This is a genomic window from Janthinobacterium sp. 75 (assembly GCF_004365495.1).
Taxonomy (GTDB): domain Bacteria; phylum Pseudomonadota; class Gammaproteobacteria; order Burkholderiales; family Burkholderiaceae_D; genus Janthinobacterium.
In genome coordinates this window covers 1,135,539-1,193,209 of sequence record NZ_SORD01000001.1, presented here as the reverse complement: position 1 = coordinate 1,193,209, position 57,671 = coordinate 1,135,539, and the positions used below count along the sequence as shown (strand labels likewise).

At 61.2% G+C, this 57,671-nt stretch carries 45 protein-coding genes and 4 tRNA genes (2 of these 49 cut by a window edge); 23 read left to right on the top strand and 26 right to left on the bottom strand.

The features are described 5' to 3' along the window. Window positions 1-835: the 3' portion of a helix-turn-helix transcriptional regulator gene (locus C8C89_RS05525; protein ID WP_133989087.1), read on the top strand. 2 nt of this gene lie to the left of the window's left edge; only the last 835 of its 837 coding nucleotides appear in the window; only part of the start codon is in view: it crosses the left edge, with 1 base visible at window position 1; it ends in the stop codon at window positions 833-835. Window positions 836-882: 47 nt separating this feature from the next. On the opposite strand, the gene folE is transcribed toward C8C89_RS05525, so the two are convergent. After that, window positions 883-1,449, bottom strand: a complete 567-nt coding sequence (gene folE, locus C8C89_RS05520; RefSeq protein ID WP_035822985.1) for a GTP cyclohydrolase I FolE — start codon at window positions 1,447-1,449, stop codon at window positions 883-885. Between the two features lie 74 nt (window positions 1,450-1,523). Continuing rightward, window positions 1,524-2,363, bottom strand: a complete 840-nt coding sequence (nudC, locus tag C8C89_RS05515) for an NAD(+) diphosphatase (RefSeq protein ID WP_133989086.1) — start codon at window positions 2,361-2,363, stop codon at window positions 1,524-1,526. Between the two features lie 292 nt (window positions 2,364-2,655). Between nudC and C8C89_RS05510 the strand changes: the two genes are divergently transcribed. The 5 genes from C8C89_RS05510 to C8C89_RS05490 all read left to right on the top strand — a co-directional run bounded on the left by C8C89_RS05510 (window position 2,656) and on the right by C8C89_RS05490 (window position 11,276). Further along, window positions 2,656-4,998 carry a catecholate siderophore receptor Fiu gene (locus C8C89_RS05510; RefSeq protein ID WP_133989085.1) on the top strand — a complete coding sequence of 781 codons (2,343 nt, stop codon included), beginning with the start codon at window positions 2,656-2,658 and terminating at the stop codon, window positions 4,996-4,998. A 374-nt stretch (window positions 4,999-5,372) separates the two neighbouring features. Beyond that, a complete protein-coding gene (locus C8C89_RS05505) occupies window positions 5,373-6,686 on the top strand; it encodes a dicarboxylate/amino acid:cation symporter (RefSeq protein ID WP_101483171.1) in 1,314 nt (437 codons plus the stop codon). Window positions 6,687-6,794: 108 nt separating this feature from the next. Beyond that, the gene (locus C8C89_RS05500; protein ID WP_101483172.1) at window positions 6,795-7,787 is read left to right on the top strand and encodes a porin; all 993 of its coding nucleotides are present in this window, start codon (window positions 6,795-6,797) and stop codon (window positions 7,785-7,787) included. Window positions 7,788-8,032: 245 nt separating this feature from the next. Continuing rightward, window positions 8,033-9,940 carry an ATP-binding protein gene (locus C8C89_RS05495; RefSeq protein WP_101483173.1) on the top strand — a complete coding sequence of 636 codons (1,908 nt, stop codon included), beginning with the start codon at window positions 8,033-8,035 and terminating at the stop codon, window positions 9,938-9,940. Next, window positions 9,933-11,276: a sigma-54 dependent transcriptional regulator gene (locus tag C8C89_RS05490; RefSeq protein ID WP_133989084.1), complete on the top strand. Its 1,344-nt coding sequence runs from the start codon at window positions 9,933-9,935 to the stop codon at window positions 11,274-11,276. The genes C8C89_RS05495 and C8C89_RS05490 overlap by 8 nt, the downstream gene beginning before the upstream one ends. Here the strand turns inward: C8C89_RS05490 and C8C89_RS05485 are convergent. After that, window positions 11,269-12,015 (bottom strand): metallophosphoesterase family protein, encoded by a 747-nt coding sequence (locus tag C8C89_RS05485; protein WP_133989083.1) that lies wholly within the window; start codon window positions 12,013-12,015, stop codon window positions 11,269-11,271. The genes C8C89_RS05490 and C8C89_RS05485 overlap by 8 nt on opposite strands. A gap of 255 nt (window positions 12,016-12,270) precedes the next feature. On the opposite strand from C8C89_RS05485, the gene C8C89_RS05480 reads away from it, so the two are divergent. Further along, complete coding sequence (locus C8C89_RS05480) at window positions 12,271-13,119, top strand: hypothetical protein (protein WP_133989082.1); 849 nt, start codon at window positions 12,271-12,273, stop codon at window positions 13,117-13,119. A 6-nt stretch (window positions 13,120-13,125) separates the two neighbouring features. On the opposite strand, the gene C8C89_RS05475 is transcribed toward C8C89_RS05480, so the two are convergent. Next, complete coding sequence (locus tag C8C89_RS05475; RefSeq protein ID WP_133989081.1) at window positions 13,126-13,632, bottom strand: hypothetical protein; 507 nt, start codon at window positions 13,630-13,632, stop codon at window positions 13,126-13,128. A 255-nt stretch (window positions 13,633-13,887) separates the two neighbouring features. Here C8C89_RS05475 and C8C89_RS05470 point away from each other — a divergent pair, with 255 nt between their 5' ends. The 3 genes from C8C89_RS05470 (at window position 13,888) to C8C89_RS05460 (ending at window position 18,994) form a co-directional block, all read left to right on the top strand. Further along, window positions 13,888-14,799: an ABC transporter ATP-binding protein gene (locus C8C89_RS05470; RefSeq protein WP_133989080.1), complete on the top strand. Its 912-nt coding sequence runs from the start codon at window positions 13,888-13,890 to the stop codon at window positions 14,797-14,799. A 9-nt stretch (window positions 14,800-14,808) separates the two neighbouring features. Next, a complete protein-coding gene (locus C8C89_RS05465; RefSeq protein WP_133989079.1) occupies window positions 14,809-18,390 on the top strand; it encodes a M1 family aminopeptidase in 3,582 nt (1,193 codons plus the stop codon). 187 nt (window positions 18,391-18,577) lie between these two features. Continuing rightward, window positions 18,578-18,994, top strand: a complete 417-nt coding sequence (locus tag C8C89_RS05460) for a hypothetical protein (RefSeq protein WP_101483180.1) — start codon at window positions 18,578-18,580, stop codon at window positions 18,992-18,994. Here C8C89_RS05460 and C8C89_RS05455 read toward each other — a convergent pair. Beyond that, entirely contained in the window at window positions 18,991-19,473 is a 483-nt protein-coding gene (locus tag C8C89_RS05455; RefSeq protein WP_101484779.1) for a DUF1203 domain-containing protein, read from the bottom strand. The two genes, C8C89_RS05460 and C8C89_RS05455, sit on opposite strands and share 4 nt — an antisense overlap. A 196-nt stretch (window positions 19,474-19,669) precedes the next feature. Next, on the bottom strand, window positions 19,670-20,182 hold the full coding sequence (gene ssb / locus C8C89_RS05450) for a single-stranded DNA-binding protein (protein ID WP_058050329.1): 513 nt from the start codon (window positions 20,180-20,182) through the stop codon (window positions 19,670-19,672). Window positions 20,183-20,563: 381 nt separating this feature from the next. On the opposite strand from ssb, the gene uvrA reads away from it, so the two are divergent. Then, window positions 20,564-23,413 (top strand): excinuclease ABC subunit UvrA, encoded by a 2,850-nt coding sequence (uvrA, locus tag C8C89_RS05445; protein WP_101483182.1) that lies wholly within the window; start codon window positions 20,564-20,566, stop codon window positions 23,411-23,413. Between the two features lie 142 nt (window positions 23,414-23,555). Here uvrA and C8C89_RS05440 read toward each other — a convergent pair whose 3' ends face one another. Next, window positions 23,556-25,427 (bottom strand): phosphoenolpyruvate carboxykinase (GTP), encoded by a 1,872-nt coding sequence (locus C8C89_RS05440; RefSeq protein ID WP_133989078.1) that lies wholly within the window; start codon window positions 25,425-25,427, stop codon window positions 23,556-23,558. Between the two features lie 328 nt (window positions 25,428-25,755). Here C8C89_RS05440 and C8C89_RS05435 point away from each other — a divergent pair, with 328 nt between their 5' ends. Continuing rightward, on the top strand, window positions 25,756-26,769 hold the full coding sequence (locus C8C89_RS05435; protein ID WP_133989077.1) for a D-2-hydroxyacid dehydrogenase family protein: 1,014 nt from the start codon (window positions 25,756-25,758) through the stop codon (window positions 26,767-26,769). On the opposite strand, the gene C8C89_RS05430 is transcribed toward C8C89_RS05435, so the two are convergent. Next, a complete protein-coding gene (locus tag C8C89_RS05430; RefSeq protein WP_101483185.1) occupies window positions 26,757-27,530 on the bottom strand; it encodes an L-asparaginase in 774 nt (257 codons plus the stop codon). The two genes, C8C89_RS05435 and C8C89_RS05430, sit on opposite strands and share 13 nt — an antisense overlap. A 162-nt stretch (window positions 27,531-27,692) precedes the next feature. On the opposite strand from C8C89_RS05430, the gene C8C89_RS05425 reads away from it, so the two are divergent. Further along, window positions 27,693-28,178, top strand: coding sequence for an asparaginase domain-containing protein (locus C8C89_RS05425; protein WP_101483186.1), 486 nt, complete (start codon window positions 27,693-27,695; stop codon window positions 28,176-28,178). A 522-nt stretch (window positions 28,179-28,700) separates the two neighbouring features. Next, window positions 28,701-31,439 (top strand): TonB-dependent receptor, encoded by a 2,739-nt coding sequence (locus tag C8C89_RS05420; protein ID WP_101483187.1) that lies wholly within the window; start codon window positions 28,701-28,703, stop codon window positions 31,437-31,439. Window positions 31,440-31,573: 134 nt separating this feature from the next. On the opposite strand, the gene C8C89_RS05415 is transcribed toward C8C89_RS05420, so the two are convergent. Both C8C89_RS05415 and dinB read right to left on the bottom strand, forming a co-directional pair. After that, window positions 31,574-32,470 (bottom strand): recombination-associated protein RdgC, encoded by an 897-nt coding sequence (locus C8C89_RS05415; protein WP_034754435.1) that lies wholly within the window; start codon window positions 32,468-32,470, stop codon window positions 31,574-31,576. Between the two features lie 118 nt (window positions 32,471-32,588). After that, window positions 32,589-33,743 (bottom strand): DNA polymerase IV, encoded by a 1,155-nt coding sequence (gene dinB / locus C8C89_RS05410; RefSeq protein WP_101483188.1) that lies wholly within the window; start codon window positions 33,741-33,743, stop codon window positions 32,589-32,591. 173 nt (window positions 33,744-33,916) lie between these two features. Between dinB and C8C89_RS05405 the strand changes: the two genes are divergently transcribed. The 8 genes from C8C89_RS05405 to C8C89_RS05370 all read left to right on the top strand — a co-directional run bounded on the left by C8C89_RS05405 (window position 33,917) and on the right by C8C89_RS05370 (window position 39,143). Further along, the gene (locus C8C89_RS05405; protein WP_133989076.1) at window positions 33,917-36,061 is read left to right on the top strand and encodes a S9 family peptidase; all 2,145 of its coding nucleotides are present in this window, start codon (window positions 33,917-33,919) and stop codon (window positions 36,059-36,061) included. 99 nt (window positions 36,062-36,160) lie between these two features. After that, window positions 36,161-36,236: transfer RNA gene (locus C8C89_RS05400), tRNA-Val, on the top strand. 54 nt (window positions 36,237-36,290) lie between these two features. Further along, window positions 36,291-36,367 (top strand) — tRNA-Asp (locus C8C89_RS05395). A gap of 217 nt (window positions 36,368-36,584) precedes the next feature. Then, window positions 36,585-36,660 (top strand) — tRNA-Val (locus C8C89_RS05390). Window positions 36,661-36,717: 57 nt separating this feature from the next. After that, window positions 36,718-36,794 (top strand) — tRNA-Asp (locus C8C89_RS05385). 162 nt (window positions 36,795-36,956) lie between these two features. Next, the gene (locus C8C89_RS05380; protein ID WP_243857905.1) at window positions 36,957-38,054 is read left to right on the top strand and encodes a hypothetical protein; all 1,098 of its coding nucleotides are present in this window, start codon (window positions 36,957-36,959) and stop codon (window positions 38,052-38,054) included. Beyond that, window positions 38,045-38,671: an ATP-binding cassette domain-containing protein gene (locus tag C8C89_RS05375; RefSeq protein ID WP_133989075.1), complete on the top strand. Its 627-nt coding sequence runs from the start codon at window positions 38,045-38,047 to the stop codon at window positions 38,669-38,671. The genes C8C89_RS05380 and C8C89_RS05375 overlap by 10 nt, the downstream gene beginning before the upstream one ends. Window positions 38,672-38,804: 133 nt before the next feature. Next, on the top strand, window positions 38,805-39,143 hold the full coding sequence (locus C8C89_RS05370; RefSeq protein WP_133989074.1) for a CzcE family metal-binding protein: 339 nt from the start codon (window positions 38,805-38,807) through the stop codon (window positions 39,141-39,143). Between the two features lie 69 nt (window positions 39,144-39,212). Here C8C89_RS05370 and ahpF read toward each other — a convergent pair whose 3' ends face one another. The 15 genes from ahpF to C8C89_RS05295 form a co-directional block, all read right to left on the bottom strand. Then, a complete protein-coding gene (ahpF, locus tag C8C89_RS05365) occupies window positions 39,213-40,808 on the bottom strand; it encodes an alkyl hydroperoxide reductase subunit F (RefSeq protein WP_133989073.1) in 1,596 nt (531 codons plus the stop codon). A 107-nt stretch (window positions 40,809-40,915) separates the two neighbouring features. Continuing rightward, complete coding sequence (gene ahpC / locus C8C89_RS05360; RefSeq protein WP_101483193.1) at window positions 40,916-41,479, bottom strand: alkyl hydroperoxide reductase subunit C; 564 nt, start codon at window positions 41,477-41,479, stop codon at window positions 40,916-40,918. Between the two features lie 188 nt (window positions 41,480-41,667). After that, complete coding sequence (locus C8C89_RS05355; protein ID WP_133989072.1) at window positions 41,668-42,069, bottom strand: DUF3597 domain-containing protein; 402 nt, start codon at window positions 42,067-42,069, stop codon at window positions 41,668-41,670. A 176-nt stretch (window positions 42,070-42,245) separates the two neighbouring features. After that, the gene (locus C8C89_RS05350; RefSeq protein WP_243857904.1) at window positions 42,246-45,101 is read right to left on the bottom strand and encodes an EAL domain-containing protein; all 2,856 of its coding nucleotides are present in this window, start codon (window positions 45,099-45,101) and stop codon (window positions 42,246-42,248) included. A gap of 133 nt (window positions 45,102-45,234) precedes the next feature. Beyond that, window positions 45,235-45,627, bottom strand: coding sequence for a D-ribose pyranase (gene rbsD / locus C8C89_RS05345; RefSeq protein ID WP_101483196.1), 393 nt, complete (start codon window positions 45,625-45,627; stop codon window positions 45,235-45,237). 13 nt (window positions 45,628-45,640) lie between these two features. Next, window positions 45,641-46,549, bottom strand: a complete 909-nt coding sequence (gene rbsK / locus C8C89_RS05340) for a ribokinase (protein WP_133989071.1) — start codon at window positions 46,547-46,549, stop codon at window positions 45,641-45,643. Then, entirely contained in the window at window positions 46,546-47,595 is a 1,050-nt protein-coding gene (locus C8C89_RS05335; RefSeq protein ID WP_101483198.1) for a LacI family DNA-binding transcriptional regulator, read from the bottom strand. The genes rbsK and C8C89_RS05335 overlap by 4 nt, the downstream gene beginning before the upstream one ends. A 21-nt stretch (window positions 47,596-47,616) precedes the next feature. Beyond that, complete coding sequence (locus tag C8C89_RS05330) at window positions 47,617-48,588, bottom strand: ABC transporter permease (protein ID WP_133989070.1); 972 nt, start codon at window positions 48,586-48,588, stop codon at window positions 47,617-47,619. Window positions 48,589-48,606: 18 nt separating this feature from the next. Continuing rightward, on the bottom strand, window positions 48,607-50,160 hold the full coding sequence (locus tag C8C89_RS05325; protein ID WP_101483200.1) for a sugar ABC transporter ATP-binding protein: 1,554 nt from the start codon (window positions 50,158-50,160) through the stop codon (window positions 48,607-48,609). Window positions 50,161-50,245: 85 nt separating this feature from the next. Further along, window positions 50,246-51,181 carry a sugar ABC transporter substrate-binding protein gene (locus C8C89_RS05320; RefSeq protein ID WP_243858248.1) on the bottom strand — a complete coding sequence of 312 codons (936 nt, stop codon included), beginning with the start codon at window positions 51,179-51,181 and terminating at the stop codon, window positions 50,246-50,248. Between the two features lie 232 nt (window positions 51,182-51,413). Further along, window positions 51,414-52,295 carry an EamA family transporter gene (locus tag C8C89_RS05315; RefSeq protein ID WP_133989068.1) on the bottom strand — a complete coding sequence of 294 codons (882 nt, stop codon included), beginning with the start codon at window positions 52,293-52,295 and terminating at the stop codon, window positions 51,414-51,416. A gap of 163 nt (window positions 52,296-52,458) precedes the next feature. Beyond that, complete coding sequence (locus C8C89_RS05310; RefSeq protein ID WP_133989067.1) at window positions 52,459-53,559, bottom strand: zinc ribbon domain-containing protein; 1,101 nt, start codon at window positions 53,557-53,559, stop codon at window positions 52,459-52,461. 8 nt (window positions 53,560-53,567) lie between these two features. Beyond that, window positions 53,568-54,698: a zinc ribbon domain-containing protein gene (locus C8C89_RS05305; protein WP_133989066.1), complete on the bottom strand. Its 1,131-nt coding sequence runs from the start codon at window positions 54,696-54,698 to the stop codon at window positions 53,568-53,570. Window positions 54,699-54,763: 65 nt separating this feature from the next. Then, window positions 54,764-55,486 (bottom strand): hypothetical protein, encoded by a 723-nt coding sequence (locus tag C8C89_RS05300; protein ID WP_101483205.1) that lies wholly within the window; start codon window positions 55,484-55,486, stop codon window positions 54,764-54,766. A gap of 48 nt (window positions 55,487-55,534) precedes the next feature. Next, complete coding sequence (locus C8C89_RS05295; protein ID WP_243857903.1) at window positions 55,535-56,392, bottom strand: hypothetical protein; 858 nt, start codon at window positions 56,390-56,392, stop codon at window positions 55,535-55,537. A gap of 51 nt (window positions 56,393-56,443) precedes the next feature. Between C8C89_RS05295 and C8C89_RS27240 the strand changes: the two genes are divergently transcribed. After that, the gene (locus tag C8C89_RS27240; protein ID WP_243857902.1) at window positions 56,444-56,731 is read left to right on the top strand and encodes a hypothetical protein; all 288 of its coding nucleotides are present in this window, start codon (window positions 56,444-56,446) and stop codon (window positions 56,729-56,731) included. 125 nt (window positions 56,732-56,856) lie between these two features. Here the strand turns inward: C8C89_RS27240 and C8C89_RS05290 are convergent, their stop codons facing one another. Beyond that, on the bottom strand, window positions 56,857-57,671 hold the 3' portion of the coding sequence (locus tag C8C89_RS05290; RefSeq protein WP_218973501.1) for a YgiQ family radical SAM protein. 1,447 nt of this gene lie beyond the right edge of the window; only the last 815 of its 2,262 coding nucleotides appear in the window; its start codon lies off the right edge, out of view; its stop codon occupies window positions 56,857-56,859.

Sequence of the window (57,671 nt, the reverse complement as noted above, 5' to 3'; positions counted from 1 at the left end):
GCCTCATCTCCTCTTGCCCGACCTGCTGTCAACGCGGCTGGGCGCAGCCAGCGTCACCATCGATTTCGACGTCGATGGCGTGCTGCGTCCACTGCTGGCCGTGGGGCTGGCCAGCGTGCGCGAAGATGCGGAACAGGCGCCGCACCAGCACCGCAAGGGGCAGCTGCTGTATGCCACGCGAGGCGTGATTCATTGCGAAGTGGAAAGCGGCGTGTGGATCGTGCCGCCCCAGTGCGCCGTGTGGATACCGGGCGGCCTGATGCATGCGGCGCAGGGCGTGGGCGAGGCGGAATGCTATTGCCTGTTTGTCGAGCCGGCCACGGCACCAGCCCTGCCCGTCGTCTGCTGCACCGTGGCCGTCTCGCCCTTGCTGCGCGAACTGATCGCCAAGGCAGCCTGCTTTCCCACCTTGTACGCACTGCACGGGGCGCAGGAACGCCTGGTGGCCACCCTGCTCGATGAGCTGGCAGCCGCGCCCGTGGAAGACTTGCATTTGCCGATACCGCGCGACGCGCGCCTGCGCCGCCTGGCCGCCATGCTGCTGGCGCAACCGTCCGATAAAAGCACCCTGGCCGAATGGGCCAGCCGCATCGGCATGAGCGAGCGCAGCATGACCCGGCAGTCACTGGAGGAAATGGGCATGAGCGTGGGCCGCTGGCGCCGGCAATTGCATGTCATCCTTGCCTTGCAAGGGCTGGCGCAAGGCCACAGCGTGAAAGCGGTGGCGTTGGAACTGGGCTATGAAAATACCAGCGGTTTTGTCACCATGTTCCGCAAGGCGGTGGGCAAGCCGCCGGCGCGCTATCTGGCGGAACGGGAATCCGGACGCGCATAAAAAAAGGCGGCATATGCCGCCTTTGTCCTGCATTATCACTCAAATCATCACACTTCTCGCGCCAGGGCGAGGAATTCCGTGCGCAGCGCCAGGTTAGGCTGCATCTCGCCCAGCATGGCCGAGGTGATGGTTTCTTCGCCCGGCGTGCGGATACCGCGGCTTTCCATGCACAGGTGACGGCAGCGTACGACCACGCCCACCGACTTCGGTTCCAGCACTTCCATCAGGGCATTGGCGATCTGCATCGTCATGCGTTCCTGCACTTGCAGGCGCTTGGAGAAGCAATCGACGAGGCGCGTCAGTTTCGACAGGCCGACGATCTTGCCGTTAGGCACATAACCGATGGTGGCCTTGCCAAAGAACGGCGCCAGATGGTGTTCGCAATGGCTGTAGACGGGAATGCCGCGCACGACGATCAGCTCGTTATACTGTTCCGCGCCATCTTCAAAGGCTTTCAACAAGTCCACCGGATCCTGGCCATAGCCGGACGTCCAGTGCTTCCAGGCCTTGGCCACGCGCGCCGGCGTTTCCAGCAAGCCAGGACGCTGCGGATCTTCACCAAAGCTGCTGATCAGCCGGCGCCAGTCGTTTTCGGAGAATTCTTCTTGAGACATGCTAAACCACCCTAAAATTTTCAATTGCCGCCAGTATATAGAAAATGCGGCAAGCTGCCCGGGCAGCCCTTGCTTTACGACACTGCCGGCGGGCGGTGCGCTCTCACCAGCAGCGCGGAAATCGACACGCTGGAACTCGCTTCCGGCCAGGCATCGCCGGGGCCGAACCAGCGCGCTTCGGCGATCTCGTTTTCGTCCAGGCGGATCTCGCCATCGAGGTAATCGGCCGTAAACGCGATCATCAGCGAATGGGGAAACGGCCAGGACTGGCTCATGAAGTACTGCAAGTTGTGCACGCGCAAGCCGACCTCTTCCATCACTTCGCGGTGCACGGCTTCCTCGATCGATTCGCCCGCTTCCAGGAAACCGGCCAGCGGGCTGAAACGCTGCGACGGCGAATGCTTGTGCATGGCCAGCAGCACGGAATCGCCCTTGCGGATCAGCACCATCATGGCCGGCGAAATGCGCGGATACGCCAGCATGCCGCAGGCGGCGCACGTAAAGCAGCGTTCGCCACGCGTGCGCAGCATGGGCGCGGCGCACACGCCGCAATGACGGTGCGTGCGCGCCCACTCGGCCAGCTGCACAGCACGGCTGGCAAGGCCCAGGAAGGCATCGTCGACGGCATTGAATAGCGAGCGCATGCCGTGCCAGGCCAGGGGGCCAGCAGCAGGCAAGGCGTCGTCATCCGTCCAGACAGTCTGGCAATAACGGCCCTGCCACAGGCCCACGGGCTGCGCGCGGCTCAAGTCAATATCGAGCGCGGCCGCCTCGGCGGCAGTGGGCAGGGTCAGCTCGGGCGTACGCAACAGCAAGCGCCCGCGGTGAAAGACAAATGTCAGCGTCTCGGTGGCGGCCGGGGCCGGTTCAGGCGCATCAATCAGGGGCACAAAGGCATCAGGAGTCTGCAGCATGCTGGAAGTCAGTTTGTAAAGGTTGCTCATCATACTCCCGCTGCCAGACGCTTGCGCGCATAGCAGCGGCCGGAGCGCAAAGCAAGCATTCATGCGCCAGGACAGTGTTTTTTTCGCGGTACACCTGATCCGTTGCGTAAACGATACTGATAACGATTCTCATTTACGAAATAGCGCCAAGTTATTACAATAACGCCTTCCGTCTCCATCGCCAGCCACTTGTCCGCGTGCCCAAGCACAGCGGCGCAGAGCCAGCCAGGAACCACTACCCTGACCTTATCGAGAGAGCAAGATGGCAATCAAGAGCCGCAAACACGCCCCTACCCGTTTCAACCAGCATATCGGCGCCGCCCTGGCCGTGATGCTGCTGCCCGTCGCCGCCCAGGCGGCCGACCCGGCCGGCCAAAGTGCCCCGGCATCGCAGCAAACCCTGAACGAAATCAAGGTCGTGGGCTCCAAGGAAAATGATTTCAAGGCCGAAAAAGCCTCGTCGCCGAAATACACGGAAGAGCTGGTCAATACACCGCAAACCATCGTCGTGATCAAGAAGGAATTGATCGAACAGCAAGGCGCGCTGACACTGACGGATGCGCTGCGCAACACGCCGGGCGTAGGCACTTTTTTCCTCGGTGAAAACGGCAACACCAACACGGGCGACGCCGTCTACATGCGTGGTTTCGACTCGTCGGGCAGCATCTATGTCGATGGCGTGCGCGACGTGGGTTCCATCTCGCGCGACGTCTTCAACATCGAACAGATCGACGTGCTGAAGGGCCCGGCGGGCACGGACAGCGGCCGCGGTTCGCCCACCGGTTCGATTAACCTGGTCAGCAAGACGGCCACCATGGAAAACAAATTCAATTCGCTGCTGACCGCGGGTAGCGGCAAGCAAAAACGCGCCACGGCCGACTGGAACCGCATCCTCGACAGCGACTCCGGCACGGCATTGCGCCTGAACCTGATGACGCAGGACAGCGGCGATCCGGCGCGCGATGAAGTCAAGAACAAGCGCTGGGCCTTCGCGCCCACCGTCACCTTCGGCATCGGCAAGCCGACGCGCATCACTGCCAGCTATCTGCACGTGGACCAGAACAACGTGCCCGACGGCGGCGTGCCCACCATCGGCTTGCCAGGCTATTCGACGCCGGATGTCGCCACGAAGGATAAACCGGTCATCCGTAGCTACCTGAACAGCGCTGCCAAGGTCGATCCGAAGAATTTCTACGGCTCCACTGGGGACTACAACAAGGTCAAGGCCGACATGGGCACCCTGCGCATCGACCATGATTTCTCGCCCAACGTGCAGCTCCAGAACACCACGCGCTACGGCAAGACCAAGCAGGACTACCTGCTGACGGCCTTCATGGGCAACACCGCCAACCTGAATACGGAAACGAACGGGGTGAGGAGAGATCCTGCGACCTGGACCCTGGCGCGCTCGCTGCGCACCGTCAAGGATCAGGAAAACACGATTTTGACCAACCAGACCGTGGTCAGCGCACAATTCGACACGGGCGTGCTGAAGCATTCCGTGGTGGCCGGCGCCGAGTTCACCAGCGAAAAGCAGACCAACTACAGCTATGTGCCCGCCAGCCTGGGCAGCTTGCCGGCAGCAAACCTGTACCACCCGAACCCGCGCGACACCGTCACCGGCCACAACCCCGTGCGCAGCGGCGCTTTCACCGAAGGCGAAGTCAACACGCAAAGCCTGTATGTCTTCGACACCGTCAAGTTCGGCGACAAGTGGCTATTCAATGGCGGCGTGCGTTTCGACCATTTCAACACCACCTATGACGCCATCACCCTGCAAACGGCCGTGACTGCTCCCGCAGTACAGCCATTGCCAGTGGGCACGCCGATTCCTACCCATCTGACCCTGAGCGACACCTTGGCCAACGGCAAGATCTCGGCCATGTACAAGCCGACGCCGGACAGCAGCGTCTACGCCTTGCTGGCCACATCGAAAGCGCCGCCTGGCGTCAACTTCGCCCTGAGCAGCGGCGCCAGCAGCGCGCAAAACCCGAACTATGACCCGCAGGAAACCGTCACCAAGGAAATCGGCACCAAGTGGGACTTCCTGAAGCAAAAACTGTCGTTCTCGGCCGCCGTCTACCAGACCACCGTCAAGAATGAAGTGGAACAAGATCCGGTAATCCCCACCATTTATTACCAGACTGGCAAGAAGCGCGTGGAAGGCCTGGAACTGGGCGTGGTGGGTGAGATCATGCCGAACTGGCTGGTCAGCGCCGGCTACACGCGCATGAATACCAAGGTCGAGTCGGGCAAGGTCGTCACGGCCAGCGGCGTCAATAACCTCAGCTACACGCCAAAACAGGCGTTCACCAGCTGGACCTCGTACACCCTGCCGTTCGGCCTGAAGATCGGCGGCGGCGCGCGTTACGTGGGTGAAATGCTGCGCGGCACCGATGGCGCCGTCGGCACGCCTGCCCGCGTGGATGCCTACTGGGTCTTCGACGCCATGGCGACCTATACCGTCAACAAAAACCTCGACTTGCAGTTGAACGCCTACAACCTGGCCGACAAGACCTATGTGGCGGCCATCAACAAGTCAGGTTTCCGCTACACCCCGGGCCAGCCCCGCTCGTTCAGCCTGACGGCGAATATCAAGTTCTAAGCACGCATTGCGCCATATCAAGCCCCTCTTCGGAGGGGCTTTTTTATTGTCCTGATAATCTTGTCTTTTTACCGCACCGCCACCCTGCCGCGACTAGCGTATGAAAAGTCATACAGCGATAGCCCGCAGCGTCCAATATTTCGCGCAAGCACGCCGAATTGCTACATCCTGACAACAAAAAAGCTACTTTAAATCAACAACTTAAGAAGTTAGGACCCAAATTCTCATTTCAGGCATATCCTTTGCTATGTACAGGTTTTGCTGCAAATAATCGCTGGCACGCAAGGGCTTGTTTTTGAGAAATATTGACTCCAAGCTTGAGTTGCTCGCTATCAATAATCCGCTCACAGCGGCGTTTCACCGGAGGAGTCAACATGAAAAAGAAACGGCCATTAACCCTGTACATCCTGATTGCCATGATCCTCGGCATTGCCGTCGGTTATGGATGCAACACCGCCTTCCCTGATGCCAAGCTCAGCGCTCAGATCGCTGGCAATATTTCCATCGTCACCGACGTCTTCTTGCGCCTGATCAAGATGATCATTGCGCTGCTGGTATTTTCCACCCTGACAGTCGGTATTGCCCACATGGGCGACGGCAAGACAGCGGGCCGCATCGGCTTGAAAGCCATGTGCTGGTTCGTGGTCGCCTCGCTGGTTTCGCTGGCGCTGGGCATGGTGCTGTCGAACCTGATGCAGCTGGGCACCAACCTGGGCTTGCCATTGCCGGACGTACACGCATCGACCAATTTGAAAACGGCCGCCTTCACCTTGAAAGATTTCTTCACGCATCTGGTGCCGAAGTCGCCGATCGAGGCCATGGCCAACAATGAGATCCTGCAAGTGCTGGTATTCTCGATCTTCTTCGGCGGCGCACTGGCCGGCCTGGGCGAATCGGGCAAGACCCTGACGGCCGTCGTCGACCAGCTGGCACAAGTCATGCTGCGCATCACCGGCACCATCATGAACCTGGCCCCGCTGGCCGTGTTCGCCGCCATGGCGTCCGTCATCACTACCCACGGCCTGGGCGTGCTGGTCACGTTTGCCAAGTTCATGGGCGGCTTCTACCTGGGCCTGATATGCCTGTGGGCCCTGCTGATCGGCGCCGGCTTTGTCGTCATCGGCCCACGCATCTTCAAGCTCGTCGGCCTGATCCGCGAACCGTTCCTGCTGGCATTCTCGACGGCCAGTTCGGAAGCGGCCTATCCAAAACTGCTGACGGCGCTCGACCAGTTCGGCGTGGACCGCAAGATTTCCAGTTTTGTATTGCCAATGGGCTACTCCTTCAATCTCGATGGCTCGATGATGTACTGCACCTTCGCCGTCCTGTTCATTGCGCAAGCCTACGGTATCGACCTGTCGATCGGGACGCAGATCACCATGCTGCTGCTGCTGATGCTGACCTCGAAAGGCATGGCCGGCGTGCCGCGCGCTTCGCTGGTGGTGATTGCCGCTACCCTGAACCAATTCAATATTCCGGAAGCGGGCTTGCTGCTGCTGATGGGTGTCGACCAATTCCTCGACATGGGCCGTTCGGCCACCAACGCGGTCGGCAATGCCGTCGCCACGGCCGTCGTCGCCAAGTGGGAAGGTGGCCTGGCCACCGAGGAAGAAGCAGCCGCGGCCAACGCCGCCAACCAGAACACGGAAAGCCATTGGGGCGAAGCTGACCACGCTAGCAAAGCCTGATAGCGCCATGGCCCGCCACAAGCGGGCCATTTATTTGTTGTCCATGTTGAGTAACAAGCAGTCAGGTAGTGCGATCAGTAGTCATTCCAACTTATTAGAGAGATTTTCATGAAAAAAGTCCTGTTTACCCTGCTGGCCCTTGGCGCAGCTTCCGGCGGCGCATTGGCTCAATCCAGCGTGACCATCTATGGCGTGGCTGACGCTGGCCTGGTGTTCGACAAGGATGCAGCCGGTGACCGCCTGAACCGCGTCGCTTCCGGCGTCGCCTCGGGCTCGCGCATCGGTTTCAAAGGCAAGGAAGACCTGGGCGGTGGCCTGGCCGCTACCTTCGTGCTGGAAAGCGGTTTCAATATCGACACCGGCACCTCGGGCCAGGGCGGCCTGCTGTTCGGCCGCCAGGCGTATGTCGGCCTGACCGGCAGCGCCGGCGCCGTCACCCTGGGCCGCCAGTACTCGCCGTACTACCTGGCCCTGCGCGACGTGGCCGATCCGTTTGTCATCGGCCTGGCCGGCACGGCATCGAACCTGATGGTGACGAATATCCGCGTCGATAACATGGTGCAATACACCACGCCGACCTGGAGCAAGCTGTCGGCCGACCTGGCGTATGGCTTTGGCGAAGTGGCCGGCGACAATGCGAAAAACCGCAGCATGGGCGGCGCCGTGCATTACATCGACGGCCCGCTGAACGTGACCCTGACGCACCACCGCAAGGAAAATGCGCTGGCGACCGCCCAAACGCGCAACACCCTGCTGGCCACGCGCTACGACTTTGGCGTGCTGCAAGGTAACTTCGGCTACGCCGACAACCGCGCCATCGACAACAGCAAGAGCAACGACATCCTGGTCGGCTTCAGCGCCCCGTTCGGCGCCACCAAGCTGGTCGCGTCGTACATCCGCCACAACGACAAGAGCAATGCAAACCGTGACGCCCAGCAGTGGGCCATCGGCGCGTTCTACGCCCTGTCCAAGCGCAGCGACCTGTACACCGGTTACGGTCACATCAGCAACAAGAACGGCGCTACCTTCGTCGTTGGCAATGCCACCGACAATGGCACCGGCAACAGCGGTTTCAACTTAGGCATGCGCCACACTTTCTAAGGACGTCGGCCAAAATCTACTGCGCGGCGCGCTTTGCGGCCGGCGATGCTCACCGTACGGAAGTACGGTTGCGCTTCTCGGCCACAAATCACTGCCGCTCGCTACGATTTTGTCGGACGTCGTGATGTTCGTGAAATATGCGTCAAGCACGCTGCTGGCCGCCGGATTACTTTCCGGCGGCTTTTTTTATATTGAGATCATCAAGATGCGATACTGTGGGTTCTTGCAAGTTGGTAGCTGATTTTATGCATAGCAGTAACAAACCCTCCCTTTCCTGGCGCCAGCGCCTGTCGCAACGGTCGGGCCGCGAAACGCTGGCCTGGGGCGTGGTGCTGGCCGCCTGCCTGGCCACCGTGTGGCTCGTGTATTTCTGGACGGAACGCATCGCCATTGGCAAACTGCAAGCCAGCGGCGCACAGCGCCTGGAGGTGTATGTCAGCAGCCTGGAAAATGCGCTGGAAAAATACGACTTCCTGCCCAAGACCCTGGAGCTGAACCGCGACGTGATCCGTTTGCTGCAGCACCCGGAAGACCCGGTGCTGGTCGATACGGTCAACCATTACCTCGAGCAAATGAACGCCCAGGCGAAATCCTCGACCATTTTCATCAGCAACCTCGACGGCAACACGCGGGCCGCCAGCAACTGGCAGCAGCCAGACAGCTTTATTGGCGACAATATCTCATTCCGCCCCTACGCCCAGGATGCGCTACGCGGCACGCCGGGCCGCTTCTATGGCGTGGGCACGACGCGCCTGGAGCCCGGCTACTTCTTTGCCCATGGCATCTACCAGAATGGCCACATGCTGGGCCTGGCTACGGTAAAGGTGAACCTGGAAACCCTGGAAAAACGCTGGGTGCAGGGCGCGGACAAGGTCATGCTGGCCGATGAGCACGGCGTGATCTTCCTGAGCTCCATGGCGGACTGGAAATACAAGACGCTGGCACCGCTGTCGCCCGCCATCGTCGAGGAACTCAACCGCACGCGCCAGTATTACTCGAAGCAGCTCGAAGCGATCCCCTTCGTTTCCGACCGGCAGTTGGGCAATGGCGCGCGCGTGATCAGCGTGCGCGAGCAGGAACATGCCGATACGCCACCAAAGACCAGCTCCAGCGTCATGACGCAGATCAAGCTGAAGTCGCCGCAAGGCTGGACCTTCATCTATTTGTCCGACCTGGCACAGGCGAAAGCCAGCGCGCGCGCGGCGGCCGCCTTCTCGTGCGTGCTGCTGGGCTTTTTCATGCTGCTGTTCTTTTACCTGCGCCAGCGCCGCGCGGCCGTGGCGCAAAAATTGCGCGCCCGCGAAGACTTGCAGCATGCCTACGACAACCTGGAAGCCATGGTCGAGGAACGCACCTCGGAACTCAATGCCATGACACAAAGCCTGAGCCAGGAAATCGAGGTACGCAGCAAGGCCGAGCAGAAACTCCACATCACGCAGAATGAACTTTTCCAGGCCGGCAAAATGGCCGTGCTGGGGCAGATGTCGGCCAGCATCACGCATGAATTGAACCAGCCACTGACGGCGCTGCGCACCATGTCCGACAACGCCGTCATCCTGCTCGAGCGGGGGCGGCTCGACGACGCGCGGCGCAACCTGGCGAAGATCTCGCAAATTGCGGCCAGGATGGGGACCATTACGGGTCAATTAAAGATTTTTGCGCGAAAATCGACGACCAGCCTGACCTCCGTATCGATACCCACGGCGATCAGCAACGCCCTGTTCCTGGTCGAGCGCCGGCTGCAGGTTGAAAATGTGCGTTTCACCCTGCAACTGCCGCCCGAAGACATCTTCGCCATGTGCGAAAGCAACCGCCTGGAACAGGTGCTGGTGAACCTGTATGCGAACGCACTCGATGCCATGAATGGCAGCGACGTGCGCAGCCTGCGCGTGTCCGTCGAATGCACGTCGGAGCACGTCCTGATCCACGTGGCCGACACGGGGCCGGGCCTGTCGACGGAAGTGTATGAACACCTGTTCGAACCGTTCTTCACAACAAAACCGCAAGGACTGGGACTGGGCCTGGGACTGGCCATTTCCGAACAGATCACGCGCCAGTTCGGCGGCGTGCTGCGCGCCGAAAACGCCCCCGGCGGCGGCGCCATCTTCACCATCGAACTACAGATTGCAACGCAGGAGGAAAAACATGTTTGACGGCTTGAAGGTCCTGCTGGTCGAAGACGACCCCACCGTACGCGAAGGCAGCGAGCAGGCATTGCAGCTGGCCGGCCTGGACGTGCTGGCGTTTCACTCGGCCGAGCTGGCCTATAAACTGCTGACGCCGGATTTTCCCGGCATCGTGGTCAGCGACGTGCGCCTGCCCGGCATGAGCGGCCTGGAATTGCTGCAAGCGGTCAAGACACTCGATGCCAACCTGCCCGTGATCCTCGTCACGGGCCATGGCGACATCACCATGGCCGTGCACGCCATGCGCACGGGCGCCTACGATTTCATCGAAAAACCGTATTCATCTGACCAGCTGGTCGATGTCATCCTGCGCGCGCTGGAAACGCGGCGCCTGACCCTGGAAGTGCACAGCCTGCGCCGCCAGCTCGAGGACGGCGGCGGCATCGAAGCGCGCTTATTGGGAAATTCCGTGGCGATGCGCGACATACGGCGTTTGATACTCGACGTTGCCGACGAACCAGCCGACGTACTGATCTATGGCGATACCGGCACGGGCAAGGAAATGGTGGCCCGCTGCCTGCACGACTTCAGCCACCGCCGCAAGCACAACTTCGTCGCCGTCAACTGCGGTGCGATTCCCGAAAGCATTTTCGAGAGCGAAGTCTTCGGCCACGAACCGGGCGCATTCACGGGCGCGGCCAAGCGGCAGGTGGGCAAAATAGAGCACGCGGACCAGGGCACTTTTTTCCTCGACGAAATCGAAAGCCTGCCCCTGTCCTTGCAAGTGAAATTGCTGCGCGTGTTGCAGGAACGCTATATCGAACGGCTCGGTTCCAACGTGCCCACGCCCGTCGATGTGCGCGTCATCGCAGCGGCCAAACTGGACCTGGAAGACTTGTCGCAGCAGCAGAAATTCCGCAGCGACCTGTACTACCGCCTGAATCTGATCGTGCTGCATCTGCCACCCTTGCGCGAACGGCGCGAAGACATTCCCATCCTGTTCGAGCACTTCGTGCTGGCCGCCGCCGCCCGCTACAACCGCACCGCGCCCGTGGTCTCCAGCGCACAGATGCGCAGCCTGATGGCCCATTCCTGGCCGGGCAATGTGCGCGAGCTGCGCAATATCGCCGACCGCTTCGTGCTGGGTATCGCCGGTGGCGCCTCGAGCCTGCTGGCGGGCAGCCAGGCCAGTCCCTTGTCGCTGGCGGAGCAAGTGAACGGCTTCGAACGTGCATTGATTGAGCAGGAACTACGCGCATATTCCGGCAACGTCAGCGAAGTGAGCACAGTGCTCGGCTTGCCGAAACAGACCTTGTACCACAAGATGCAGAAGTACAATCTGGTGGCCGAAGAGTTCAGGTAGGTACGCCGACACGGCCCGTGCGCAGAGGCACGACCCAGTCGGGCCGGCCGTTCGCCAGCGCCAGCCGGGCCGCTGTTTCCCAGTCATACGCCACCGCATGCAACTGCGCTGCCCAGGCGCCATCCGCGTCCTGTTCAACGATGGCATAGCGCGCATGCGGCGTGCCGTTTTCCATCACGTGCGGATAACCATGGTCGTCGTCGTAGGCTTGCAAGCCGACGCTGCCCGGGTTGACGATCAGCCGTCCATCGGCCAGGCGTACTTGGCGCGGCATATGCGTGTGGCCGCACAGGATCAATGCCGCGTCCGCCGTCCCGGCGCGTTCGGCCACCTCTTCCGGCGTAGCCGCGCGGCTGCCTTGCGGCGTCACGCTGTCGAGAAAATACACGAGGTCGCTTTGTGGCGTGCCATGCACGAGCAGCACATCGGGGCGCAAGTGCAAGGTGGCGGGCAGCGCGTCTATCCACGCGAGTTGTTCGGGCAACAGCTGCGCGCGTGCAAAGGCATCAGAGACGCCCATGCGGACCGGGTCACCGAACAACTGGCGTTCGTGGTTGCCGCGGATGGTGGGCAAGCCGAGACCCATCAGGCGCGCCGCCGTGGCGCGCGGCCGCAGATGGCCCGAGACGATATCGCCCAGGTTGACAGTGACGTCGACCCCGTGGCGGGCGATGTCGGCCAGCACGGCCTCGAGCGCGTCCAGGTTGCCGTGGATATCGGAAATGGCGGCGATTCTCATGCAATGTCTCCTCTTCTCGCACACCATTCTGCACGCGTCCAACGTTGCAGACAATGTCAGCACACAGAAATCAGCCCGGCAAGCGGGGCGGGTTCAGCTACCAGTTATTACGCATAGTAGGACAAATCCGACGGTAATTTGCGCCGTGCGGCTACGTGATTCAAATGTAACAATTGCTACCATTTCCTCATTGCATTAACCCGTAGGCCGCCCCAGCGTCGCGGCCCACCTATCATCTTTCCGAGGAGTAGTCCCATGTTTGTTACGCCCGTCCCCGCCCGCCTGTCCCCACCCCGTTTGCGCCATCTCGCCTTGCGCGGGAGCATGATGCTGGGCGTGCTGGGCATTGCCACGGCGGCCGCCACGGCGCGGGCCGAGCCATCGCCCACCCTGGACCGCGTCAGCATTTCGGTAGGGGCGTTTTCCGCCGATCCGCGCATCAATATCGGCGCCGACACACAGTTTGGCCGCATCGACGCACCCGAATCAAAGCCCAGCCATACCACCATCCCGCGCATCAAAGCGGACTTGCTGATCGGCGACCGCCATGGCCTGGCATTCGACTACTACCGCTACGACAAATCCTACACGCCAAGCCTGACCGGCGAGACCATCATCAATGGCCAGCCCGTCACGGGCACGGCCACGGCGAATGCGGATTTGAAACTGGACCTGGCCAAGCTGGCCTATAAATGGTGGCTGGGCAGCGGCAACGACACCTTCGGCATCGGCCTGGGCGCCGCCTACTACCATGCCAACCTGAACGGCACGGCCACCGGCGTGGTAAATGGCGAAACGGCCACGGCGCGTGATTCCATCGGCGAGCACGCGTTCGCGCCCCTGCTGGAAGTGGGCTGGCGCCACGCCTTCACACCGGACTTGCGCATGTATGCGGAAGCGTCGGGCATCAAGAAAAACGGTGGGCGCATCAACGGCCACATTTACGGCGGTAATGTCGGCGTGGAATGGTTTCCGTTCAAGAATATCGGTTTCGTGGCCGATTACGGCATCTCGAAAATCAAGCTGCACCGCGACAGCGAACGCGATGCCGACCTGAACATCCGCCTGACGGGACCGTCGGCATATGTGAAAGTACGCTTCTAAACCGATTCAGGCCGCCGGTTTCAGCAAAGTTAGCTGAAACAGCGGCAGGCTGGCATCGTCCCATGCTTCGACCCTGGCAAACGGCAGGCGCGCAAACGCCTGCCGCCAGAATGCATTTGCATGCGCATCGGCGCGAAACGTGGCCACCAGCCACGTCTGCGCGCTGCCCAGCAGCACCCGGCGCACCACTTCCAACGCCACGCCCCGGCGCCGGTATTTCTTCAGAATAAAAAAGTCGCTGAACTCCTGCACGGCCCGCCCGCCCGCCATGCCGGGTTCCGTGATGAAAAAGCCCGCCAGTTCGCCATCGACCTCGATCCAGCTGGCCGTATGGCCGGCTGCGTGCACATACGACGCCAGCCCTGCGTCGCACACGTCGTAGCGACCGTCGGCCAGCAGTGCCTCGCCGCTCCAGGCCGAATTATCGTAGCAATACAGCTGGAACAGCTGCGCCAGCGCTCCCTCTTCGCCGGGCGCAACGGCGCGCAATGTCATGTTCTGTACTGCCGGCATAATTTCGTCTTTCCGCCACTTGGCGTCGCTGAGTTGGCGAGTGTAGCACCGCGTCACTCATCCCTCCCACCTGCATTTCAGGCCAGAATTTTCGCCCTTTGTCGCAAAAACATTAATTTTCTCCCAATTGGTTATATATTATTGTTTTTAAGTAACATCCGCCATCGCGGCTGAAAAACAAGGGTGATCCCCTTCCTCAGACCGGCAGACAGGTATCTGCCGGCTTTCATACCCAAGCTCTGGAGAGTGCTGCACATGCTATCGATCAAACAGCTGAACAAAACGTATGCCAATGGCGTCAAGGCCATCAACGATGTCAGCCTGGAGATTCCCAACGGAATGTTCGGCTTGCTGGGACCGAATGGCGCAGGCAAGTCCTCGCTGATGCGTACCATTGCCACTTTGCAAGATCCCGATAGCGGCAGCATCCATTTCGATGGCGTCGATGTGCTCAAGGACAAGGCAGGCCTGCGCCGCCAGCTGGGCTATCTGCCGCAGGATTTCGGCGTGTATCCGAAGGTCAGCGCGGAAACCTTGCTCAACCACTTTGCCGTCTTGAAAGGTTTGACAGAAAAGGGAGCGCGCAAGGAAGCCGTGGAAGCCTTGTTACAGCAAACCAATCTGTGGGAAGCGCGCAAGCGCAACCTGGGCACGTATTCGGGCGGCATGCGCCAGCGCTTCGGCATCGCCCAGGCCCTGCTGGGCGCGCCGCGCCTGGTGATCGTCGATGAGCCTACTGCCGGCCTGGATCCGGACGAGCGCAACCGCTTCCTGAACCTGCTGGCGAAAATCGGCGAGCAAGTGGTGGTGATTCTGTCGACGCACATCGTCGACGACGTGACGGACCTGTGCCCGCGCATGGCCATGATCGTCAAGGGGCAGGTGCTGGTGCAGGGCGAGCCGCAGGCGGCCATCGACACCTTGCACGGCAAGGTCTGGCGCCGCAGCGTCACGACGGAAGAACTGGCGCAGTACCAGCAAACCTTGAACGTGCTGTCGACGCGCCTGGTGGGCGGCAAGCCGCAAATCAATGTGTTTGCCGACAGCCAGCCCGACAGCGGCTTCGTGCAGATCGCCGCAGACCTGGAAGACGTGTACTTCCTGCACGTGCGCAATGCTGCCCGCCACGGCGCTGCCGCGCCGGCCGCAATCGCAGTCGCAGCGTAAGGGGCCGCCATGTGGAAGGAATTTTTCAAGTTTGACCTCGGCTATCAGCTGAAACAGCCGCTGCTGTGGGTGTTTGCCGTCATCATGGCCCTGATGGCCTTTGGCGCCACCACCAGCGACTCGGTGCAGATCGGCGGCGCCATCGGCAACGTCAACCGCAACGCCCCCACCGTGGTGGCGCAGATGCTGGGCATCTTCAGCCTGCTGGCGATGCTGCTCGTCACCGTCTTCATCGCCGGCGCCGTGCTGCGCGACAGCGAAGTCGGCATGGCCGACATGCTGTTCGCCACGCCCATGCGCAAGTGGGACTACCTGTTCGGCCGTTTCGCCGCCGGCTTTGCCGCCTGCCTGGTGATCTTCATCGCCATTGCCCTGGCCACCATGCTCGGCCCCGTCATGCCCTGGGTCGATGCGCAGCGCGTGGGCGCCTTCTCGCTGCACACTTACGCCTGGAGCTTTGCCGTCATCGTCATCCCGAACCTGCTCTTCATCGGCGCCCTGCTGATGTTGCTGGCGGCCACCACGCGCTCGATGATGCTCGTGTACGTGGGCGTGCTGGGCTTTTTCGTGCTGTGGGCCATGGCCGGCGTATTTACGCGCGACATCAACAATGAATGGTATGCCGTCCTGCTCGACCCGTTCGGTTTGCGCGCCTTCGGCCGCATGACGCGCTACTTCACTGCCGCCGAGTCGAATGCCACCCTGCCGCCCCTGTCCGGCTACCTGCTGGCCAACCGCGCCCTGTGGCTGGGCATCACCGCCGTGCTGTTTGCCGCCACCGTGTTCCTCTTCAAGCCGCAGCGCACGGGCACTGGCAAGCGCCTGTTCGGCAAGCACAAGACACAGGCGGCCGCGCCGGCCGTCGCTGCGCCGCTGCACCTGCCGCGCAGCATCCCCACGTTTACCCCGGCGACAGCCTGGCGCCAGTGGTGGCAAATCCTGCGCTTCGACGCGGCGGGCGTCTTCAAGAGCCTGCCTTTTCTCGTCATGCTGCTGTTCGGCATCATCAACCTGATCGCCGGCTCCAGCGTGGCCAAGAACATGTATGGCACGGCCGTGTATCCGATGACGCATCTGATGTTGCAAAGTATCAGCAACAGCTTCAGCTTCCTGTTGATCATCATCGTCACTTTCTATGCGGGCGAACTGATCTTCAAGGAGCGCCAGGTGAAGATCGCCGACGTCAGCGATGCCATGCCAGTGCCCGGCTGGGTGCCCCTGCTGGCCAAATGCACGGCCTTGGTCGGCGTCATCGCCGGCTACCTGCTGGCGGGTGTTGTCACCGCCATCGGTTTCCAGCTTTACAAGGGTGGCGCGCCCGTGGAACTGGGGCTGTACCTGAAAGGCACCTTGCTGGGTGCCCTCTTCTTCGTGCTGATGGGCTTGTGCGCCCTCACCCTGCAAGTGTTGTCGAATAACAAGTTCATCGGCTATTTGCTGGTAATCCTGCTGATGGTGGCGCAAGCCGTGCTGGGCATGCTGCACCTGGAGCACAATCTGTACGCTTTTGGCGGCATGCCGGCCATCAAGTATTCGGACATGAATGGCTATGGCCACTTCCTGACGGGCTGGGCCTGGTTTGCGCTGTACTGGAGCTTGTTCACAGTGGCGCTGGTGATGCTGGCGCAGGCATTCTGGGTGCGCGGCCTGTCCGCCGACTGGCGTGCGCGCATGCGTCTGGCGGGGCAGCGCCTGAACGGCCGTGCCGGCGCCGCGCTGGCCGCAGTCCTGCTGTGCTGGGCGGGTACGGGTGGCTGGATCTTCTACAACACGAACGTGCTGAACCAGTACGAACCGTCGAACATCGGCATGGACAAGCAGGCCCGCTACGAGAAATTGTACAAACAATACAAGGACTTGCCGCAGCCGAAGATCACGGATGTCCAGGCCGGCGTGGATATTTATCCTGAGCAACGTAAAGTGTTGATCAAGGGCCACTACGTGCTGCAGAACAAGGCAGCACAAACGCTCGACACCCTGCGCATCCAGCTCAACCCGGACCTGGAAACGCACTGGTTGAACTTGCCTGAACATAAGGTGATGCTGGACGACAAGGAACTTGGCTTCAGCATCCTCAAGCTGGCCCAGCCCCTGGCACCGGGCGCCACCCTGCCGCTGGACTTCACGGTGGCGGTCACGCACCAGGGTTTCACCAACGACGGCGCGCCGGACCAGGTCAACCTGAACGGCACCTTCTTCAATAACCAGAGCTTCTTCCCCCACTTCGGCTATGCGCAGCACATGGAATTGACGGACCGCAACGAGCGGCGCAAGCGCGGCCTGGGCGAACCGCAGCGCATGGCCAAGCTGGAAGACAAGTCGGCCTACGGCAACACCGTCTTTGGCAATGAAGCGGACTGGATCAATTTCGACACCACCGTCTCCACCAGCGGCGAGCAGATAGCGCTGGCGCCTGGCTACCTGCAGGCAAGCTGGGAAAAGGATGGCCGCCGCTATTACCGCTACAAGATGGACCAGCCGATGATGCCGTTCTTTGCCTACCTGTCGGCGCGCTGGGAAGTCAAAAAAGGCGAGTGGCACGGCTTGCCGATCGAAATTTACTTCGATAAAAAGCATGGCTACAACACGGATCGCATGATTACCTCCGTGCAAAAGTCGCTCGACTATTACAGCACCGAGTTCACGCCCTACCAGGCCAAGCAGGTACGCATCCTGGAATTCCCCGGCTACCAGAGCTTCGCGCAGTCTTTTGCCAATACCATTCCATATTCGGAGGGCATCGGTTTCATCGCCGACCTGCGCGACAAGGATGATATCGACTACGTGTTTTACGTCACGGCCCATGAAATGGCGCACCAATGGTGGGGCCACCAGGTCATCGGCGCCAACGTGCAGGGTGCCACCATGCTGATGGAATCGCTGTCGCAGTACTCGGCGCTGATGGTGATGGAAAAGGAATACGGCCGCGAAAAAATGCGCCGCTTCCTGCGCTATGAACTGGACCGCTACCTGAGCGGGCGCGGCGGCGAAGCCATCGAGGAACAGCCGCTGGCGCGCGTGGAAGGACAGCAATACATCCACTACAACAAAGGCAGCCTGGTGTTCTACCGCCTGCGCGACGAAATTGGCGAGAAAGCCCTGAACCGCGCCCTGAAACGCTATCTGCAGGACAAGGGCTACCAGCAGGCTCCCTTCACCACCACCCTGGAACTGCTGGCCTACATCCGCGCCGAAGCGCCGCAGGACAAGCAGGCACTGATCACGGACCTGTTCGAGAAAATCGTCTTCTATGACAACCGTGTAACGCAAGCGTCGGCCGTGCAGCGCAAGGATGGCCAGTGGGATGTCACCATGAAGCTGCATCTGGCCAAGCTGGAGTCCGACGGCAAGGGCAAGGAAAGTCCGCGCGCCTATGACGAGCCGGTGGAAATCGCCATCTTCGCGCGACCTGCGGGCGGCAAGGAAAAGGATGAAAAAGTCCTGTTCACGGACAAGCGCGTGTTGTCAGGCAGCGACCCGGTCATCACCATCACGGTGAAGGACAAACCGTTCGAAGTGGGCGTCGATCCGTACAACAAGATGATCGATCGCGTCTCACGCGATAACCGCAAGGAAGTCAGTGTGAACTAAGGCTTCAATGCAACCTTGATCCAACGCGGTCGCGCATTCGATGAGTGCGCGACCGTTTTTTTATGTGCAATCCAGCCGGGGGATACCGGCCGTGCACGCTGCCGTACAAGCGCATGGCAGCAGCTGGCGTAAGATAGACGGCACGGCCATCGCTTGGTTTTGATCCACCTTCATAGGAAAATTTCATATGCTGCATCGTCACCTGCCCATCCGCACCAGCCTGCTGCTGGCGGCCCTCGTCTTTACAACGCCCGCTTGGAGCGCCGATCCTGTCCACAAGGAAAACGTCGAATTGACGGCGGGAAAAAACGCGCACAGCGTGAAAGGCAAGATCAAGGGCTACGCCACGGCCGAGTACACCTTGACTGGCAAGGCTGGCCAGACTCTCAGCGTCAAGCTCAAGACCAATCAATCATCGAATTACTTCAACATCCGCCAGGCAGGCCAGGATGAAGCCCTGTTCATTGGCTCGACCAGCGGCAACAGTTTCCAGGCGCAACTGCCGGCCGATGGCGAGTACACGGTGCAGGTGTATTTGATGCGCAACGCGGCGCGCAGGAATGCGGTGGCCAGCTACAGCCTGGAGATGGGCTTGCGCGATTAAGCCAGGGAGCGGCCAACGCGGTCGATGCGGCCAGCATAACAACCCCGCTTGGCATTGTGGACGTGGATATAACTGACGTCTGCATTGCCGAATAATTGGACAATGACGGCTTCCACACCGGTGCCGTTCACTACCTCGGCATCGAGCATCATGCCGTCGGCGGAATAGGCGCGCAGCGACAACAAACGCCGCCGCATTGATTCCGGCACTTGATTGATGGCATCGTACGCTTGCCTGCTGCCCTCGCGCACAAAAATGGCGTGGGAAGCCCGGTAGGGCGTCATGGCGGGCTGGCACACATGATTCAATAGCAGCACGGTCTCGCCAAGCTCGGCGTCCACCAGCGCTATGCGGTCAGGAAATCCGGGGTGTTGGTCGACCACGTAGCGCCGCATGCCGAGCACCGTTAACTCGGCATCGGACAGGGGAAAAAGGGGCAGAAAAGGCTCGGGCGACAGCCCCGTAATGCGAAAATCCATGCTGTTCTCCGACGTCGTCAAAACCACCATCAGACCCGTATCCGGACAACGCCGCTATCCGCTTCTTGCTATGGAATGTGAGCATGCGTCCCGGATTACTTTACAGCGCGGCTGAACGTAAAAAAAGAGCCTGCATCAATGAAGATGCAGGCTCTTTTATCGGCAGTATCTGACAGGAATACGTCAGCGCGGCTACTTAGAACGGAATATCGTCATCCATATCCGAGAAGTTCGGTGCTGGCTTCGGTGCCGGGCGTGGTGCCGGGGCCGGGGCTGGACGCGGGGCTGGCGCCTGGCGCGGGGCCGGGGCGTCGTAGCCGCCACCACCGCCGCCGTAGCTGTCATCGCCACCACCGGCGTCGCCGCCCATGCCGGAGCGACCGCCCAGCATTTGCATCTGTTCCGCGATGATGTCGGTTGCGTACTTCTCGACGCCGTCCTTGTCCGTATATTTACGGGTTTGCAGGCGGCCTTCGACGTAGACGGACGAGCCTTTTTTCAGGTATTGGCCGACGATTTCCGCCAGGCGGCCGAAGAACGAGATACGGTGCCACTCTGTCAATTCTTTTTGTTCGCCCGTATTGCGGTCCTTCGATTTGTACGAAGTGGCCACGGCGATGTTGGCGATCGCGTCGCCGCTAGGCATGTAGCGGATTTCCGGGTCACGGCCCAGATTGCCGACGATGATGACTTTGTTGACTGATGCCATGAATAACTCCTGATGAACTGCAGCGGGAGCCGGTGTCCCGCGCGGTAGTTTAGTGTACTAAACGAGGATTATAAGCGACCACGCGGCGCAAAGCACCCGCTTTCTGGCGGACGCCATCTCTCGTGCGGCAGCACGTTTTTTTCACGGCAAGGGAAAACAAGAAACTTGAATACTGGTATTATATACAGTGTTTAAACGTCTGCACGCACCTGTATCAAACTTTGTCGGGGCACGTTCGCCTGGCGGCGCAATCCGCCCATGGACGCCTCAGGCATGCAGAGCAAAACCCGGCTATAGTAACAGGTTGACCCGTTGTGGCTCCTCATCTGCACCCAGGCACAATGCGCCGGCCGCACCACTCACTGAAAGCAAGGCAATCACATGGAACAGATCCGCATTCGCGGTGCTCGCACGCATAACCTCAAGAATATCAATCTCGATTTGCCGCGCAATAAGCTGATCGTGATTACCGGCTTATCCGGCTCCGGCAAGTCTTCGCTGGCCTTCGACACCTTGTACGCGGAAGGCCAGCGCCGCTATGTCGAGTCGCTGTCGGCCTATGCACGCCAGTTCCTGCAACTGATGGAAAAACCGGACGTCGACCTGATCGAAGGCCTATCGCCCGCCATCTCCATCGAACAGAAGGCAACTTCGCACAACCCACGCTCGACGGTGGGCACCGTGACGGAAATCCACGATTACTTGCGCTTGCTGTACGCGCGTGTCGGCACGCCCTACTGTCCCGATCACCCGGAAAACGCGCTGGCCGCCCAATCCGTGTCGCAAATGGTCGATGCCGTGCTGGCCATGCCGGAAGACACCAAGCTGATGATACTTGCGCCCGTCGTCGCCAACCGCAAGGGCGAGCACGTGGACCTGTTCGAGCAGATGCAGGCGCAGGGCTTCGTGCGCTTCCGCGTGCAGAGCGGCACGCATGCGGCCAAGATCTATGAAGTCGATGACCTCCCGAAATTAAAGAAGACGGAAAAACACACGATCGACGTCGTCATCGATCGCGTCAAGGTGAACCAGGAAATCAAGCAGCGCCTGGCGGAAAGTTTCGAGACGGCCCTGCGCCTGGCCGATGGCCGCGCCATCGCCTACGAGATGGATACCGCCCAGGAACACGTATACTCCAACAAATTCGCCTGCAATGTGTGTGGCTATTCCCTGCAGGAACTGGAGCCGCGTCTGTTTTCGTTCAACAACCCCATGGGCGCCTGCCCGGAATGCGACGGCCTGGGACACATCGAATTCTTTGACCCGAAACGCATCGTCGCGTTCCCGAATCTGTCGCTGGCCTCGGGCGCCGTCAAGGGCTGGGACCGCCGCAACCAGTTTTACTTCCAGATGCTGTCGAACCTGGCCGCGTTTTACGAGTTCGACCTGGACATGCCGTTCGAGCAACTGGCATTGAATGCCCAGCAAGCCGTGCTGTACGGTTCCGGCAAGCAAGTGATTCCGTTTACCTATGTCAACGAACGGGGCCGCACTGTCATCAAGGAACACACGTTTGAAGGCGTGGTCAACAATCTGCAGCGCCGCTACCGCGAGACGGACTCGATGGCCGTCAAGGAAGAACTGGCCAAGTTCATCAATGAAAAATGCTGCCCCTCATGCGATGGTGCGCGCCTGCGCGTGGAAGCGCGCTTCGTCAAGGTCGGCACAGGCAAGCAGCAGCGCGCCATCTATGAAGTGGCGGGCAAACCGCTGCGCGAAACGCTGGAATTTTTCGAAAAGCTGAAACTGACGGGCGCCAAGAAAGAGATCGCCGACCGCGTGGTCAAGGAAATCATTTCGCGCCTGAAATTCCTCAACAATGTGGGCCTCGATTACCTGTCGCTGGACCGCAGCGCCGACACGCTCTCCGGCGGCGAAGCACAACGCATCCGCCTCGCCTCGCAAATCGGCTCCGGTTTGACGGGCGTCATGTATGTGCTCGATGAACCGTCGATCGGCTTGCACCAGCGCGATAATGACCGCCTGATCGAAACGCTGAAACACTTGCGCGACATCGGCAACAGCGTGCTGGTGGTCGAGCACGATGAAGACGCCATCCGCACGGCCGACTACATCGTCGACATGGGCATCGGCGCGGGTGTGCACGGCGGCGAAATCATCGCCGAAGGCACGCTGCAAGACATTCTCAAAAACAAGAAATCGCTGACGGCGCAATACTTGAACGGCAAGCTGAAAATCGCCGTGCCAGCCAAGCGTCACGCCAGCAATCCGGAGAAGCAGTTGCTCATTACTGGCGCGACGGGCAACAACCTGAAAAAGGTATCGCTGAGCTTGCCGGTGGGCTTGATGACCTGCGTCACGGGCGTGTCCGGCTCGGGCAAATCGTCGCTCGTCAACGATACCCTGTATCCGGCCCTGTCGCGCCATTTATACGGTTCGCAGACGGAACCGGCGCCGCACGAATCGATCAGCGGCCTGGAGCACTTCGACAAGGTCATCTCCGTCGACCAGGCGCCTATCGGCCGCACGCCGCGCTCCAATCCCGCCACCTACACGGGCTTGTTTACGCCGATCCGCGACTTGTTCTCCACCGTGCCGACGGCCAAGGAACGGGGCTACAGCGCGGGCCGCTTCTCGTTCAACGTCAAGGGCGGACGCTGCGAAGCGTGCCAGGGCGATGGCGTGATCAAGGTCGAAATGCATTTCCTGCCCGACGTCTACGTGCCGTGCGACGTGTGCCATGGCAAGCGCTACAACCGCGAAACCCTGGAAGTGCAATACAAGGGCAAGAACATCACGGAAGTGCTGGGCATGACGGTGGAAGAAGCACATGAATTCTTCAAGCCCGTGCCCTTGATCGCGCGCAAGCTGCAAACCCTGCTCGACGTGGGCCTGGGCTACATCAAGCTGGGCCAGAGCGCCACCACCTTGTCCGGTGGCGAGGCGCAGCGCGTGAAATTGTCGCTGGAACTGTCCAAGCGCGACACGGGCCGCACCCTGTACATCCTCGATGAACCGACGACAGGCTTGCACTTCCACGATATCGACTTGCTGCTGAAAGTCATCCATCGCCTGCGCGACCAGGGCAATACCCTCGTCATCATCGAGCACAACCTCGACGTCATCAAGACGGCCGACTGGATCGTCGACCTGGGCCCAGAAGGCGGCGCCGGCGGCGGGCAGATCATCGCCACGGGCACGCCGGAAGACGTGGCCCTGAACCCGGCCAGCGTGACGGGCAAGTACCTGGGGCCGCTGCTGAAGCAGTAACGACGGCAGCGCAATAAAAAACGGCGCGGATTGCTCATGCAATCCGCGCCGTTTCTCTTTTTGATAGCACCCCAGTCATTGCCGGCGTGTCATTTATCGCACGCCAGTCTTTGCCGGCGTGTTTCTCCCCCACTACTAAACTTTATGCACTCAGCCGCTTTTCCAGCGCAGCCTTGTTATCTGCCAATTCTTGCGGCAGATGATACGCGAGTTTTTCAAACAACTCCGTATGCAATTTCAATTCTTCCAGCCACGCCGCCTTGTCGATCGAAGTGATGGTATCGAACTGTTCTTGCGTGAACGGCAAGCCATCCCAGTTCAGGTCGCCATACTGCGGCGTCGTGCCGAACAGGTTTTCCACACCGCCGGCCTTGCCTTCGATGCGTTCCAGCATCCATTTCAGCACGCGCATGTTGTCGCCAAAGCCAGGCCAGACGAACTTGCCTGCCTCGTCCGTACGGAACCAGTTGACGCAGTAGATCTTCGGCAGGGCAGCAGCGTTAACTTTACCTACTTTGACGCCCATGTCCAGCCAGTGCTGGAAATAATCGCTCATGTTATAGCCGATAAACGGCAACATGGCAAATGGATCGCGGCGCACGACACCCATCTGGCCCACGGCAGCGGCCGTCGTTTCGGAACCCATGGTGGCGGCCATATAGACGCCTTCGACCCAGTTACGCGCTTCCGTGACCAGCGGCACGGTGGTGGAGCGGCGGCCACCGAAGATGAAGGCCGAGATCGGCACGCCGGCCGGATCGTCCCAGGCCGCATCAATCACCGGATTTTGCGTAGCAGCAACAGTGAAGCGCGCGTTCGGGTGCGCCGCCTTGGTGCCGGACGCTGGCGTCCAGTCCTTGCCCTGCCAGTCGATCAGGTGGCTTGGTGCTTCTTTCGTCAAGCCTTCCCACCAGACATCGCCATCGTCCGTCAGCGCCACGTTGGTGAAGATCGTGTTATCGCGCATGGAGGCCATGCAGTTGTAGTTGGTTTTCTCGTTCGTGCCAGGCGCCACGCCGAAGTAGCCCGCTTCCGGGTTGATGGCGTACAAACGGCCATCGGCGCCTGGCTTGATCCAGGCAATATCGTCGCCGATGGTGGTCACTTTCCAGCCGTTAAAGCTTGCTGGCGGGATCAGCATGGCAAAGTTGGTCTTGCCGCAGGCCGATGGGAACGCCGCCGCAACGTAATGCTTCTTGCCTTCGGGCGATTCCACACCGAGGATCAGCATGTGTTCGGCCAGCCAGCCCGGGTTGCTGTCGGACGCTTGCGCTTCCTGGTAACCCATGTTCGAGGCGATGCGCAGGGCGAAACATTTCTTGCCCAGCAAGGCGTTGCCGCCGTAGCCCGAACCGAAAGACCAGATTTCGCGCGTTTCCGGGAAGTGCACGATGTACTTGGTGCTGTTGCACGGCCATTTCACGTCTTGCTGGCCGGCTGCCAGCGGTGCTCCCACGCTGTGTACGCACGGCACGAACTGGCCATCGGTACCCAGCACGTCGTAGACGGCACGGCCCATGCGGGTCATGATCTTCATGTTGACGGCGACATAGGGCGAGTCGGACAGTTCCACGCCGATGTGCGCGATCGGCGAACCCAGCGGGCCCATCGAGAATGGCACGACGTACATGGTACGGCCACGCATGCAGCCATCGAACAGGCCGTTCAGGGTGTGGCGCATCTCGCCAGGCTCGGTCCAGTTATTCGTCGGGCCAGCCGCTTCTTTCGTTGCCGAGCAGATATACGTGCGGTCTTCGACGCGGGCCACGTCGCTCGGGTCGGAGCAGGCCAGGTAGGAATTCGGGCGCTTTTCCGCATTGAGTTTTTTCATGGTGCCGCTGGCAACCATTTCGGCGCACAAGCGCTCGTACTCTTCTTGCGAGCCATCGCACCAGTAGATGCGCTCCGGCTTGGTCAGCGCGGCAATGTCGGCCACCCAGTTGATCAGTTTCTGTTGTTTAATATAAGCTGGGACGTTGAGTGCGGCGACGCCACCCATGACGGGCTGATTCATATTACCTCCAATACCAATAAAAGAAATTCTGGTCATTCCGGCAAGACAGGCAGCATCGTTGAGAGGTGGCTGCGGCTCACTGCGGGCGGGATGCTCACGCTGGCAGGGCTCTGGTGTCGTTTACCTGGATCATGCACCCAGGTAGCAAGAACAGTTTGCGCTTTAACTATACTCAGGAAGCTTCAAAAGTGCCGGCGATTGTACACCCGCCAATCAGCTATTCTCGCAAAAATGTAGGAGAATAGCTTGACTAATGTAGTAGGCTATTCAGCATTTCCCGTATCCTGTTATTTCCCTACCAAATCCTTACTAAAATCGGCCATCCACCATGAAAATTGCCATACTCGATGATTACCAGGATGCCGTGCGCGGCCTCGATTGTTTCCAATTGCTCGATGGCCACGAGGTCAAAGTATTCAGCAATACGGCGCGGGGCCTGGGCCAGTTGTCGATCCGCCTGGCGCCGTTCGACGCGCTGGTGCTGATCCGCGAACGCAGCAGTTTCAACCGGGCCCTGCTGTCGAAACTGCCGAACCTGAAACTGATTTCGCAAACAGGCAAGGTCAGCGGACACATCGATGTGACGGCCGCCACGGAGCTGGGCATCGCCATCGCGGAAGGCATAGGCTCGCCCACGGCGCCGGCCGAACTGACGTGGGCGCTGATCATGGCGGCGCAACGCAAGATCGTGCCTTACGCGCAACATTTACAGGAGGGGCTGTGGCAGACGTCGTCACTGGAACCGGCGCGCAATACGCTGGGGACGGTACTCAAAGGGCGCACCCTGGCGATCTGGGGCTACGGCAAAATCGGCCAATTGATCGCCGGCTATGGCCGCGCCTTCGGCATGACCATCCTCGTGTGGGGCAGCGAAGCGAGCCGCGCGGCGGCCGTGGCCGCGGGCGACACGGCGGCGGTTTCGCGCGAAGCGTTCTTTGAACAAGCGGACGTGCTGACCTTGCACCTGCGCCTGTCCGACAAGACGCGCGGCCTGGTTACCAACGAAGACCTGGCGCGCATGAAACCGACTTCCCTGTTCGTCAACACCAGCCGCGCCGAACTGGTGGCTGAAGGGGCGCTGGAAACGGCGCTGCCGCTGGGACGCCCGGGCGCCGCCGCGCTGGACGTATTTACGGACGAGCCGCTGCCGCCAGGCGCGCCATTGCTGCTGCTGCCGAACGTGCTGGCCACGCCACACCTGGGCTACGTCGAGCGTGACAGCTATGAGCTGTATTTCCGCTACGCCTTGCAAAACATCGTCGATTTTGCGCAGGGTCAATGCACGCGCCTGCTCAATCCCGAGGTGCTGCAGCACGCGCGCCAAACGCCTCAGGAGCGCTGAAAGCCCTTGATGAGGTCGGCCTCGCCCGTGAGGCGGATGGCAGGCGCTGGCAGCACGTGGCGGCCACGCCACAGGCCAGCCCAGCCGGGTGGCCAGGCGATGTCCGGCCCGGCATATGGCGCCACGCCAGCGCGCACGGCGACCACCGGCACGGGCGGCATGTCGGGCAAAGGCTCGCCTGGGCTGCGCTGCATGTCCAGGCTGTACATGTAATTGGGCAACAAGGCGTCGCAGACACGGCCAAACCAGTCGCTATGGTCGTCGTCGCGGCCCAGCGCCTGCGCCAGTCCTTGCGGGTCGAAACGGGCCAGCGCATCGATCAGCTCGCCAGTAGAGGCGCCGGGCGTATCGCCCCAGCCCATCACGGGGTTAACGTTGTAATCGGCGCCCGAGCCATACCAGCCTTCGCGCCAGGGCCGCTGCATCCAGTCACGCGGCCCCGTGAACAAATGCCAGCGCCAGTGCAGGCCGGACGGTTTCGGCCAGGAATACAGGTACAGTTTTTGATAGCCGGCCTGATGCAGTTCGCGCACCATGGCCATCAGGCGCGCATGCGGCATGCGGTCGGGCGGCGCGCGGCGGAACAGGATCGCTTCGCCATCGGCAAACTGCACATCGTCGGTCGACAGGTTCAGGTCCAGGGTCCGCGATTCGCTGCCGAAACGGGCGGCAATCCAGCCCGTCAGCAAATTGACGGACGTGATCACACCGTAACCTCGGTGGCGGTGAAAAATGACGGTACCGGGAGCGAGCGCTTTCATACGGAGTCGGGGCGGTAGGCAAACAAAGAAACCAGTGTACTCACAGGTGGTCAAATTTTCCAGTGGCGATCTGCAACGGCCTGCGGCGGGCCCGCCTTTCACGCAAGGCACACAATCCACGCTATCATGCGCGTCATTCTCCACTGACATCGTGACCACATCATGACTTTGCGCATACTCGCCACTGGCGGCACTTTCGACAAACACTACAACGAATTGAACGGTACCCTGGGCTTTTCCGACAGTCATTTGCCGGCAGCGATTGCCCGCGCGCGCATGACGGCACCCGTGGCCCTGGAGCAACTGCCCCTGCTGGACTCGCTCGACATGCAGGATGCGGACCGCCAGCGCGTGCTGGCCTCGTGCCGCGCGGCACAGGAGAAAGCCATCGTCATCATCCACGGCACCGACACCATGCGCGAAACGGCGCAAGTGCTGGGTGCGGCGAACCTGCAGCAGACGGTCATCTTGACGGGCGCCATGATTCCTTATGAAATCGACAATTCCGATGCCCTGTTCAACCTGGGCTTTGCCTGCGGCGTGGCGCAAACCTTGCCATCTGGCGTGTACGTGGCCATGAATGGCCAGATCTTCGCCTGGGACAACGTGCAAAAGAACCGCGCCGCCGGCGTGTTCCAGCCCTTGTAAGCCGATGGCAGGAATGGTGGCAAACAGCAGCCCGCCAACCGGTCTGACTGACCATCTTTCACAATTCAAGCAGCCCGTTTCAACGGGCTTTTTTTACGTTTTCTTACCTTGCACTAATTCTGCAAAGCAACAGCTTTCAACGAATTATTGCAGGTAAAACATCGAATTGCCAATAGAATAATTTTATGTTGTAAAAAAACGCCATTGATCATTTTTAAAAACACCGATCCGGTCAAATATAAAATCGTCATTTAACAATTTAATTGAAGTTTCTTCAGTATCCGTAAATTATTGCCAAATCCGACACGGTTAGGGTGCATTTTTTCTTTCTTAGAAGACATAATGTTTGCCTCGACAAGTCATAAGTGCATTTATAACAATATTGCGCTAAGTAGTCTTCCACCTCCCACAGACGTGGTTCCGCCTACCGTACACGCGCACCGCTGGTCATCTATCCGATGGCCTGAGCGGTGCTCGTGTACCGCTTGTCGTTATTAAAACTACTACGGAGTAATTGTTACAATGGCATTTAAAGAAAAAATTGGCGTACGCAGCGTACGCCTGGCCCTGACCGTCCTGGCAGGCAGCGTCTTGTTCTCTGGCCAATCCATGGCAGACGAAGCAATTCAAAAAGTTGAAATTACCGGTTCGAGTATCAAGCGTATCGCCGTCGAAGGCGCACTGCCAGTGCAGCGCCTGACGCAAGAAGCGATCGCCCGTACCGGCGCAAACACCGTTGCTGATCTGGTACAAAGCCTGCCAGCCATGCAAGGTTTCACCATCGGCGCCGTTGCCGCCGGTTCCAACTCGGGTGGCCGCACCAGCGCATCGATCCATGACATCGGCGAAAGCTACACCCTGGTTCTGCTGAACGGCCGCCGCATCGCGCCACAAGGCTCGGGTACCTCCGTCAACCTGAACGCCATTCCGATGAGCGCGGTTGAGCGCGTCGAAATCCTGACCGACGGCGCTTCGGCCCTGTACGGCTCGGACGCCATTGCCGGCGTGATCAACTTCATTCTGAAGAAAAACGTCCAAGGCGGCACCCTGGAAGCCACCTACGGCGGCCCGGAAGACAAAGGCGGCAACGCCTGGAATACCAACGTCACCTACGGCTTCGGCGATCTGGATGAAGATCGCTTCAACGTGCTGGTATCGTACCGCCACGATGAGCAATCGAAACTGAAGGCAACGGACCGCTCGTTCGCCCGTTCGTCGTACATTCCTGTCAGCAACGGCGGCAAGAACTACATCTACGACCGCACCAGCCCGTCGACAGCGCCAGGTAACGCCACCGTCGCCTTCAAGGACAGCGCCACCAACCCACAACTGCAGTTCAGCCCGTACCTGGCTGCCAACGGCAATTGCGGCCCGACCAACTACGTCACGGCTACCAACGCAGCTGCATGCGGCTTCGATGGCGGTTCGACCGTTGAAATCGTTCCAGAATCGAAACGCGACAGCCTGTTCTCGCGCGGTACCTACAAACTGACGGACAACCTGAATGCGTTTGCCGAAGTCGCCCTGTCGCGCTACGACCTGACCGCACGCATCGCCGCCAACCCGGTGCCGATCACGATCGCCAAGGGCAGCGCGCTGTACAACCAGTACGTCCAGCCATACCTGACGCCTGCGCAGCAAGCGGACGTGAAAACCGTCACCGCCAACTACCGCATGGTTGACTGGGGCACCCGCGCCAGCAACACCATCACCGACACCAAACATTTCGTCGTCGGCGTGGAAGGCGAAGTGGGCGAGTGGAACGTGGAATCGGCCCTGACCTGGTCGCAAAACGCGATCGATGAGCGCTATGTGGGCGGCTATGCCAAGAACGCCGAGTTCAAGGCCATGCAAAAAGATCCATTGTTCAACCCGTTCGTACCAGCTGGCAGCGCTTCGCCAGCCCTGCAGAACCTGATCAACAATTCGCAATTCAACGGTTCGATCCGTACGGCATCGACCACCATGCGCGGCATCGACGCGCACGGTTCGCGGGAACTGTTCACCCTGCCAGGCGGCAAGGCCAATATCGGTATCGGCGGCGACTACCGCGAATACAAATATGAGCAAACGCCATCGAACGGCGCGACCAGCGACACGATCTACAACTTCAACACCTCGGCACGCTACGACCTGAGCCGCGAAACCTATGGTGTGTTTGCCGAATTGCTGGCACCTGTCACCAAAACGATCGAAGTGAGCCTGGCCGGCCGTTACGACACCATCACCAAGATCGACAACGGTGTTGTGAACAAGTCCATCGGTAAAGACCAAAGCGCCAGCACCTACAAAGTGACGGCACGCTGGCAGCCAGTCCAGCAATTGCTGGTACGTGGTTCGTACGGCACGGGCTTCAAGGCGCCGAGCATGCTGGACATTGGCCAGCCACTGGTCAACAACGGCTTCACCGCCAAACCATGGGATTGCCCATTCCCAGGCAGCGATCTGTGCCGCGGCAAAGCCCAGCAATACAATCAGTTGGCAGGCGGTAACGAAAACCTGAAACCGGAAAAATCGAAGCAGTACACCGTTGGTTTCCGTATCGAACCTAGCTCGGCATTCTCGTTCGGCGCCGATCTGTGGGATGTGAAGATCACCGACGCGGTGTCGGCAGTAAGCGAAACCCAGGCCTTCGGCAATCCAGCGCTGTACAAGGATCTGTTCGGCGCCTATACCGAGCCATCGACCGGCAATACCTACTTTGCGTTCAAGTCGCTGTCGATGAACATCGGCCAGACGCATAACCGTGGTATCGACTGGGACATGACCGGTCGCCACCGCTTTGACTTCGGTAACTTCACGGCCAACCTGAGCGGTACCCATATGCTCAAGGCTGACTACACCGTGCCAGGCACCAAGAATCAGTGGACCACCAACATGAACTACTTCGGTATCACCGATGCAGTCACGTTCCGCAACCTGATCAAGCTGAACATGAGCCTGGAATCGGGCAAGCTGACCAGCAGCATGGTTGTCAGCTATCGTAACGGCTACACCGATGCAGCTGCTTCGGTACTGAACGTCGATACCAAGAAACTGGAAACTATCCGCCTGGAAGTTCCGTCGTACACCACCGTCGATCTGCAAGGCCGCTATGCCTTCAGCTCGGCGTTGACGCTGCGCGCTGGTATCAAGAACCTGTTTGACCGTGAACCGCCGCTGTCGCTGCGCGCTTCGTCGGGCCACCAGGTTGGTTTCGATCCACGCTACGCCGATCCAATGATGCGTTCGGTCTACTTCACCGGTAGCTACAAGTTCTAATGTGACGTTTTAAATTAGGCTTAGTAAAAGCGCCTTGCACCTCACCGTGCAAGGCGCTTTTTTTATACGTCAGCAAAGGACGCTGGCGAAAAAAAAGGAGCCGAAGCTCCTTTTTCGTACCGGCACGACAACGCTTACGCGGTCGCCTCGCCGCCCAATGCTTCGACCACATCGGCCATCAGCTTGCTCAGCTCGCCCGTCATCAGCATCACGTCGCCGTCGAAACGCTCTTCGTCGTTCTTCGTGCTCGATTCCGTTTCCTTGATCACGTCCAGCGGCTTGACGCTCTTGATGGCCAAGGACTCCGTCAGCACGAACGAGATCTTGTCGTTCCACGTCATGGCCAGGCGCGTGCACTGCTTGCCGGCCGCGATGTGGCGGCGCACGTCGTCCGCTTCCAGCGTGTGGCGCACGTAGCGCACGGTGGCCTTGCTCTCGCCCGTGGCGCGCAATTCCGTATCCATGTCGACCGTGAAGCCGGCAGGCGCATCGTCGGCCTGCAGCCACTCCGTCATCACCGCCACCGGCGAGCGCTGTACGCGCAAGCTTTCCAGCGGCAGTTTGTCGACGGCTTTCAGCAGCAGCTTGATGACTTCATCGGCTTTTGCCGGGCTGGCGGCATCGACCACCAGCCAGCCATTGACGGGGTCGATCCACGTCCAGACATTGCTGCGGATGCTGAAGGCGCGCGGCAGCAATTCGTCGGCCACGCGTTCCTTCAATTCTTTCATGGCTTTCTTGCCAGGCGCAAAGCCTTGTGCTTCTTCCATCTCGGCAGCGCGGGCCTTGGCCACCTGGTTGATGACGGTCGCTGGCAGCAGTTTCTTTTCCGTGCCCAGCAAGATCAACATTTGTTTGTTGACAACATGGACCAGACCACCATTCGGGCGTGGCGTATCCCAGCCCTGGCGCATCAGATCCATGCTGGTCGCCGGCGTAAATTTGTTCGAGGACAAGGCCTCTTCCAGTTGTTCTGGCGTATAAGCCCATGGTGCGGGCAGGCGGTAAATCTGAAGATTCTTGAACCACATAGTTTTTGTCTTCCGTTTGTTTCAGTAGTGCCAGGGGAACGCCATTCTACACTTTCGACACGGGAATGCCGTCAAAAGCGCGGACTGGCACGATGCTTGTAATCCATGGGGAATGCCGCTACAGGGCGGGAAACAGCTCCGCCTGGGCTGGCGCCTGCCGCGTCACGACGGCCGGATCGGACAAGGTCGAGATGCGCACGCCCAGCAGGCGGATTTTCTTTTCAAATGGCACGCGCCGCAAGCAATCGCGGCTGGCGCGCAGGATGGCGGCGGCGTCCGCCGTGGCGCTGGGCAAGGTGATGTCGCGCGTGACGGTGCTGAAATCCTCGAAGCGCAGCTTGATGCCCACCGTGCGCCCCGCCAGCGACTGCTTGTCGAGGTCGCCCGCCACGCGCGTACACAGGCTTTCCAGCTTTTCCGACAGGGTGGCGCGGTCGCGCACCACTTGCAAGTCGCGCTCGAACGTCGTTTCGCGGCTGACGGACTTGGTTTCCCGGCTCGTCTGCACGGGGCGCTCGTCGATGCCCAGCGCCGCCTGGCGCAGCCAGCCCGTGTACAGGTCGCCGAACTGCGTACGCAGCATGGTGAGATCGGCTCGTGCCAGTTCGCCGATGGTAATAATTCCCAAGGCTTCCAGCTTGGCCGTGGCCTTCGGGCCGATGCCGTTGATCTTTTTTGCCGGCAAGGGCCATACGCGTGTTTCGACATCCTCGGGATGCAGGATGGTGAGGCCGTCGGGCTTTTCCAGGTCGGAACAGATTTTTGCCAGCAATTTGTTGGGCGCCAGGCCGACCGAGCACGACAGGCCCGTCGCTTCGAACACGGCCGTCTTCAGGCGCGCTGCCATGGCGGGCGCCTGCTCGCCATGTTCGGTGAGATCGATATAAATTTCATCGATGCCCACGTTCTGGATGATGGGACACAGATGGGCCACGGCTTGCTTGAAGCGGGCCGAATACTCGCGGTAGGCCTCGAAATCGGCTGGCAGCAGAATACTATCGGGCGCCAGCCTGGCGGCCTTCATGATGCCCATGGCGGAAAACACGCCGAACGCGCGCGCCGCATAGGTGGAGGTGGTGACGACGCCGCGCCCCACGTAGTCGCGCATGCGCGCAAACTGCCGCGTGCCATCCTCCTGCAGCACGGGTTGCTGCAGCCGGCCGCCGCCGATGACGACGGCTTCGCCGCGCAGTTCCGGATACTTCAACAGTTCGACGGAGGCAAAGAAGGCATCCATGTCCAGGTGGGCAATCCAGCGGCGGGCTTCAGGCAAGGTAGGAGCAGATGTGGTCAAGGACACCTCGCGGCAGGATGCAGATGAATACTGTAATTATATACAGTATCGCTGGAAATCCCCACGGATGCAAGTTGAAACGCATGAGCACGGCGGTTGCTTTTCTCAATGGCAAGATTACAATCCTGACATAACTATTCAAAGGAGCCGCCTTGTCTATAGCACATCAAGCTTTGCGCCATCTGGCCGTCTGCTCATCCATCGTGCTGTCCACGCTGGCGCCATCCGCGCTCGCCGCCGATGCCGCCGCCATTGCACCTGTCGCCGCCAAGACAGCCTGGCAGGAAACGCGCCACGGCACGGTCGTCACGGACGACTACCGCTGGCTGCAAAAGAAGACCGATCCTGCCGTCATCGACTACCTGAATGCGGAAAACGCCTACACGGCCGCCGTCACGGCCCCGATCCAGCCGCTCGCCGACAAAGTGTATGCGGAAGTCAAAGGCCGCATGCAGGAAGTGGACCTGTCCGTGCCTGCGCGCCAGGGTAACTTTTACTATTACACGCGTACGGAAGCGGGCAAGCAATACCCGCTTCACTGCCGCCGCCCTGTCGGCGCGAATGGCGCCTACGATGCCCAGGCGGCCGAAGAAGTCCTGCTGGACCAGAATCAATTGGCCGAAGGCCACAAATTCTTTGCCGTGCGCGCATTTTCAATCAGCCCGAATGAGCAATTGCTGGCCTACACCACCGACACGACTGGTTTCCGCCAGTACGAGCTGCATGTCAAGGATTTGAAGACGGGCAAGTTGCTGCCTGATACCATGCCACGCGTGACATCGCTGGCCTGGGCGGCGGATAACGCCACCCTGATGCTGGCCCAGGAAGACACCACCACCAAGCGCTCGGACCGCCTGTTCCGCCTGGCTCTGGGCGGCACACCACAGCAGGTCTACCACGAGCCAGTGGAGCAGTTCGCCATCAATGTGGGCCGCACGCACGACAAACGCTACTTTTTGCTGACCTCGGGCAGCACGGATACCAGCGAAGTGCTGCTGTTGCCAACCAACAAGCCGGAAGGCAGTTTCCAGAGCGTGCTCAAGCGTGAAAAGGGCCACCGCTACGGCGTCGAACACCGCGACGGACAGCTATACATTCTCACCAACAAGGATGCAAAGAATTTCCGCGTCGTCAGCGCACCGCTGTCTGCGCCGCAGCCGAAGAACTGGAAACCCGTCGTGCCGCACAGCAAGGACGCCGTAATCCAATCCATCGACGTGTTCCAGGGCTACCTGGTGGTGATGGAAAAGGCCCGCGCCCTGAACCGCGCGCGCATCTATGATTTTGCGCAAAAGAACTGGAAAACCGTGCAGTTCGACGATCCCGTCTACCTGGCCACGGCGGCCGGTACGCCCGAATTTAACGCCACGCAATTTCGCATGTCTTACCAGTCGCCCGTCACGCCACCCACGGTGATTGACGTCAGCATGAAAGATGGCAAGCGCACGGTGCTGAAACAACAGGAAATTGTCGGAGGCTTTGACGGTAGCCGCTACACCACGCAGCGCCTGTGGGTAACAGCGCGCGATGGCGTGCAAGTGCCGCTGTGGATTGTCTACAAGAAAGGCGTCAAGCTCGACGGTTCAGCGCCGCTGCTGCTGTACTCGTATGGCTCGTATGGCATCTCGACGGAAGCCAGCTTTGGCCTCGCCCGTCTCAGCCTGCTGGACCGGGGCGTCATCTATGCCCAGGCGCATATCCGCGGCGGTACCGACATGGGCGAAGCCTGGCATGAAGACGGCATGCTGATGAAGAAGAAAAATACCTTCAATGACTTCATCGACAGCGCCGACTACCTGGTGCGCGAAAAATGGACGAGTCCGAACCGCCTCATCATCCAGGGCGGCAGCGCGGGCGGCCTCCTGATGGGCGCCGTCGTCAACATGCGTCCCGATCTGTTCCACGCCGTGCACGCGGCCGTACCGTTCGTCGATGTAATGAACACCATGATGGACGCCAGCCTGCCCCTGACGACTGGGGAGTACCTGGAATGGGGCGACCCGAACCAGAAGGCGGCCTATGACTACATGCTCAGCTACTCGCCGTACGACAACATTACGCGCAAAAATTATCCAGCCATGCTGGTGACGACGGGCCTGAATGACAGCCAGGTGATGTACTGGGAACCGGCCAAGTATGTGGCCAAGCTGCGCGCGTATAAGACGGACAGCAATCCCCTGCTGCTGAAAACAAATATGGGCGCCGGCCATGGCGGTGCTTCGGGCCGCTACAACGCCATCCAGGAAAGTGCATTCAATATGGCGTGGATGCTGTCGCAGTGGGGTATTACCCAATAATGTGAAAAAAGCGCTTGCAGAAGGATTTTAGCCATCCTATAATAGCGCCTCTTCCAGACGTGGTGACAAACGTCAGGATGGTTTTCTGAGACAAGCAACGGGTGCTTAGCTCAGTTGGTAGAGCGGCGCCCTTACAAGGCGTAGGTCGGGAGTTCGAGCCTCTCAGCACCCACCAAATCAGAAAACTGTCCAGTGCTTCATGGATCAGCAATACAGATCATACGAGCTTGGAGTGGTAGTTCAGTTGGTTAGAATACCGGCCTGTCACGTCGGGGGTCGCGGGTTCGAGTCCCGTCCGCTCCGCCAATAAAAGAAAAGCCCTTTGGTTCTCTGAACCGAAGGGCTTTTCCCATTTCAGAAGCAAAAAACACGTCAGTACTCCCTTCCTTGAATATTTTTGCACTTTTCAGCAAAAAAACTGCTTTTAGCCCTCAAGAATAGTTGCACAAGCGGGAAAGCACCCCCTATAATAGTGCCTCTTCCAGACGTGGTGACAAACGTCGGGATAGTTTTCTGGGTATGCGGGTGCTTAGCTCAGTTGGTAGAGCGGCGCCCTTACAAGGCGTAGGTCGGGAGTTCGAGCCTCTCAGCACCCACCACCAATACAGAAAATTATCCAGTGCTTCATGGATCAGCAACACAGATCATACGAGCTTGGAGTGGTAGTTCAGTTGGTTAGAATACCGGCCTGTCACGTCGGGGGTCGCGGGTTCGAGTCCCGTCCGCTCCGCCAATAAAAGAAAAGCCCTTTGGTTCTCTGAACCGAAGGGCTTTTCCCATTGTGGGATCAGAATCTCAACACCGCCAACGTCAACCTCAAAGCTAACTTATCCGGGGGTCTGACCCCGGCTGTTAGAATCAGCGCTACCCTGACTTCGCCCCCGCCCGCATGCGCTTGCCCCGTAGTACTCCTGCCTATATCGCCCTGCGCCTGCGCCTGGCCCATCATGCTTTGCTGCAATTTGCCGCCAGCCTGAGGAGTTCCATGGAGATCTTCTTTTTCCTGGCCGGACCGGTCTTGCTGGGTCTGCTCAGCGTCATCGCCCTGCCTGGCTTTCTCGCCGTGAGCTTGCCCTGGCCCACCGCCCTGGCTGTCGTGAGCGCGCAAGTCCTGCTGACCTCCCTGCCCGCCTGGCTGCTGCGCAAACGGCTGTTGCCTGCTCCCATCGCCGCCTGGCTGCGCCAGCTGCCCTTGCCGACGCGCTTGCGCTGGCAAGCCGACGTGGCCGTGGCCGGTTTGCTGATGCTGCCGCTGGGCCTCGCCTATGCCGTCTCGACCACCATCTGGCTGCTGCAGTCGCCACCCTGGCTGCGCCCGATTGTCGCGCCCGGCATTGCCGCCACCATCTCCGCCTGGCTGCTGGCCTGGCTGCTGACGACGCTCATCGTGGCGCAGCGCCTGCGCGCGCCACGCCCCGCACAAAGGGCGCGCCCACCCACCATGACCGCCTATGTGCCGCACCGGCCCCGCTGGCGCACCGTGTTCCTGTGGCACCAGTTGTTCTGGCTACCGTTCTGGCGCAACGACAATGTAATTGGCATCCAGCAAAGCGTGCTGCTGGCCACGGCTGGCGCCAGCATGCTGGCCTGGTTGCTGCGCCCGCCCCTCGTGCCCGCGCCACTGTTGGGTTTGCTGGCCAGCGCCAGCCTGATCATTGTGACGGACCGCGGCGACAAGACCGTGCGCGAGCAGATCGGCTTGCTGCAACCCTCGCTGAACGCCTGGCCCCTGGCCAGCACCGCCCTGACGCGCCTGGCCTGCGCCGCCAGCCTGCTACCGCCGTTTGCCGTGCTGCTGGCAGGCGCTGTCTTGCTGTACAACCTTCACCCCGCCGCCTTGCAGCAGCGCGTCACCAGCATGTATGCCCTCACCGCCAGCGCGGCCCTGCTGGCCATCGTCGGCCTGCCCCGCCTGACGGCGCGCGGACGCGTCGTCGTCGTCGTGCTATCCATCCTTGCCTTGAGCGCCATTGGGAGCGAATTATGGAATTGAATGCCACTTCTCCCACCCTGCACATCGAACACCTCGATTTTCATTTCCCCACGCACAGCGTCTTCCAGGGCTGCAATCTGCAATTCGGCCCCGGCGTCACTTGGCTGCGCGGCGCAAACGGGGCAGGCAAGACGACCTTGCTGAAACTGGCGGGTGGCGCCCTGCTGCCCGCGCGCGGCGCCATCCGCCTGGACGACATCGACAGTGCTTTCATGCCGCTGGCCTACCGCGCCCAGGCCTTCTATTGTGGCGGCGACGCCCCTTCCCTGCCCTGGCTGCAGGTGCACGAAATGCTCGACCTGCACCTGGCCTTGTACCCGGGCAGCGACCAGTCCCTGCTGAACGACGAGCTGAGCGCATTTGCCATGACGCCGACCTTGCAGCAAAGCATTACCGCCATCTCGCTGGGCCAGCACAAAAAGCTGCAACTGGCCTTGGCGCTGGCCTTGCCCGTGCGCCTGCTGCTGATCGATGAACCGTTCAATGGCCTCGACGCGGCGGCCATGGCGCATCTGCGCACGCGCCTGTCCGAACCGTCCCGCCTGGCGCGCCAGTGCATCGTGCTGACCAGTCACCTGGTGCCGGATGTGCCGCTGGCGGCGACAGTGGAAATATAGACAGGAAATACAGCTTTGCAGATCGACCAAGAAACGCTTACGATGCCGTGGTGCAAAACCGGCGATCCCGGTGCCACCACTACCATAAAACGGCGCGCTTATTCCCTGCGCCTGGCTTATTCTTGGAGAAATTATGTTGAACACCCACCGCAGCGCCCTGGCCATCCTGTGCGCCGTCCTTGCCGGCAGCGCCATTGCAGCCGGCCCCACGGGCACGGCCGCCGACTATGGCACCTCGGCCCACCACGGCGCCGCCCAGCGCAGCATCGAACTGCAGGCCGATACGCGCCACATCAACGTCACGCGCGGCGAAACCGTCACCATCGTGCGCGCTGGCCAGCGTTTTACCTGGCACGTGCAAACTTTCAGCAACAAAACCGTCTTCGCCCTGGCCGAGATCGCGCCAAAGGACATGGCCGTCGATGGTATTGCCGTGTATGTGGCAGCCAATCCGCAGTACGCGGGCAGCTAGTTTTCTGCGCGCATAAAAAAAACCGGAACAGCCTCGCGGCGCTCCGGTTTTTTTTATGCAGCGCAATATTTACGCCGTCAGCGCTTCCTTGGCGGCAGACTCTTCGACCACTTCCTCGTCATCCGAGCGGATCAGGTGGTCAAAGGCGGACAGGGCTGCCTTCGCGCCTTCACCGGTGGCGATGATGATCTGCTTGTACGGCACCGTGGTGACGTCGCCGGCCGCAAACACGCCGGGGATCGAGGTCTGGCCGCGGGCGTCGACTTCGATTTCGCCGTGGCGCGACAACGCTACCGTGCCTTTCAACCATTCCGTGTTCGGCACCAGGCCGATTTGCACGAAGACGCCTTCCAGCTCAACCTTCTTCGACTCGCCGCTGACCCGGTCCGTGTAGCTCAGGCCATTGACGATCTTGCCGTCGCCGTGAATCTCGGTAGTTTGCGCCGACGTGATCACGGTGACATTAGGCAGGCTGTGCAGCTTGCGTTGCAGCACCGCATCGGCACGCAGTTCCGCGCCGAATTCGATCAGGGTCACGTGCTTCACAAGGCCGGCCAGGTCGATCGCCGCTTCCACACCCGAGTTGCCGCCGCCGATCACGGCCACACGCTTGCCCTTGAACAAGGGACCATCGCAGTGCGGGCAGTAGGCGACACCGTGGTTGCGGTATTCCTTCTCGCCCGGCACGTTGATTTCGCGCCAGCGGGCGCCGGTCGCCAGGATGACGGTCTTGGCTTTCAAGATGGCGCCATTTGCCGTTTCAATCTCGATCAGCTTGCCTGGCGTCAGCTTGCTGGCGCGCTGGGTGTTCATGATGTCGACGTCATAGGTCTTGACGTGCTGTTCCAGCGCCATGGCAAACTTCGGACCATCGGTTTCCTTGACGGAAATAAAATTCTCGATGGCCATGGTGTCGAGGGTCTGGCCGCCGAAACGCTCGGCCAGCACGCCCGTCTTGATGCCTTTACGGGCGGCGTAAATGGCCGCTGCCGCGCCGGCAGGACCGCCGCCGACGATCAGGACGTCAAAGACATCTTTTTTCGACAACGCTGCCGCCTGGCGTGCGCCGGCGTTGATGTCGAGCTTGGCGAGGATTTCCTCGACATTCGTGCGTCCCTGACCGAAATGCTGACCATTCAGGAACATCATCGGCACGGCCATGATCTGGCGTTCTTCCACTTCTTTCGGGAACACGCCGCCATCGATGGTGGTGACCTTGATGCGCGGATTGATCACCGCCATGGCATTCAAGGCCTGCACTACTTCCGGGCAGTTATGGCAGGAGAGCGAAATAAACGTTTCAAACTCGTAATCGCCGTCGAGGTTGCGGATCTGCTCGATCACGGCATCGTCGAACTTGATGGTGTGGCCGCCCACTTGCAGCAGCGCCAGCACCAGGGAAGTGAATTCGTGGCCCATCGGGACACCAGCGAAACGCACGCCGATGTCGGAGCCTGCACGGTTGATACTGAACGACGGGGTCCGTACGCCAGCGTCTATGCGCTCGACCAGCGTGATCTTGTCGCTCAACAGGACTATCTCCTGGAGCAATTCCTTCATCTCGCGGGCTTTTGCGCTGTCATCGAGAGAAGCGACCAACTCAAGCGGATACACTACTTTTTCCAGGTAGGATTTCAGTTGGGTTTTGAGGGTTGCGTCTAACATGATTTTTTTCCTTTTCTACAAATATTTAGGCGAATGCCGGGCCGGACACCCGGTCCGGCATCGCGGTAACTACTTGTTTGCTGCTAGATGTTGCAAGGCTTCAAGACTTAGATCTTGCCAACCAGGTCCAGCGATGGGGTCAGGGTTGCTGCGCCTTCCGTCCATTTCGCTGGGCAAACTTCGCCTGGGTGAGCGGCAACGTATTGGGCTGCCTTGACTTTGCGCAACAGTTCCGCTGCGTCACGGCCGATGCCGTTGTCATGCACTTCCAGCACTTTGATGAAGCCGTCCGGGTTGATGACGAAGGTACCGCGCAGTGCCATGCCTTCTTCTTCGATCATGACTTCGAAATTGCGCGACAGGGTACCGGTTGGGTCGCCGATCAGTGCGTATTGCACTTTCTTGATCGCGTCCGAGGTATCGTGCCATGCTTTGTGCGCGAAATGCGAGTCGGTCGAGATGCCGTAGACATCGACGCCCAGCTTCTGGAATTGATCGTGGTGATCGGCCAGGTCTTCCAGTTCGGTTGGGCAAACGAAGGTGAAGTCGGCTGGGTAGAACACGAATACCGACCACTTGCCTTTCAGCGACGCTTCCGTCAGGTCGACGAATTTGCCATTGTGGAATGCGGTTGCCTTGAATGGTTTAACTTGGGTATTGATGAGCGACATAATCATTTCCTCTCGTGTGGTGAATCAGTAAGACTCTAGTGTAAGGGGTTTTAACCCATATGCAAAATTGATTGTCACAATAGTTTCAATTGATTTTAGCTATCATGACGCCATGGGAACTCCATGATAGGCAGTTCCCACGGGATTGAACAGCGACAGCAAGGTATTGCCTTGCTGCCGCCGGGTCTTTAATTTTTGAGTTCTTCCGGTACTTTGCCGCCGTTTTCCGCCAGCTTGATCATCACCTGGCGGTGCAGCCAGATATTCATGCTGGCAGAATCATTGGTGTCGCCCGTGAAGTGCAGCTCTTGCGCCAGTTCCTTGCGCGAAGCCAGGCTGCTGTCGAGTTGAAGCAATTTCATCAGGTCGACGATGGACGTGCGCCAATTGAGAGTTTCCGCGTTCTTGCTGGCCAGGTCGACCAACACCACTTCCACGTCCACCACCGGTACGGCAGCCGCTGGTGCGGCCGGAGCTGCCGCCGGTGCCGCCGCCGCTGGCGCGTCGGTAGCGGCAGCTGGCGTGGCTGCCGGAGCCGCATCGGACGAATGGTGGAAGATTTTGTTATAGATATTGCTGAAAATGCCCATGAGGTCACCTCGAGTTGAGTGAATGGAAGAAGGTTTGCCTGCGCGCCCGGTTCATGACGCGAACCGGTGACAGCTGGAGCCGGGCGCAGGCGCCAGCCCGTCGAGTATAAGCCCGTTCAGGCCGGGAGCCCTGTCCCGCAGGTCCAGTGGACATCTGGTGACAGGGTACGCCTGTTTCAAGGGTGCAAGGGCCGCCGGGCGTGCAGCAGCGCATCGAACGCTTCGATGGCCAGCGGCGGCGCAAACAGATCGCCTTGCGCAAAATCACAGCCTATGCCCAGCAGCAATACGCGCTGCACTTCGGTCTCCACCCCCTCGGCGATGACCTGCAAGCCCAGCCTGTGGGCCATGGTGACGATGGCTTCGCACAGCACCAGTTCGCTGGCGCCGGGCGCCAGCTTGCGCACCAGCACGCCGTCGAGCTTCAGGTAATCGATGCCGCACTGCTGCAACTGCGTCAGCGAGGCAGGGCCGCTGCCGAAGTCATCCAGGGCGATCTGCAAGCCCGCCTCGCGCAAGTGCTGCAGCCGCTGCGCCATGCCGCTGCCGGCGCCGGCGCCGGCGCCCAGCAGCGCATCCTCGCGCATGTCGAGCACGATGGCCGAGGGGGGCACATCGAGCGCCATCAGCTGGCGCAGCCAGGTGCCGGGCGCCTCGGCTTCGCGCTGCAGCTCCAGCGGCGACTGGTTCAGGCACAGTTGCAACCCTGGCAAGCCGATGGCCTGGCCCTGCGCGCGCCAGCGCAGCAGTTGCGCGGCCGCCGTGCGCAGCACCCAGTCGCCGATGTCGACGATCAAGCCGCTGCTCTCGGCCACCGCCAGGAAATCGGGCGGACACACGATGCCCCGCTGCGGATGGTTCCAGCGCAGCAAGGCCTCCGCTTTGACAATATTGCAGCCATGCAGTTCAACGATGGGCTGGTAATGTAGCTGCATCTGCTGTTCGCGCAAGGCCGTGCGCAGGTCCGCCCCCATGCGCATGCGGTTGACGGCCGCCACTTGCATGGCGGGCGTAAAGTAGCTGTAGCGGTTGCGCCCCGCCCCTTTCGACACATACATGGCCTGGTCCGCATGCTTGAGCAAGTCCTCGATATTGCCCGCGTCGTCAGGATACAGGGTGATGCCGATCGACGCCGAGACGAACGCCTGTTCCTGCCCCAGCAAGAACGGCGCCAGCAAGCCGTCGAGTATCTGCCGCGCGATGCGGTCGACTTGCTGCAGATCGTCGAGATCGGACAGGATCACCGTGAATTCATCGCCACCCAGGCGCGCCACCGTATCCGTCTCGCGCACGCCCACGCGGATGCGCCGCGCCGCTTCGATCAGCAAGATATCGCCCTGATGGTGGCCCAGGGTGTCGTTGACTTCCTTGAAATGGTCGAGGTCGATGAACAGGATGGCGACGCGGCTCGTATCGCGCCGGCCCTGGGCCAGCGCCAGGCGCAAGCGCTCGTGGAACATGCGCCGGTTAGGCAATTGCGTCAGGGTATCAAAATTGGCTTGCTGCCAGATCAGCGCTTCCGTTTGCCGCTTGTCCGTCACGTCTTCCAGCATGCACAGGTGGTGCGGCCCGCCATGGCGCGTCGTGGCGATGGCCGTCACCGAGGCATCGACCCACACCACGTCGCCATCGGGACGCACGATGCGCTTGGCGTGGCGGAAGCCCGGCATACGCCGCTCCAGCAACTGCGCCACATGCGCCTGCTCGCCCGCCACGTCATCGGGATGGCTGATATCCATCCAGCTCGACCGCTTCATGTGCTCCAGGCTGCGCCCGGCGATGGCCAAATAGCGCGGATTAATATCAAGAAACCGTCCGCTCACCGTATCGATCAGGGCGATACCCATGGGCGCTTCCTCGAACATGGTGCGAAAGCGCAATTCCCCCTGGCGGATGGTTTCTTCCGTACGGCGGCGCTCGCGTGCCAAGTTACTGAAATGAAAGGCGGCCGACACGGCCAGCAAGCTACCCGCCACGCCCAGAGACAGGTACAACCAGCCCAGGTCGGCGCCTGGTACGGGACGGTACAGGAAACCCTTGTAGGCGGGGCTGTCCGTGGCGTTGGGCGGCAGCACGCCCATGGCGGCATACGTGTCGGCGATATGCTGCCAGCGCTGGGGATTCATGTAGCCCAGCTCCACCAGCACCGGCTGCAGCAGCAATTCCATCTGCTGCGCCTCGTACAGCAGGTGCGCGCGGTCATGGCGCTGGCTGTATTTAGCATGGATTAACTGCGCCATTTCCTCGCGGTGTGCCATCGCGTACTGCCAGCCGCGCAGGCTGGCCGCGCGGAACGCTTTCACGCGCTCGGGATGGCGGCGCAGTTCGTGCTCGCTGGTAAACAGATTATCGCCATAGAAATCGATGCCGGCCGTGCGCGGCGTAAACTGGTAGTAGGGAAAGCCCACCCGGTCCAGGTAGTCCGGCTCGTTGGTGGAATACGCGGCGATGGCATCGACCTTGCCATCGATCAAATCCTCGACCCGATAGCTGGGTGGCAGGTGCAGCATCTGTTCCGGTGCGACGCCCATTTTCTGCAGGAACAGCGACACTTCATCGGACGCGGATGCCACGTCGGTAGGCGTGCCTATCATCACGGAGGCGCCCGCCAGCCGGTGCACGTCGGGCGCGCCGCCATGCTGGCGCATCAGCAGCACGCTGGGCGAATGCTGGAATACCACGGCCAGTACCACCAGGGGCTTGCCAGCCATGCGGCTGAGCAACAAGGTGCTGTTACCGACGCCATATTCGGCCAGGCCCGTCAGCACGGCGGCCTCGGCATGCGGCACGCCGATGCCTTCGCGCAGCGTGACCTCCAGCCCCGCCTCGCGGTAATAACCTTGCTCGATGGCCGCGTAATAGCCGGCAAACTGGAACTGATGCGTGAAATTGAGCTGCAGGGAGATGGGTTCCAGCGCCCGGGCGGGCGTTGCCAGGCACAGCAGCAGGAAGCAAAAGCAGCGCCAGCCGTGCGCCAGCCTGCCGATGGGCGGCAAGTAGGAGCGGAAAGCGTCGGATGCTTTCATCGGCATGGCAGGACACCACAGAAACTGCCGAGCTGGCAGGGGTATGACTATTGTAGCCGCCCCTTTTACGGATGGATAATTATTTCACTAAGAACAATAAAGTTGATGTTTTTGGCAAACAATCTGACGATTGTTTGCGCTAGAACACGACGCCGGCCACCAAAATGATGTTGGAATACGGACTGCATTCGCCCGTGCGCACGATGGCGCGCGCGCCCTTGGACAGTTGCTTGAACTCTTCATGCGTCACCTGGCGCGCATCGGGCAAGGCCAGGGCCGCCACCTGCGCCGCCATGGCCGGATTGTGCTGCGGCAACTCACTGGCGAGCAAATGGTATTCCACCTGCATTTCGCTCAGCACGGTATTCACGGTATCGATGAAGCCAGGAATGCCGCGCGTCAGAGCCAGGTCGATCAAGGGTACGCCCGGCTGCGAGGGCAAGCCAGCATCGCCGATGACGAGCATGTCGCCATGGCCCAGCGACGCGATCATTTGCGACAGCGCAATATTAAGCAGCGGTGATTTTTTCATGGGCTTGGTGGCGTTAGAACAGCTCGTGCAGGTGGGGAATCGAGGTTTGTGCGCCGGGCTTGGTGACGCTCCAGGCGGCCGCGCGCTGGCCTTGCTGAATCGCTTCAGCCTCGTCCATACCGGACGCCAGGCCCGCCACAAAACCGCCGATGAAGGTGTCGCCGGCCGCCGTCGTGTCAACGGCTTGCACCACGTCGGCCGGGAACGTGTAGTCGCCGCCATACAGGGCCGCGTGTACGCCCTTGGAACCGAGGGTGATGATGACGTTGTCGCTGCCCAGCTTTTGCAGCGCGGCCGCCAGGTCCTTGGCATCCGCGCCTTCCGGGCTGACGCCGGCCAGCATGGCCGCTTCGATTTCATTCGGAATCAGGTAGTCGACCAGTTCCAGCACGCCGTCCGGCAAGCTGGCAGCCGGGGCCGGATTCAGCACCACGGTCTTGCCCATAGAGCGGGCCAGCTTGATGGCGTGCACGACGGTGGCCATCGGCGTTTCCAGCTGCAGCACGACAATATCAGCCTGTTCGATCAAACCTTGCGCCGCGTCAATGTGCGCGGGGCTCAATAAATCGTTGGCGCCGCCGGCGATCACGATGCTGTTCTGGCCATTGTCATCGACGAGGATGGAGGCGATGCCGGATGCCACTCCCGGCAAGGTGGTGATGTGGCTGTCGATGATGCCGTCGCCCACCAGCGCGGCGCGCAGGGTGGCACCAAACGCGTCATCCCCCACGCAGCCGACCATGGCCACTTGCTGGGCTCCCGCCACTTGGCCGCTCAGGCGCGCGCAGGCCACGGCCTGATTGGCGCCCTTGCCGCCAGGAATGGTGCGAAAAGCGCCGCCCGTCAGGGTTTCGCCGGGGAGGGGCATGCGCGGCACGCGCAAGACCAGGTCCATATTGATGCTGCCGATAACCACGATCATGATGTCATTCCCATCAGTTCAGTTGCAGGTAGAGAAAAAGGTGCCGGCGCGGCGGCCACACTGGAGCCGCGCACGTGCAGTTCGGGCGCGATGCTGCGCTGCTGGCGCGGCAAGGCGGGGTCGGCGATACGGGCCAGCAGGCAGGCTGCCGTGATATGGCCCAGTTCGCGCGTATTTTGCGCCACGCTGCTCAAGGCCGGATGCACGAAGCTGGCTAGGTCGATATCGTCGAAGCCGACGACGGCCAGGTCCACGGGCACGGCGATGCCCCGCTCGGCGGCGGCGCGCAGGGCGCCAAAGGCCATCAAGTCATTGCAGCAGAACAAGGCGTCGGGGCGCTGGCCCTTGGGCAGCGCCAGCAAGTCCAGCGCGGCCGCATAGCCGCCGGCGCTCGTGAAGTCGCTATGGCGGCACAGCGCGTCGGCCAGGACCACGCCCGCGTCCGCCATGGCGCTGCGCACGCCGTCGATGCGTTCGTTGGAAATGCTCACTTCGAGGGGCCCAGCGATGCAAGCGAGGCGCCGGCGTCCCAGCCCCAGCAAATGGCGCGCGGCGAGAAAGCCGCCGGCGCGGTTATCGACGGCCACCGCATCGATGGACAGGTCGCTGGGCGCGCGGTCGAGCAGCACGGCCGGCACCTTCATCTTGCGCAGCAGTTCGCCATCGCTGTCGGCCAGCGCGGACAGAATCAGGCCGTCGCAGCGCTTGGTCAGCAACACGTTCAGGTAGTCGCGCTGCTTGACGGGGTCGTCATCGGAATTGCACAAGATCACGCTGTAGCCAGCCGCGTAGCAGCTGTCCTCGATGCCGCGCGCCACTTCCGAGAAATACGGATTCGTATTGTTGGGAATGATGAGGCCGATGGTACCCGTGCTGCGGCTGCGCAGGGAACGCGCCAGCGCGCTGGGCACGTAATGCAATTGCTCCGCCGCCGCGAGCACGGCGCGGCGCGCCTCGTCGCTGACGGGGCGGGTATTGTTGAGGACGTGCGACACGGTGGTAAACGACACCCCCGCCGCCTGCGCCACTTGTTTGATGGTTGCCATGGGCCGCGCTTTCTCCTGCGATTATGCGCGCTCGCCGCGGCGGCGGTAAGTGTCGAGCACCACGGCGGCGACGATCACCAGGCCCGTGACGATGCGTTTCACGGGTTCGGATACGCCCACTTGTGCCAGGCCCGCTTCCAGCACGGAAATGATCAACACGCCGATAAAGGTGCTGATGACGGAACCGCGCCCGCCCATCAGGCTGGTGCCGCCAATCACGACGGCGGCGATCACTTGCAATTCCATGCCCACGCCGCCATTCGGGTCGGCCGCTTCCAGGCGCGAGACCTGGAACAGCGCGCCCACGCCAGCAAGAAAGCCCATCAGGGCAAACACCAGTACTTTCGACGGCTTCGTGTTGATGCCGGACAAACGCACTGCTTCTTCATTCGTGCCAATGCCGATCCAGTGGCGTCCCAGCACCGTGCGCGTGAGCACCAGGTGGCCGATGACGACGATGGCGATGGCGGCGATGAAGGCGGGCGAGAGGCCAAAGGCGATCGGCGAGCTGATGCCGTCAACGGCGCTGCCGATGTATTCCGTGCGCGAGTTCGTCACTTGATAGGCCAGGCCCCGTGCCATTTCCAGCACGCCCAGCGAGACGATGAACGAGGGGATGCGCCAGCCGACGGAAATGAGGCCCGTGGTGGCGCCGCACAGGGCGGCGACGAACATGCCCAGCAGGGCCGCGCTCCACACGGGCCAGCCCCAGTGCACGACGGCCAGGGACAGCACGGAAGCGGCCAGCGCCATCACCGAACCGACGGACAAATCGATGCCGCCAATGATCAGCACGAAGGTCATGCCAACAGCCATCACGACCAGGGTCGGGATATTGTTCGACAGAGTGCTCAAGGTTGCCAGGGTAAAGAAGTTTTCGCTGGCAAACGAGAGCAGCACGCACATGGCGACCAGGGCGCCGATCAGGCCCGCATAATTTTTCAGGTCGGCCAGGCTGCGCTGCAGATACGAAGGAGAGGAATGGATGGTCATGGGAATCTTTCCGGCGGATCAGGCCGCAGCTGGAGTGGAATGAGGGGTCAAATAGCCTGAGAAAGCGGCCGACAGCAGCGCGTCCTGGCTCCAGGCGCCCCGCTCGAAGGTGTCGACAATGCTGCCCGCGCTCATGACGGCGATGCGGTCGCAGATCAGCATCAGTTCGCGCAAGTCGCTCGATACGATGACGAGGCCCTTGCCCTGGCGCGCCTGTTCAGCCAGCACCTGATAAATATCAAACTTGGCGCCGATATCAATGCCGCGCGTGGGCTCGTCGAACAGCATCACGGGGCAGTCGCGGTACAGCCAGCGGGCGATCACCACTTTTTGCTGATTGCCGCCTGACAATTCCGCCACCGTTTGCGCACTGTTGCGCGAGCGGATGCCCAGGCGCTGAATGTAATCGTCGGCCACCGACGCTTCGGCCGCGTCGTTGAGCCAGCCTGCGCCACTGACGGTGTCGAGCGACGCGAGGGTCGTGTTGACGGCGATGGACTGGCGCAGCAACAAGCCTTGTCCCTTGCGGTCTTCCGTGATCATGGCGATGCCCGCTTTGACGGCTGCCTGCGGCGAATGCAAGGCGGCAGGGGTTTCGCTGTCGCCCAGAAACACCTGGCCAGCGTCGGCGCGGTCGGCGCCGAAAATCAGGCGCAGCAATTCCGTGCGGCCCGAGCCGATCAGGCCGGCGATGCCGAGGATTTCGCCCGCGCGCAAGTCGAACGAGGTCGGGTTGACGACCTTGCCGCGCGCCAGGCCCCGCACGCGCAGCAGCGGCGCGCCTATGGTGCGCCCGCTCAGGTCTACCGCATCGTCGGCCGAGCGGCCCACCATCAGGCTGACCAGGTCGGCGGCCGAATGGCCGGCGATATCGTCATCGCACACCAGTTGCCCATCGCGCAGCACGGCGATGCGGTCGGCCACGCGCTTGAGTTCTTCCAGGCGGTGGGAAATATAGATGATGCACACGCCTTCGGCCTTCAGGCGTTCGATTTGCAGGAACAGCAATTCCACTTCGCGGTGCGTCAGCATGGCCGTCGGCTCGTCCAGCACCAGCAAGCGGCAGGAACCGATCAGATTGCGCGCGATTTCGATCATTTGCTGGTGACCGATGCCCAGCTCGCCCACGAGGGTCCACGGGTCGAGTCCGCCCAGGCCCACTTTCTCCATCTGTTCGCGCGCATCACGCTCGAGGCGCGTACGGTCGATGAAGCCGAAGCGCTGCGGCAAATTCTTGAGGTACAGGTTTTCCGCGATCGACAGCGTGGGAAGCAAATTGAGCTCCTGCATCACCATGCGGATGCCCAGCGCCTCGGCGGCGCCGCGCGAGGCAGGCTGGTATGGCTTGCCGTCGAGCAGCATCGTGCCCGTGGTGGCTTGCTCCAGGCCGCAGATGATCTTCGACAGGGTACTCTTGCCCGCGCCGTTCTCGCCCGTCAGCGCCAGCACCTGGCCAGGGGCGAAGCGCAAGCCCACGCCGCCCAGCACGGGGCCGACATAGGACTTGCCGATGTTGTCCAGGGTCAATAGAGGGGTGGCGGCTGATGGCGCCGGGGGGATGTCGGTAGGCATGGTAAAACTCCGCGGTAGGGGCGGCGGGAGCGGCGCCGCCTACTCGCACGAGTACGCGGGCACCGGCCCCGGCGGGATCAAACGATCAGGACTTGGCGCCCTTGGCGACCAGTTCGACCTTGGTTTCGATGACGCCACCCAGATCGGCTTGTTTCTTCTTCTGCGCCAGGGCTTTCAGCACGGTCTCGATGCCGAACACGGCTTGCTGCGAACCGAACTGGTCGGCGGTGGCCAGCACGCGGCCATCGGCCAGCATCGGCTTGATGGCGTTGATGTTGTCATAGCCGACGACGAGGACTTTGCCCGTCTTGCCGGCCGCCTTGATGGCGGAAATGGCGCCGATGGCCATGTTGTCGTTACCGCACAGCAAGGCCTTGATGTTCGGGTTGGCATTCAGCATGGCGGCGGCCACCGTGTTGGCGGGGGCGATTTCCCACTGGCCCGACTGCACGCTGACGACTTTCGCACCGGCCGCGTTCATGGCGTCCTGGAAGCCCAGGGTGCGCTGCTGCGCATTGTAGGTGGTGGAGACGCCTTCGATGATGCCGACGGGATCGCCCTTCTTGATCTGCTTGGCCAGGAAGTCGCCGACGACCTTGGCGCCCTTGCGGTTATCCGGACCGACGAACGGCACGGTGATGCCCTTCTCTTTCAGGGCGCCTTCGTCGAGCTTGTTGTCGATATTGACGACGATGATGCCCGCGTCGATGGCTTTCTTCAGCACCGGCACCAGCGCCTTCGAGTCGGCTGGGGCGATCACCAGCGCGTTGACGCGCGAGACGATCATCTGCTCGACCAGCTTGATCTGGCTCGACGTATCCGTCTCATCCTTGATGCCGTTCGACAGCAAGTCGTACTTGGCGGCATTCGCCTTCTGATGCGCCTTGGCGCCATTTTCCATGGTCAGGAAAAATTCATTGGCGAGCGACTTCATCACCAGCGCCACCTTTGGTTTGGCTGGTGTCTGCGCCATCGCCGGCACGGCGGGCAAGGCACACACCAGGACAGCGGCGGCAATCATTTTCAGGCGAATACGGGATGTCATGAGCGTCTCCAGAGTTGTTGGTCAAGCACGTGTAAATCATGCTTTTATGGAATTTCATTGCGCGCAAACGTTTGCGCGAAGCGAATAGTGCCTCAATGCCCCATATCAGTGCAAGCAAAACTGTATGTGCGGTGCAGCAAAAAGGGCGCGCCCAGAGGGACAGGAACAGGCTGATGCGATCAGCCTGCCGAGGGGAAATGCGCGTCAGTCAGGATTTTGTTGCGGGGCGGGCACTGGCCCATTGCACGGCCAGCACGCTGGCCAGCACCAGCAGCAAGCCCAGCATCGACCAGCCCGTCATGGCCTGGCCCAGCAAGGCCCAGCCCAGCACGACGGCCATCAGGGGACTAAGCAGTCCCAGCGAGGACACGGCCACGGGTGACAGGCGGGCGATGCCGCGGAACCACAAGGCGTACGCCAGCAGGGCGCCGGCCAGGCACAGGTAGGCGTAGGCCAGCACTTGCTGCAGGGACAGCGGCGGCAAGGGTGCATCGGCCAGCCAGGCGACGGGCGCCAGCATCAGGCCGCCGAGCAGCAATTGCCAGCCCGTCAGCGCCAGCACGGGCAAGTCCGGCTTCCAGCGCCGCGTCAGATAGGTGCCGGCCGCCATGCAGGCCGTGCCGCCCAGCGCGGCGGCGATGCCGATGGGTTCCCACACCGTGCGCGGCGACAATAATAGGACGCCCATGCCGGCCACGCCCAGCACGCTGGCCAGCAGCGCCAGGCGGGCCGGACGGCGCCCTTCCACGCCCCAGGCCAGGCCCATCACCAAGAGCGGCTGGATGGCCCCCACCACAGCCGCCAAGCCGCCAGGCAAGCGGTAGGCGGCGACGAACAGCAGCGCCTGGAACACGCCGATATTGAGCGCGGAAAGAATCAGCACGCGGCCCCAGTCGCGCCGCGCGGGCAGGCGCCGCATCAGGAGCAGCAACAGCAAGCCGGCCGGCAACACGCGGATCAGGGCCGCGGTGAAGGGACGATCGGGCGGTAGCAGTTCGGACGTGACGATATACGTGGAACCCCAGATCAGGGGCGCCAGCGCCGTGAGCACGATATCGCCCCAGGCGGGACGGGCAGAAGAAGAGGTCATGCAACTATCTCGACATTAAGATAAAAGTCCAGTGTGGACGCGGACTATCTTGATGTCAAGATAAATTGACGGGCACGCCGCTGCCTGGCGGGCGTAAAAAAACCCGGCATGGCCGGGCTTCTGGAATGATGCAAGGCGGCACGCTGCGCCGCCTGCCGGATGCTTAATCGCGCACGCGCTGCATCGCCGCAATCGGCATGCCGCCGACGGTGAGCATGGCCGTATTGTTGCTGTTACTCAGGCTGATTTGTGCAGCCATGCCGCCTCCCTCTTCCGAGATGATCGTCACGACATTGCCTTCCGTCGCAAAGGTGGCCTTGCTCGTCTTGCCGTTCTCGATCATGCTGTCCTTTGTAAATTCCAGGACTTGGCCCGTCGAGCTCTTCCATTTGCCCACCAGCGGGTGGCCGCCAAAGCTGAACATGCTTTTCAGCTTGTCCAGCATGCCCGGTCCCTGGGTGGCCGACGCCTTGCCCAAGGCCCCTGCCATGGCCATGCTCATGGCGGCCTGCTGCAGTTGCGCGCGGTCGGTGACTTGCCATTGCTTGTCGACCAGCGCCAGCGGCAATTCCACTTCCAGGTCGCCGTGCGGCAAGCGTTGCAGGATCAGTGCGCGGTCCGGCGATTTGGCGAGCCACGTCGCCTCATCGGTCAAGGCCAGCTTGGCAGTGGCCATTGCTACCTGCTGACCACCCATCTCGCGTACCTGCTCGTAGCCGCTGACCTTGGCCACATTCACGCCCTTGGCCACGCACAGCTTGTTGCCGTGCAAGGCGGCCTTGCCGGGGGCGGCCAGCGCGTAGACAAATTGCGGTTGCGCAAGCCAGCCACCGCTGCTTTGCTCGACGGGAGCGGTGTAGAGCCCGCTACGCACGAGGATATCGAGCCATTGCCGAGTGGAACTGTCGTACGAGGCCACGCGGATCTCTTCCTTCTGGTACGGCAAGTTGGTGAGGCACAGCAACTTGTCGCGCGCCGCCTCATCGGCTGCCAGATGGGCGTTGATGGCACGGCTGAAACTGCTGGCCGAGGCCGCTTCGGGCGCCAGCAGCCACGCCAGGGCGCCACCGGCCACGATGACTACCGCCAGCACGCCGCCGGCAAGGATGAGGTGGCGCCGTTGCATGCCGGCCCGAACCGGTACGGCAGCCGATGCAGGAGCAGGTGTGGGCGACGACGCGACGTTGACGGCCTTGCCGCATTCATCGCAAAAACGCGCGTCGGGCGTATGGGCGGTGCCGCACTGTTTACAAAATTGCGCCATGGTCTGCCTTACTTGAGTTTATGCGCGCATTCGCCGCAGAACACGTCATCGGACGCGACCGGTGCCTTGCAGTTCGGGCATTGCAGGCTGTCAGCCGGCGCAGCAGCTGGCGCTGCCGGGGCGGCTTGAGCGGCTGGGGCCGTCGCCTGCTCGGCCAGGGCGCGCGCACGTTCACGCGCTTCCTCGGCCTTTTTCTTGACCACGGCCAGGCCGTCGTTCAGGCTCGCTTCCGAGGCGCTGAAATCGACATTGCGCGTGGCGTTCAGGTAAATGATGCACACGCCCTTGGTGAAGATCAGGCCAGGCACAACGGCTGCGGCCGCCATCAGCAAGCCGCCGCCGAGGCCGGCAGCGATGATATAGCCGGAACCACTGCCGCCACCCAGGCCCGAGGCCAGCGCGTACATATTCATCTGGCCGCCCAGGCCCAGGATGCCAGCCGACATACCCGTGGTCAGCGATACGCCCGTGCCCAGCACGCCAAAGATCAGCAGCGCGGTAAACGACGTGATCAGGAACAGCAGCACTTCCAGCAGGATCACCGACACCAGCTTGGTGCGCACGATCAGGTTCAGGCGGGCAATGATCTGGAATACGCTGGCGCCCGACCAGGCGGCAGGGCCGGCCAGCGGCAGCATCACGTAGAACAGCGCAAACACCAGCACGCCCAGCACGATGGCCGACAGGGGAAAGACCACCGCGTACAGCACGGGGCCCAGCACGGGGATTTTGCAGACGAACAAGATGATGGCGATGGCGATCATGGCCGCCAGCACGATCAGGAATTCCAGGAAGACGACTGCGATCAGGCGGTGGCTCGTGTACAGCGAGACGAGCACGGCATCAACCAGGCTCAAGCCAGGCTGGCCCTGCGCATCGCGCATCAGCAGGATGCCTACGGCGTTGGAACCGTAAAACATCACCAGGAAAGCCATCAAGCCGCCCAGGAAGGCCAGCACGACACTGCTCATGCTGCCGGCGAGCATCGTCAGCACGCCACCGACGAGCACGGCGCCGATGAAGGTCAGGGCCAGCAGGGCAATCGCGCGGAAATTCTTGATGGCGTCGGTCGCTTCGATCAGCGATCCCACGGCGGAGGAAAAGGGAAACGGTTTATGTGCTTCTGTGGAAATGGTCATGTCTAGCCTGGAAGGGGGAAATCGGGATGGGACGGCCTGCCTGGCCGCCCCGTGGTATTGCGGTGTTAGTAGGCAAGCGCCAGCTGCAGCTCGCCCGCAGGCGCCTGGCGCTGGACGATCTGCAGTTTGACGTCCTGGCCACCGACACGCTTGCTATTCAGGTACAAGGCGGTACGCACGGGATAAATGCCCTGCGGCACGCCTTCGGGCATGGGAATCGAGAAGCCGCCCTTGTAGGCGCCGCTGCCGTTGTTGCTGCTGACTACTTTGCGCACAGTTTTGATCAGGTCGCCATTTGGCTTGTACAGGCTCAATTCTTCTTCCACCAGCGGGTTCGGATCGCGCGTGCCGGCTGCCACTTCGATATACGAATTGGTCTGCGCCTTCTGGCCCGGACGCACGGAGGACGGCGTAAAGCCCGTCTCATACTTCACCAGCGTCGACTGCTCGGGCAGCTTGCCCTTGTTGGCCACCTTGTAGTCGGCCTGCACTTGCTGCGCCGTCTTGACTTGCTGGCTTTGATAATTCAAGGCCACGCAGGCGAGTGCGCCCAGACTGGCGCCCAGCGCAGCGCCGCGCACGGTATTGGTGCCACCGCCCAGCAAGCCGCCCACGACGGCGCCGATGCCGGCCAGCATGGCCGTATTGCATTCACCGCTGGCCGCTTCCGTGCCTGCGGTGGTGGTGCCGGTGGCGCCCGGGCCACCCGGCGTGGCGCAACCGGCCAGCATCGAGGATACGACCAGCAGCGCCACCATGGGCTTGGCAATTTGTTTCAAGTTTTTCACGTTATTCTCCGGGAGGAACAAAATAGGGGGAAAGGCAAGCAGCGCGGCTTACTCGATCTGGATTTGCGACAGGGCCTTGTCTTGCGCTTCTTTCGCCTTGCGCTTGAGGTCGAGCGCGTAGCGGTTGCCCTTGTCCATGCGCAACACGGCATTCGCGTTGGCAATGGCACAGTCGTATTTGCGCTGGCTCATGCAGTGGCTCGCTTCCGACAGGCTCTCCGTGATCACGCTTTCGAGGCCGGAAGCCTTGTTGGCGGGGGCGGCTGGCGGTGCTGCCTTGACAGGCTTGGCCGGCTTTTCCACGACCGGGGCTGGCGCTGGTGCTGGCGTTGGTGCAGGCTCGGGGGCGGGCGCAGGGGCGGCAACCGGTGCGGGCGCCGGGTTGGGCGCCGCTGGCGTCACGGCAGGGTCCGTCGCCGTGGCGCCATCGAACACAGGGTCGCTGATGACCAGCGGCTTCTCGGCGGCAGGCGCAGCTTCCTTCTGCACGGTGGGCACGGGTGCCGGCGGCGATGCTGGCGGCTTGCTTGACAGGAAATAATAGCCGCCTGCACCGCCCAGCAGCACTAGCGCTGCGACGGCTGCGGCAATCAGCTTGAAGGGGCTGCCACCCGGTGGGTTGTCGGCTGGCGCTTCGGACACGCTGGCGGCTGCGGCAGCGGGTTCTGGTGCGGGCGCGGGGACAGGTTCTGGTTCTGGTTCTGGTTCTGGTTCTGGTTCTGGTTCTGGTGCGGGTGCGGGTGCCGGTGCGGCGTCAGGCTGGCGCTTTTCCAGCACGGGCGGCGGCGCCGGTGCGGTGACAGGTTCCACCACTGGCGTCGGGACAGGTTCAGGCACGGGCTCGATGGCGGGTGCAATGACGGGTTCCGGCAGAGGCGGCGCCACCGCTGCGGCGACGGGCGCCACGGCAAAGCTGAACGCGCACTTGGGGCAGAATCTGGCATCGGCCTTGCAATCATGGCCGCACTGGCCACAGGATTTGCCTGGCACCGGGGCGGCAGCGGGTGTGGCAACGGCAAACGTCGTGCCGCAGGAAGAACAGAATTTTGCGCCCGGTTTATTCTCGGCCTGGCAGGAAAGGCATTTCAATTGGCATCTCTTTTCATATCAACGCTGACGCCGTACGCCTTTATCGCTTGCCAGAATGGCAGCTTTGTTGCCGTACGGCTAAATATTCAACGAGTATATTTTCAAACACCAAGTTGCCACAAGAGAAAATTGCCATTTGCTCTATTCAATTTTTAAATATTAGTAAAAATCCAGCCGCCAGGGAGGTGTCGCGCACCATCTTGGTGCGCAGAGAGCAAAAAACCCGGCAACGCATACGCGTTGCCGGGTTTTCAGGCTATGCCCGAGGCGCCGAGGACAGTTTACTTGCGTCCGCCCCGTGCCGGCGCGGCATGGCTACCCTTGGCGGGCGGCTTGCTGCCACGGCCCATCGGCACGGCGGCCGGCTTGGCCTTCGTCTTGATGGTCGACAAGATCGATGGCCGCACCTTCGACTCGGCAGCCGACGCCTTCGGCGCCGCTGCCGTACCGCCCAGAGCGATGCGGTTCTTGCCCGGCGTGACCTTGAACTTGTCCGGCGTGCCGGCACCATGTGTCTGGCGGCTGCGTTCGCCTGCGGCCAGGCCGCCCGACTCGGACGAGGTCCAGGCAGGAATCAAGTGCTTGTCGCCATTGCCGATCAAGTCGCCACGGCCCATGTTGACCAGCGCTTCGCGCAGGATCGGCCAGTTGGCCGGGTCCTGGTAGCGCAGGAAAGCCTTGTGCGTGCGACGGATCTTGCCGCTGCGCGCCGTTTCCACCACTTCCGAGTCTGCCGTGACCTTGCGCAAAGGATTCTTGCGCGTGTGATACATCGTCGTGGCCATGGCCATCGGCGTGGGCATGAAGGTTTGCACCTGGTCCAGCTTGAAATTGTTCTTCTTCAGCCACAGGGCCAGGTTCAGCATGTCCAGGTCCGTCGTGCCCGGATGGGCGGCGATGAAGTACGGGATCAGGTACTGCTTCTTGCCCGCTTCCAGCGAGAAACGGTCGAACATTTCCTTGAACTCGTCATACGCGCCGATGCCAGGCTTCATCATCTTCGACAAAGTGCCCTCTTCCGTGTGCTCGGGCGCGATCTTCAACAAGCCACCGACGTGGTGCGTCACCAGTTCCTTCACGTACTCGGGCGAACGCA

Bases quoted from the DNA above. Each gene is read 5' to 3' on its own strand.
- C8C89_RS05465 (WP_133989079.1), top strand. From the start codon at position 14,809: ATGTGGAAGGAATTTTTCAAGTTTGACCTCGGCTATCAGCTGAAACAG.
- uvrA (WP_101483182.1), top strand. From the start codon at position 20,564: ATGGAACAGATCCGCATTCGCGGTGCTCGCACGCATAACCTCAAGAAT.
- C8C89_RS05315 (WP_133989068.1), bottom strand. From the start codon at position 52,295: ATGACCTCTTCTTCTGCCCGTCCCGCCTGGGGCGATATCGTGCTCACG.
- C8C89_RS05355 (WP_133989072.1), bottom strand. From the start codon at position 42,069: ATGGGCATTTTCAGCAATATCTATAACAAAATCTTCCACCATTCGTCC.
- C8C89_RS05330 (WP_133989070.1), bottom strand. From the start codon at position 48,588: ATGACCATCCATTCCTCTCCTTCGTATCTGCAGCGCAGCCTGGCCGAC.
- C8C89_RS05310 (WP_133989067.1), bottom strand. From the start codon at position 53,559: ATGGCGCAATTTTGTAAACAGTGCGGCACCGCCCATACGCCCGACGCG.
- C8C89_RS05480 (WP_133989082.1), top strand. From the start codon at position 12,271: ATGTTTGTTACGCCCGTCCCCGCCCGCCTGTCCCCACCCCGTTTGCGC.
- C8C89_RS05320 (WP_243858248.1), bottom strand. From the start codon at position 51,181: ATGATTGCCGCCGCTGTCCTGGTGTGTGCCTTGCCCGCCGTGCCGGCG.
- ssb (WP_058050329.1), bottom strand. From the start codon at position 20,182: ATGGCATCAGTCAACAAAGTCATCATCGTCGGCAATCTGGGCCGTGAC.
- C8C89_RS05475 (WP_133989081.1), bottom strand. From the start codon at position 13,632: ATGCCGGCAGTACAGAACATGACATTGCGCGCCGTTGCGCCCGGCGAA.
- ahpF (WP_133989073.1), bottom strand. From the start codon at position 40,808: ATGTTAGACGCAACCCTCAAAACCCAACTGAAATCCTACCTGGAAAAA.
- C8C89_RS05415 (WP_034754435.1), bottom strand. From the start codon at position 32,470: ATGTGGTTCAAGAATCTTCAGATTTACCGCCTGCCCGCACCATGGGCT.
- C8C89_RS05425 (WP_101483186.1), top strand. From the start codon at position 27,693: ATGACTTTGCGCATACTCGCCACTGGCGGCACTTTCGACAAACACTAC.
- rbsD (WP_101483196.1), bottom strand. From the start codon at position 45,627: ATGAAAAAATCACCGCTGCTTAATATTGCGCTGTCGCAAATGATCGCG.
- C8C89_RS05470 (WP_133989080.1), top strand. From the start codon at position 13,888: ATGCTATCGATCAAACAGCTGAACAAAACGTATGCCAATGGCGTCAAG.
- C8C89_RS05455 (WP_101484779.1), bottom strand. From the start codon at position 19,473: ATGGATTTTCGCATTACGGGGCTGTCGCCCGAGCCTTTTCTGCCCCTT.
- C8C89_RS05460 (WP_101483180.1), top strand. From the start codon at position 18,578: ATGCTGCATCGTCACCTGCCCATCCGCACCAGCCTGCTGCTGGCGGCC.
- ahpC (WP_101483193.1), bottom strand. From the start codon at position 41,479: ATGTCGCTCATCAATACCCAAGTTAAACCATTCAAGGCAACCGCATTC.
- C8C89_RS05485 (WP_133989083.1), bottom strand. From the start codon at position 12,015: ATGAGAATCGCCGCCATTTCCGATATCCACGGCAACCTGGACGCGCTC.
- C8C89_RS05335 (WP_101483198.1), bottom strand. From the start codon at position 47,595: ATGGCAACCATCAAACAAGTGGCGCAGGCGGCGGGGGTGTCGTTTACC.
- folE (WP_035822985.1), bottom strand. From the start codon at position 1,449: ATGTCTCAAGAAGAATTCTCCGAAAACGACTGGCGCCGGCTGATCAGC.
- C8C89_RS05350 (WP_243857904.1), bottom strand. From the start codon at position 45,101: ATGCCGATGAAAGCATCCGACGCTTTCCGCTCCTACTTGCCGCCCATC.
- C8C89_RS27240 (WP_243857902.1), top strand. From the start codon at position 56,444: ATGGCCGCACTGGCCACAGGATTTGCCTGGCACCGGGGCGGCAGCGGG.
- C8C89_RS05435 (WP_133989077.1), top strand. From the start codon at position 25,756: ATGAAAATTGCCATACTCGATGATTACCAGGATGCCGTGCGCGGCCTC.
- C8C89_RS05505 (WP_101483171.1), top strand. From the start codon at position 5,373: ATGAAAAAGAAACGGCCATTAACCCTGTACATCCTGATTGCCATGATC.
- C8C89_RS05305 (WP_133989066.1), bottom strand. From the start codon at position 54,698: ATGACCATTTCCACAGAAGCACATAAACCGTTTCCCTTTTCCTCCGCC.
- C8C89_RS05370 (WP_133989074.1), top strand. From the start codon at position 38,805: ATGTTGAACACCCACCGCAGCGCCCTGGCCATCCTGTGCGCCGTCCTT.
- C8C89_RS05440 (WP_133989078.1), bottom strand. From the start codon at position 25,427: ATGAATCAGCCCGTCATGGGTGGCGTCGCCGCACTCAACGTCCCAGCT.
- C8C89_RS05430 (WP_101483185.1), bottom strand. From the start codon at position 27,530: ATGAAAGCGCTCGCTCCCGGTACCGTCATTTTTCACCGCCACCGAGGT.
- C8C89_RS05420 (WP_101483187.1), top strand. From the start codon at position 28,701: ATGGCATTTAAAGAAAAAATTGGCGTACGCAGCGTACGCCTGGCCCTG.
- C8C89_RS05495 (WP_101483173.1), top strand. From the start codon at position 8,033: ATGCATAGCAGTAACAAACCCTCCCTTTCCTGGCGCCAGCGCCTGTCG.
- C8C89_RS05325 (WP_101483200.1), bottom strand. From the start codon at position 50,160: ATGCCTACCGACATCCCCCCGGCGCCATCAGCCGCCACCCCTCTATTG.
- C8C89_RS05510 (WP_133989085.1), top strand. From the start codon at position 2,656: ATGGCAATCAAGAGCCGCAAACACGCCCCTACCCGTTTCAACCAGCAT.
- C8C89_RS05490 (WP_133989084.1), top strand. From the start codon at position 9,933: ATGTTTGACGGCTTGAAGGTCCTGCTGGTCGAAGACGACCCCACCGTA.
- C8C89_RS05500 (WP_101483172.1), top strand. From the start codon at position 6,795: ATGAAAAAAGTCCTGTTTACCCTGCTGGCCCTTGGCGCAGCTTCCGGC.
- rbsK (WP_133989071.1), bottom strand. From the start codon at position 46,549: ATGATCGTGGTTATCGGCAGCATCAATATGGACCTGGTCTTGCGCGTG.
- nudC (WP_133989086.1), bottom strand. From the start codon at position 2,363: ATGCTGCAGACTCCTGATGCCTTTGTGCCCCTGATTGATGCGCCTGAA.
- C8C89_RS05375 (WP_133989075.1), top strand. From the start codon at position 38,045: ATGGAATTGAATGCCACTTCTCCCACCCTGCACATCGAACACCTCGAT.